Source organism: Streptomyces melanosporofaciens (genome assembly GCF_900105695.1).
GTDB lineage: Bacteria > Actinomycetota > Actinomycetes > Streptomycetales > Streptomycetaceae > Streptomyces > Streptomyces antimycoticus.
The window spans coordinates 4340139-4394985 of record NZ_FNST01000002.1 but is presented as its reverse complement, the minus strand read 5'-3'; the positions used below and the strand labels follow the sequence as shown (position 1 = coordinate 4394985).

The 54847-nt window shown below is 71.4% G+C and carries 55 protein-coding genes and 2 pseudogenes (2 of these 57 only partly in view); 30 read left to right on the top strand and 27 right to left on the bottom strand.

Features of this window, described 5'->3' with window-relative positions:
- From BLV72_RS21790 to BLV72_RS51090, 3 genes are all read right to left on the bottom strand, one after another.
- Positions 1–1335 carry the 5' portion of a thioredoxin domain-containing protein gene (locus BLV72_RS21790; protein ID WP_093464259.1) on the bottom strand. The gene continues 702 nt to the left of window position 1, outside the view, so the window shows 1335 of its 2037 coding nt (coding positions 1–1335); it begins with the start codon at positions 1333–1335; its stop codon lies off the left edge, out of view.
- Positions 1336–1372: 37 nt separating this feature from the next.
- Positions 1373–1705: an FAD-dependent oxidoreductase gene (locus tag BLV72_RS48810; RefSeq protein WP_208905692.1), complete on the bottom strand. Its 333-nt coding sequence runs from the start codon at positions 1703–1705 to the stop codon at positions 1373–1375.
- Positions 1706–1819: 114 nt separating this feature from the next.
- Entirely contained in the window at positions 1820–1951 is a 132-nt protein-coding gene (locus tag BLV72_RS51090; protein ID WP_280143015.1) for a hypothetical protein, read from the bottom strand.
- Positions 1952–2153: 202 nt separating this feature from the next.
- On the opposite strand from BLV72_RS51090, the gene BLV72_RS21780 reads away from it, so the two are divergent.
- The 3 genes from BLV72_RS21780 (at position 2154) to BLV72_RS21770 (ending at position 7440) form a co-directional block, all read left to right on the top strand.
- On the top strand, positions 2154–3011 hold the full coding sequence (locus BLV72_RS21780; RefSeq protein ID WP_093464257.1) for an NAD-dependent epimerase/dehydratase family protein: 858 nt from the start codon (positions 2154–2156) through the stop codon (positions 3009–3011).
- A gap of 45 nt (positions 3012–3056) precedes the next feature.
- The gene (locus BLV72_RS21775; RefSeq protein ID WP_093464256.1) at positions 3057–3995 is read left to right on the top strand and encodes a LysR family transcriptional regulator; all 939 of its coding nucleotides are present in this window, start codon (positions 3057–3059) and stop codon (positions 3993–3995) included.
- 160 nt (positions 3996–4155) lie between these two features.
- Positions 4156–7440: a tetratricopeptide repeat protein gene (locus BLV72_RS21770; RefSeq protein WP_093464254.1), complete on the top strand. Its 3285-nt coding sequence runs from the start codon at positions 4156–4158 to the stop codon at positions 7438–7440.
- Positions 7441–7612: 172 nt separating this feature from the next.
- On the opposite strand, the gene BLV72_RS21765 is transcribed toward BLV72_RS21770, so the two are convergent.
- Together BLV72_RS21765 and mca are read right to left on the bottom strand one after the other, a co-directional pair.
- Positions 7613–7861, bottom strand: coding sequence for a hypothetical protein (locus BLV72_RS21765; protein ID WP_059147898.1), 249 nt, complete (start codon positions 7859–7861; stop codon positions 7613–7615).
- Between the two features lie 7 nt (positions 7862–7868).
- The gene (mca, locus tag BLV72_RS21760; protein ID WP_079059770.1) at positions 7869–8741 is read right to left on the bottom strand and encodes a mycothiol conjugate amidase Mca; all 873 of its coding nucleotides are present in this window, start codon (positions 8739–8741) and stop codon (positions 7869–7871) included.
- Positions 8742–8838: 97 nt separating this feature from the next.
- On the opposite strand from mca, the gene BLV72_RS21755 reads away from it, so the two are divergent.
- Positions 8839–9243: a DUF4307 domain-containing protein gene (locus BLV72_RS21755; RefSeq protein WP_093464252.1), complete on the top strand. Its 405-nt coding sequence runs from the start codon at positions 8839–8841 to the stop codon at positions 9241–9243.
- 187 nt (positions 9244–9430) lie between these two features.
- Positions 9431–9928: a transcription elongation factor GreA gene (greA, locus tag BLV72_RS21750; protein ID WP_014054533.1), complete on the top strand. Its 498-nt coding sequence runs from the start codon at positions 9431–9433 to the stop codon at positions 9926–9928.
- Between the two features lie 71 nt (positions 9929–9999).
- Here the strand turns inward: greA and BLV72_RS21745 are convergent, their stop codons facing one another.
- The 3 genes from BLV72_RS21745 to ilvA all read right to left on the bottom strand — a co-directional run bounded on the left by BLV72_RS21745 (position 10000) and on the right by ilvA (position 13500).
- Positions 10000–10863, bottom strand: a complete 864-nt coding sequence (locus tag BLV72_RS21745; protein WP_093464251.1) for an ABC transporter permease — start codon at positions 10861–10863, stop codon at positions 10000–10002.
- The gene (locus BLV72_RS21740; RefSeq protein ID WP_093464249.1) at positions 10863–11849 is read right to left on the bottom strand and encodes an ATP-binding cassette domain-containing protein; all 987 of its coding nucleotides are present in this window, start codon (positions 11847–11849) and stop codon (positions 10863–10865) included. Before BLV72_RS21740 ends, BLV72_RS21745 begins: the two co-directional genes overlap by 1 nt.
- Positions 11850–12069: 220 nt before the next feature.
- Positions 12070–13500: a threonine ammonia-lyase gene (ilvA, locus tag BLV72_RS21735; protein WP_244320903.1), complete on the bottom strand. Its 1431-nt coding sequence runs from the start codon at positions 13498–13500 to the stop codon at positions 12070–12072.
- Positions 13501–13749: 249 nt separating this feature from the next.
- Here ilvA and BLV72_RS21730 point away from each other — a divergent pair, with 249 nt between their 5' ends.
- From BLV72_RS21730 to BLV72_RS21720, 3 genes are all read left to right on the top strand, one after another.
- On the top strand, positions 13750–14250 hold the full coding sequence (locus BLV72_RS21730) for a MarR family winged helix-turn-helix transcriptional regulator (RefSeq protein ID WP_174887418.1): 501 nt from the start codon (positions 13750–13752) through the stop codon (positions 14248–14250).
- 101 nt (positions 14251–14351) lie between these two features.
- Positions 14352–14939, top strand: a complete 588-nt coding sequence (locus tag BLV72_RS21725; protein ID WP_208906041.1) for a sigma factor-like helix-turn-helix DNA-binding protein — start codon at positions 14352–14354, stop codon at positions 14937–14939.
- The gene (locus BLV72_RS21720) at positions 14936–15190 is read left to right on the top strand and encodes a hypothetical protein (RefSeq protein ID WP_093464246.1); all 255 of its coding nucleotides are present in this window, start codon (positions 14936–14938) and stop codon (positions 15188–15190) included. Before BLV72_RS21725 ends, BLV72_RS21720 begins: the two co-directional genes overlap by 4 nt.
- 69 nt (positions 15191–15259) lie before the next feature.
- Here the strand turns inward: BLV72_RS21720 and BLV72_RS21715 are convergent, their stop codons facing one another.
- Positions 15260–16423: a cystathionine gamma-synthase gene (locus BLV72_RS21715; RefSeq protein WP_059147877.1), complete on the bottom strand. Its 1164-nt coding sequence runs from the start codon at positions 16421–16423 to the stop codon at positions 15260–15262.
- A 154-nt stretch (positions 16424–16577) separates the two neighbouring features.
- Here BLV72_RS21715 and BLV72_RS21710 point away from each other — a divergent pair, with 154 nt between their 5' ends.
- Both BLV72_RS21710 and msrA read left to right on the top strand, forming a co-directional pair.
- On the top strand, positions 16578–17675 hold the full coding sequence (locus tag BLV72_RS21710; protein WP_093464244.1) for a hypothetical protein: 1098 nt from the start codon (positions 16578–16580) through the stop codon (positions 17673–17675).
- Between the two features lie 194 nt (positions 17676–17869).
- A complete protein-coding gene (gene msrA, locus BLV72_RS21705; RefSeq protein WP_093464242.1) occupies positions 17870–18529 on the top strand; it encodes a peptide-methionine (S)-S-oxide reductase MsrA in 660 nt (219 codons plus the stop codon).
- 211 nt (positions 18530–18740) lie between these two features.
- On the opposite strand, the gene BLV72_RS21700 is transcribed toward msrA, so the two are convergent.
- Positions 18741–19733 carry an aldo/keto reductase gene (locus BLV72_RS21700; RefSeq protein ID WP_093464240.1) on the bottom strand — a complete coding sequence of 331 codons (993 nt, stop codon included), beginning with the start codon at positions 19731–19733 and terminating at the stop codon, positions 18741–18743.
- Positions 19734–19855: 122 nt separating this feature from the next.
- On the opposite strand from BLV72_RS21700, the gene BLV72_RS21695 reads away from it, so the two are divergent.
- On the top strand, positions 19856–20485 hold the full coding sequence (locus tag BLV72_RS21695; RefSeq protein WP_093464238.1) for a TetR/AcrR family transcriptional regulator: 630 nt from the start codon (positions 19856–19858) through the stop codon (positions 20483–20485).
- Between the two features lie 573 nt (positions 20486–21058).
- On the opposite strand, the gene BLV72_RS21690 is transcribed toward BLV72_RS21695, so the two are convergent.
- Positions 21059–21853, bottom strand: coding sequence for a class I SAM-dependent methyltransferase (locus BLV72_RS21690; protein WP_093464236.1), 795 nt, complete (start codon positions 21851–21853; stop codon positions 21059–21061).
- 120 nt (positions 21854–21973) lie between these two features.
- On the opposite strand from BLV72_RS21690, the gene BLV72_RS21685 reads away from it, so the two are divergent.
- The 3 genes from BLV72_RS21685 (at position 21974) to BLV72_RS21675 (ending at position 23749) form a co-directional block, all read left to right on the top strand.
- Entirely contained in the window at positions 21974–22573 is a 600-nt protein-coding gene (locus BLV72_RS21685) for a TetR/AcrR family transcriptional regulator (protein WP_093464234.1), read from the top strand.
- A gap of 159 nt (positions 22574–22732) precedes the next feature.
- Entirely contained in the window at positions 22733–22921 is a 189-nt protein-coding gene (locus BLV72_RS21680) for a nuclear transport factor 2 family protein (protein WP_244320901.1), read from the top strand.
- Between the two features lie 78 nt (positions 22922–22999).
- Positions 23000–23749 carry a vWA domain-containing protein gene (locus BLV72_RS21675; protein ID WP_093464233.1) on the top strand — a complete coding sequence of 250 codons (750 nt, stop codon included), beginning with the start codon at positions 23000–23002 and terminating at the stop codon, positions 23747–23749.
- 408 nt (positions 23750–24157) lie between these two features.
- On the opposite strand, the gene BLV72_RS21670 is transcribed toward BLV72_RS21675, so the two are convergent.
- Positions 24158–25177, bottom strand: a complete 1020-nt coding sequence (locus BLV72_RS21670) for a BtrH N-terminal domain-containing protein (protein WP_093464231.1) — start codon at positions 25175–25177, stop codon at positions 24158–24160.
- Positions 25174–25980, bottom strand: coding sequence for a MerR family transcriptional regulator (locus BLV72_RS21665; protein WP_093464230.1), 807 nt, complete (start codon positions 25978–25980; stop codon positions 25174–25176). Before BLV72_RS21665 ends, BLV72_RS21670 begins: the two co-directional genes overlap by 4 nt.
- 103 nt (positions 25981–26083) lie before the next feature.
- Between BLV72_RS21665 and BLV72_RS21660 the strand changes: the two genes are divergently transcribed.
- Positions 26084–26395 (top strand): hypothetical protein, encoded by a 312-nt coding sequence (locus BLV72_RS21660; protein ID WP_093470476.1) that lies wholly within the window; start codon positions 26084–26086, stop codon positions 26393–26395.
- Here BLV72_RS21660 and BLV72_RS21655 read toward each other — a convergent pair.
- From BLV72_RS21655 to BLV72_RS21645, 3 genes are all read right to left on the bottom strand, one after another.
- A complete protein-coding gene (locus BLV72_RS21655; protein WP_093464228.1) occupies positions 26392–27120 on the bottom strand; it encodes a helix-turn-helix transcriptional regulator in 729 nt (242 codons plus the stop codon). The genes BLV72_RS21660 and BLV72_RS21655 overlap by 4 nt on opposite strands.
- A gap of 16 nt (positions 27121–27136) precedes the next feature.
- Positions 27137–28069 (bottom strand): alpha/beta hydrolase, encoded by a 933-nt coding sequence (locus tag BLV72_RS21650; RefSeq protein WP_093464226.1) that lies wholly within the window; start codon positions 28067–28069, stop codon positions 27137–27139.
- 82 nt (positions 28070–28151) lie between these two features.
- On the bottom strand, positions 28152–29381 hold the full coding sequence (locus tag BLV72_RS21645; protein WP_208905690.1) for a cytochrome P450: 1230 nt from the start codon (positions 29379–29381) through the stop codon (positions 28152–28154).
- 197 nt (positions 29382–29578) lie between these two features.
- Between BLV72_RS21645 and BLV72_RS21640 the strand changes: the two are divergent.
- Positions 29579–30070, top strand: a pseudogene (locus BLV72_RS21640) (TetR/AcrR family transcriptional regulator); the annotation flags it as partial.
- A gap of 46 nt (positions 30071–30116) precedes the next feature.
- On the opposite strand, the gene BLV72_RS21635 reads toward BLV72_RS21640, so the two are convergent.
- Complete coding sequence (locus BLV72_RS21635; protein ID WP_093464225.1) at positions 30117–30986, bottom strand: class I SAM-dependent methyltransferase; 870 nt, start codon at positions 30984–30986, stop codon at positions 30117–30119.
- Between the two features lie 47 nt (positions 30987–31033).
- Here BLV72_RS21635 and BLV72_RS21630 point away from each other — a divergent pair, with 47 nt between their 5' ends.
- Positions 31034–31645: a helix-turn-helix domain-containing protein gene (locus BLV72_RS21630; RefSeq protein WP_093470474.1), complete on the top strand. Its 612-nt coding sequence runs from the start codon at positions 31034–31036 to the stop codon at positions 31643–31645.
- Between the two features lie 172 nt (positions 31646–31817).
- Here the strand turns inward: BLV72_RS21630 and BLV72_RS21625 are convergent, their stop codons facing one another.
- Together BLV72_RS21625 and BLV72_RS21620 are read right to left on the bottom strand one after the other, a co-directional pair.
- A complete protein-coding gene (locus tag BLV72_RS21625) occupies positions 31818–32645 on the bottom strand; it encodes a calcium-binding protein (RefSeq protein WP_342030669.1) in 828 nt (275 codons plus the stop codon).
- 268 nt (positions 32646–32913) lie between these two features.
- Positions 32914–33828: a LysR family transcriptional regulator gene (locus BLV72_RS21620; RefSeq protein WP_093464221.1), complete on the bottom strand. Its 915-nt coding sequence runs from the start codon at positions 33826–33828 to the stop codon at positions 32914–32916.
- Between the two features lie 185 nt (positions 33829–34013).
- Between BLV72_RS21620 and BLV72_RS21615 the strand changes: the two genes are divergently transcribed.
- Complete coding sequence (locus BLV72_RS21615; protein ID WP_093464219.1) at positions 34014–34766, top strand: SDR family oxidoreductase; 753 nt, start codon at positions 34014–34016, stop codon at positions 34764–34766.
- 95 nt (positions 34767–34861) lie between these two features.
- Here BLV72_RS21615 and BLV72_RS52045 read toward each other — a convergent pair whose 3' ends face one another.
- The 3 genes from BLV72_RS52045 to BLV72_RS21605 form a co-directional block, all read right to left on the bottom strand.
- Complete coding sequence (locus BLV72_RS52045; protein WP_425288386.1) at positions 34862–35188, bottom strand: MBL fold metallo-hydrolase; 327 nt, start codon at positions 35186–35188, stop codon at positions 34862–34864.
- The gene (locus tag BLV72_RS21610; RefSeq protein WP_425288385.1) at positions 35185–35886 is read right to left on the bottom strand and encodes an MBL fold metallo-hydrolase; all 702 of its coding nucleotides are present in this window, start codon (positions 35884–35886) and stop codon (positions 35185–35187) included. The genes BLV72_RS52045 and BLV72_RS21610 overlap by 4 nt, the downstream gene beginning before the upstream one ends.
- An 82-nt stretch (positions 35887–35968) precedes the next feature.
- Positions 35969–36850, bottom strand: a complete 882-nt coding sequence (locus tag BLV72_RS21605) for a serine hydrolase (protein WP_093470473.1) — start codon at positions 36848–36850, stop codon at positions 35969–35971.
- A gap of 115 nt (positions 36851–36965) precedes the next feature.
- Between BLV72_RS21605 and BLV72_RS21600 the strand changes: the two genes are divergently transcribed.
- Together BLV72_RS21600 and BLV72_RS21595 are read left to right on the top strand one after the other, a co-directional pair.
- Positions 36966–37952 carry a LysR family transcriptional regulator gene (locus tag BLV72_RS21600; RefSeq protein ID WP_093464217.1) on the top strand — a complete coding sequence of 329 codons (987 nt, stop codon included), beginning with the start codon at positions 36966–36968 and terminating at the stop codon, positions 37950–37952.
- 169 nt (positions 37953–38121) lie between these two features.
- Positions 38122–38712 carry a hypothetical protein gene (locus tag BLV72_RS21595; RefSeq protein ID WP_143059795.1) on the top strand — a complete coding sequence of 197 codons (591 nt, stop codon included), beginning with the start codon at positions 38122–38124 and terminating at the stop codon, positions 38710–38712.
- A gap of 38 nt (positions 38713–38750) precedes the next feature.
- Here BLV72_RS21595 and BLV72_RS21590 read toward each other — a convergent pair whose 3' ends face one another.
- A complete protein-coding gene (locus BLV72_RS21590; RefSeq protein WP_093464215.1) occupies positions 38751–39488 on the bottom strand; it encodes a FadR/GntR family transcriptional regulator in 738 nt (245 codons plus the stop codon).
- A gap of 382 nt (positions 39489–39870) precedes the next feature.
- Between BLV72_RS21590 and BLV72_RS21585 the strand changes: the two genes are divergently transcribed.
- The 6 genes and pseudogenes from BLV72_RS21585 (at position 39871) to BLV72_RS21560 (ending at position 47742) form a co-directional block, all read left to right on the top strand.
- Positions 39871–41538, top strand: a complete 1668-nt coding sequence (locus BLV72_RS21585; protein ID WP_208905688.1) for an ABC transporter substrate-binding protein — start codon at positions 39871–39873, stop codon at positions 41536–41538.
- Complete coding sequence (locus tag BLV72_RS21580; protein WP_174893814.1) at positions 41538–42488, top strand: ABC transporter permease; 951 nt, start codon at positions 41538–41540, stop codon at positions 42486–42488. Before BLV72_RS21585 ends, BLV72_RS21580 begins: the two co-directional genes overlap by 1 nt.
- A 74-nt stretch (positions 42489–42562) precedes the next feature.
- Positions 42563–43378: an ABC transporter permease gene (locus tag BLV72_RS21575; RefSeq protein ID WP_425288530.1), complete on the top strand. Its 816-nt coding sequence runs from the start codon at positions 42563–42565 to the stop codon at positions 43376–43378.
- Between the two features lie 43 nt (positions 43379–43421).
- Positions 43422–44429: pseudogene (locus BLV72_RS21570) on the top strand (ABC transporter ATP-binding protein); the annotation flags it as partial.
- 206 nt (positions 44430–44635) lie between these two features.
- The gene (locus tag BLV72_RS21565) at positions 44636–45661 is read left to right on the top strand and encodes an ABC transporter ATP-binding protein (protein WP_093464212.1); all 1026 of its coding nucleotides are present in this window, start codon (positions 44636–44638) and stop codon (positions 45659–45661) included.
- A 170-nt stretch (positions 45662–45831) separates the two neighbouring features.
- Positions 45832–47742 carry a gamma-glutamyltransferase family protein gene (locus BLV72_RS21560; RefSeq protein WP_093464211.1) on the top strand — a complete coding sequence of 637 codons (1911 nt, stop codon included), beginning with the start codon at positions 45832–45834 and terminating at the stop codon, positions 47740–47742.
- A gap of 193 nt (positions 47743–47935) precedes the next feature.
- Here BLV72_RS21560 and BLV72_RS21555 read toward each other — a convergent pair whose 3' ends face one another.
- A complete protein-coding gene (locus BLV72_RS21555; protein ID WP_093464210.1) occupies positions 47936–48298 on the bottom strand; it encodes a DUF1330 domain-containing protein in 363 nt (120 codons plus the stop codon).
- Positions 48299–48492: 194 nt separating this feature from the next.
- On the opposite strand from BLV72_RS21555, the gene BLV72_RS21550 reads away from it, so the two are divergent.
- The 4 genes from BLV72_RS21550 to BLV72_RS21535 all read left to right on the top strand — a co-directional run bounded on the left by BLV72_RS21550 (position 48493) and on the right by BLV72_RS21535 (position 52332).
- Positions 48493–48813: a hypothetical protein gene (locus BLV72_RS21550; RefSeq protein WP_093464209.1), complete on the top strand. Its 321-nt coding sequence runs from the start codon at positions 48493–48495 to the stop codon at positions 48811–48813.
- Positions 48814–49135: 322 nt separating this feature from the next.
- Positions 49136–49510: a hypothetical protein gene (locus BLV72_RS21545; protein ID WP_093464208.1), complete on the top strand. Its 375-nt coding sequence runs from the start codon at positions 49136–49138 to the stop codon at positions 49508–49510.
- A complete protein-coding gene (locus tag BLV72_RS21540; RefSeq protein WP_093464207.1) occupies positions 49438–50553 on the top strand; it encodes a hypothetical protein in 1116 nt (371 codons plus the stop codon). The genes BLV72_RS21545 and BLV72_RS21540 overlap by 73 nt, the downstream gene beginning before the upstream one ends.
- Before the next feature lie 246 nt (positions 50554–50799).
- On the top strand, positions 50800–52332 hold the full coding sequence (locus BLV72_RS21535) for a helix-turn-helix domain-containing protein (RefSeq protein WP_093464205.1): 1533 nt from the start codon (positions 50800–50802) through the stop codon (positions 52330–52332).
- 230 nt (positions 52333–52562) lie between these two features.
- On the opposite strand, the gene BLV72_RS21530 is transcribed toward BLV72_RS21535, so the two are convergent.
- The 3 genes from BLV72_RS21530 to mfd all read right to left on the bottom strand — a co-directional run.
- Entirely contained in the window at positions 52563–52958 is a 396-nt protein-coding gene (locus BLV72_RS21530; RefSeq protein WP_093464203.1) for a type II toxin-antitoxin system VapC family toxin, read from the bottom strand.
- Positions 52955–53233, bottom strand: coding sequence for a hypothetical protein (locus BLV72_RS21525; protein ID WP_093464201.1), 279 nt, complete (start codon positions 53231–53233; stop codon positions 52955–52957). The genes BLV72_RS21530 and BLV72_RS21525 overlap by 4 nt, the downstream gene beginning before the upstream one ends.
- A 96-nt stretch (positions 53234–53329) precedes the next feature.
- Positions 53330–54847 carry the final stretch of a transcription-repair coupling factor gene (gene mfd, locus BLV72_RS21520; RefSeq protein WP_093464199.1) on the bottom strand. It continues 2052 nt past the right edge of the window, so only the last 1518 of its 3570 coding nucleotides appear in the window; its start codon lies beyond the right edge, outside the window; the stop codon is at positions 53330–53332.

Here is a 54847-nt window from a genome sequence, read left to right as displayed (position 1 = left end):
CAGGTCGGCGGCCTCGGTCGCGGCGTCCACCAGGTCGGGGCGGTCGAAATAGGCACCGGTCTCGGCGAGAGCCGCGACGGCCAGCCCGTTCCACGCGGCCACGATCTTGTCGTCGCGGCCGGGGCGGGCCCGCCGCTCCCGGGCGGCCAGCAGCCGCTCCCGTACGGAGCTGACTCGGCCCGCGTCCGCCGGCCGCTCCCCGTCGGGCAGCTGCAACACGGAGGCTCCCTGCTCGAAGGTGCCCTCCTGGGTCACGCCGAAATACCCGGCGGCGAACTCCGCGTCGGCCTCCCCCAGCACCTCGCGCAGTTGCTCGGGCGTCCACACGTAGTACGCGCCCTCGACATGCCTGCCGGTGCCGTCGTCGCTGTCGGCGTCCAGCGCGGAGGCGAAGCCGCCCTGTGCGGTGCGCAGCTCGCGGACCATGAAGTCCGCCGTCTCCAGCGCGACACGGCGCGCGAGATCCGAGCCGGTGGCGCGCCACAGATGGGCGTAGACCCGGCACAGCAGCGCGTTGTCGTACAGCATCTTCTCGAAGTGCGGCACGGTCCAGCCGGCATCGACGGAATAGCGGGCGAAACCGCCGCCGAGCTGGTCGTAGATACCGCCGCGGGCCATCGCCTCGCAGGTGGCGGACACCATCTGCAGCGCGCCCTCGGAGCCGGTGCGGGCGTGGTGGCGCAGCAGGAACTCCAGCGCCATGGACGGCGGGAACTTCGGCGCACCGCCGAAACCACCGCGCGTGGCGTCGAATTCGCGGGTCAGCCCCATGAGCGCGGCGTGCAGATCCTCCTCGCCGGGCGGCGCGGGCGCGTCCGAGCCCAGGGCGATCCCAGTGCGCTGGGCCAGGTCCTCCACGATCCGGCCGGCGACATCGACGACCTCCTCGCGGCGGTCCGCCCAGGCGGCGCCTACCCCCTCCAGCACCTGCCGGAAGGACGGCATACCGGGGCGGGGCCGGGGCGGGAAGTACGTGCCGAAGTAGAACGGCTGGGCCTCTGGGGTCAGAAAGACCGTCATGGGCCAGCCGCCCTGCCCGGTCGCGGCCTGCACCGCCTCCATGTACACCGCGTCGACATCCGGCCGCTCCTCGCGGTCGACCTTCACGGAGACGAAGTGGGCGTTGAGATACTCGGCGGTCTCCTTGTCCTCGAACGACTCATGGGCCATGACATGGCACCAGTGGCAGCTCGAATAGCCGACGCTCAGCAGCACGGGCACCCCGCGGCGACGCGCATCCTCGAACGCCTCGTCGGACCACGGCCACCATTCGACCGGGTTCTCGGCGTGCTGAAGCAGATAGGGGGACGTCTCGTGCGCCAGACGGTTCGGCATGGGTCCATCCTCCCCCACCCGGCGAGGCAGACCGAAGTTATCCACAGCACGTAACCAACGGGTCCCGGTAACCGCCACCGAGGGTGATCAGGTGCTCGGGGAGCTCGCCCAGCTCCATGATCGAGGTCGAGTCCAGGACGGGGACGCTCTGCGCGCCGCTGATGGTCAGCTGTCTGGGCCGGGTGCCCGTGTCGATGACGATCACCGACGCGCCGATCTCCCGCGTCCCGCCGTCCGGCAGGGCGATCTCGACCGTCTTGGGCCCGGTGAATCGGGCCTCGCCCTCGACCAGGTCGAGCCCTGCCTGCGGCAGGCGGCTCGCGTAGTTCTCCCGCCCGCCCGCGACCATCGCCCGCTTGCGCTCCCGCACGGCGCGAGGTCGACCGGCACCGGGCCGGTCCGTACGCCGTACTCCGCGGCGCCGGGCCTGGTGGGCGGGCGCGTGCGCTGGCGACCAGGGCCTTGGCCGGGGTGCACCCGGAGTTCACGCGGACGCCGCCCAGGTGGCCGCGCTCGACGAGCCCACCTTCCTGCCCGCCTTCGCGAGATCGATGGGCGGGAACCGGCCGCCCTGGCTGGTCCCGATCACCATCACGTCATAGCTCTCGTCTGCCACCCGGCCGTCGTAACCCTGTGCCGTTCCATGCGCACTGATCGTGGTGGGCGAGTGCGAGTGGGCGCCTTCGGCGGCGCACCGGGGGCACTCGTCCGCACTGATGCCGCCACGGCATCACAGGGGGCGGAACAGGTCTTGGACGCGGGTTCCTCCCCGGTCGCAGGGTGGAAGCGATCCCGAACGAAGCGGAAGGACGCACATCATGAAGGTCTTCGTCACCGGCGGCTCCGGTTACATCGGTAAGGCGGTCATCGAGGCGCTGCACCGCCACGGACACACCGTGCGCGCTCTGGCCCGCAGCGAGCACGCGGCCCAAGCGGTCCAGTCGCTCGGGGCGACCGCGGTGCGCGGGGGCCTTGGGGACCTCGCCGTTCTGAACGACGCCGCGGCTCACGCCGAGGCCGTCATCCACCTCGCCCAGGCCCAGACGGGCGAGGAAGACCTCGCCGCGGCCACCGCGCTGCAGGACGGCATCGGCCTGGGCACCTACGTCCACACCGGCGGCACCTGGGTCTACGGCGACACCGACGGCGTCGCGGACGAGGACGCTCCCTGGAACCCGCCGGCCGTGGTCGCCTGGCGCCACCCGGTCGAGGACGCCGTCCTCGACCGCGCCGTCCGCGGCGGCCGACCCGTGATCATCCGCGCCGGGCTGGTGTACGGCGGCGACAACCGGCTCATCGACGTCCTCTTCACCCAGCCCGGCCGGAAAGCGGGCGCCATCGCCTACATCGGCGACGGCCTCCAGCACTGGGCCCTGGTCCACGTCGAGGACCTCGCGGAACTCTATGTGGCGGCCCTGCGGGCCAAGGCCGGTTCGGTCTACGCGGGTGTCGGCGGAGTCAATCCGACGGCCCGGGACGCCGCACAGGCCGTGAGCCACGGAGTCGGGCTGGAGGGCAGGACCGTGTCCATCACCCTGGAGCAGGCCCGTGCGGAGATGGGGCCCGTCGCCGATGCCTTCGCCCTGGACCAGCAGTTCACCCCGGCCCGCGCCCGCGACGAGCTCGGTTGGGCCCCCGCCTTCACCGACCCGCTGGCCGTTTTCGCGCGAGGGTGACCGGCGCGTCCCCACGGACCTCGGGTAGGAAGGACGAGGGGGGCGATGAGAGAGGGCACCGGCGTGGACGTCGACCTGCGCAAGCTGCGCTACTTCGTGGCGGTCGCCGAGGAGCTGCACTTCGGCCGCGCCGCCGAGCGGCTGCATATCGCCCAGCCGGCCCTGTCCCGCCAGATGCGCGCTCTGGAGGACGACCTCGGCGTCCAGCTCCTGCGCCGCGACCGGCGGGGCACCGAGCTGACCGCGGCCGGAGCCCGGCTCCTGGCGGAAGCCCCCCGGCTGCTGGCGGCCAGCACGGCGATGGTCCGCGCGGTCACCGCCGCGGCCGCCGTGACCCCGAGGTTCACCATCGGTTTCATGCCCGGTATCACGGTGACCCCGGCGGTGCGCGCCCTGACCGCCCGCCACCCGGGGCTGGACGTCCGGCTGCTGCGGACCGGCTGGCAGGACCAGGTCGAGGTGCTGCACGACGGCCGAGCCGACGTCAGCATCGTCCGCCTGCCCATCGACCAGCGCGGTCTGCGGGTGCGGCCCCTGTTCACCGAACCCCGCGTCGTCGTGCTCCCCGCGGACCACCCGCTGGCCGCGAAGTCCGCGCTGCCGGTGGGCGACCTGGCCGGCGAGCATCTGCTCCAGGATCCCGACGCCGTACCGGAGTGGCGGGATGTGGCCGATGAGCTGCGCACCGGAGAGCGCGCCGAAGTCCCGCCGATCAACAGCGTGGAGGAGAAGCTCGAACTGGTCGCGGCCGGGGCCGGCATCTGCGTCATCCCGCTCTCCACCGCCACCTTCTACACCCGCCACGACGTCGTCATCCTCCCCGTCGAGGGCATCGGAGCCGGCCGTGTCTGTCTCGCCTGGAGCGCCACCCGCAGCTCACCGCTCATCACCGACTTCGCCGCCCTCGCCGATCTGCTGACCCCACCGCGCCTTCCGTCCGGAACGTCGGAGTCCGAGAACGACCGAGCCGACGGCGACCGCTGAGGCCCTCAGCCCCGCCTGTCAGGGGGCCGCAGTGAGCTGAAGCCCGGGCGTCACCGCCCGGCGGGGCAGGCGGAGTTGTCCACAGGGGAGTTATCCACAGGGCTGCCGGAAAAGAGCCAGAAACGGAAGACTGAGGGCACTGCTGCAGGAGGGGGATCACATGCCGGGGTCACTGGCGGTGCTGCGGGACAGCCACCGGACGGAAGTTGAGCGGCTGCTGTCGCGGGCCGTGGAGGAGGAGGTGCGCCGCTCGGGCGGGCGCACCGATGGCGGGGTGCTGCTCAGCCGGGCGCGGGGCGCGCTGGACGAGATGGCCGCGACCGCCGCGGAGGAGTACGGGGCGTATGTGCGCGCGTTGGACGAAGCCGACGCGGGCAGCAGTCCGCTCTCGGCGCGGCTGTCGCGCGGTCAGCTCGGCACCCCGGCGCTGGCCGCGACGGTCGCCGCGGCGGCGGCCTTCGGCGCGGATCTCACCTATGGCACCTCGGCGGGCACGGCGCTGGGCGCGGGGGTGACGGCCGCCGTGGCCGGTTCGGCCGCCGCCGTCGTCAAGCTCACCGCGCGCCATTGGCCCACCGCCCATCGCCAGGCCGCGCTGCGCAACCAGCCCGGCGGGCCCGAGCAGTTGCGGCTGCAGTGGCTCACGGCGGTCGAGGTGCGGGGCATCCGACCGTTCATCGACCAGCACCGGATGACCTCGGCCGCCGCCCGCCAGGGCGGCGGTTCGGCCAAGCGCTCCGCCTCCGTCACCGGTCAGGCGCCGAGGCTGCGCGGGGCGGACCGCAGCCAGGCGGCCCGCAGGCGCACCGTGCTGGAGCAGTCCTTCGCCCACCTTCCCGAGGCGGAGGGCCCGTTCGCCGGGCGCCGGGCGCAGCTCACCCAGATCGCGCAGTGGGTGCAGCAGGCCCGCGTGTCCACCGAGACCCAGCCCACGGTGGTGTTGCTGGAGGGCCCGCCGGGCTCCGGCCGGACCATGCTGGCCGTGCGGGCGGCCCACCATCTGCGCGATCAGTTCCGCGGTGCGTGCCTGGTCGATCTGCGCGGCGACAGCCCCGAGCAGGCCCCGCTGCCCACCCGCGACGCCCTGCTGCATCTGCTGAACCGGCTCGGCGCACCCCGCGACCAGCTGCTCTTCCGGGAGCGGTCCTCGCAGGACCAGCACATCAGACGGCTCACCGAGCTGTATCACCAGTATCTGACCGGGCTGCCGGTCACCATCGTGCTGGACGACGCCCGCGACGCCGAGCAGGTGCGCACCCTGATCCCGGAGCGGTCCGACAGCCTGGTCCTGATCACCTCGCGCACTCCGCTCGATCTGCCGTCCGACCTCGCCGCCCGGGTGCACCGGATGGAGGTGGGCCCGCTGGACGAGCCGGGCGCCGAGGAGCTGCTGCGGACCTCCGCCGAGGAGCCCAGCGGGGCGGGCCCCTACGACGGGCAGTCCGTGGAGCGGATCGCCGAGCTGTGCGGGCGGCTGCCGCTGGCGCTGCGGATCGCGGGCTCCTCGCTCGGCCCGCGCACCCCCGCCGCCCTGGTCACCGAGCTGGAGGCGTACGGCCCGGTGGGCGCGATCGAGCGCGCCCTGTGGCTGCGCTACACCGACCAGCAGGACGGCGCCCGGCGGCTGCTGCGCCGGCTGGCGCTGGCCGGGCGGGCCAGCCTGGGCGGCGCGGCGGCCGCGGCGCTGCTGGACACCGATGAGCAGGAGGCCGGCCGCCATCTGGAGGCGCTCGGCCGGGCCGGGCTGATCCAGCATGTGCGCGGCAGCCGCTACCGCCTCCATGACCTGGTGCGCTCCTTCGCCCATGCCCGGCTGCTCGACGAGGAGCAGCCGGACCAGCGCACCGCCGCGCAGGAGCGGCTGATCCGCAGCTATGCCGAGCTCGCGGATTCGGTGATCCGGCTGGTCGACGGCAAGACCTCGACCCGTGCCGACAAGTTCGGCAAGGGCGCGGCGGGCGGCCATGGCTTCACCTCGCTGGACGCGGCGCTGCGCTGGCTGGACGACGAATCGAGCTTCATCACCGCCGCCCTGCGCCATGCGGAGGGCGTGGACCAGTCCGCGGTGCTGCATCTGCTGGGCGCCCTGTGCGACTACTGCCTGCTGCGCGGCGATCTCTACCGGCTGGGCGAGATCAGCGAGCTCACCCAGGCCGTGGACCAGGGGCTGCTGATGCGGTCCGTGCAGTGGCGCACCGGTATCGCGGCCCGCCAGCTCGGCGAGCTGGACCAGGCGCGCACCACGCTGTCCTCGGTGGTGGACCTGTATTTCGAGGCGCAGCACCAGGCGGGCGCGGCCCGTGCCCTGTGCAGTCTCGGTATCACCCTGCATCACCAGGGCAATCTCGGGGAGGCCGCGGCGAAGCTGCGCGAGGCGCTGGAGCTCCAGCAGGCCGAGGAGCTGCGCGGTGACCGGGGCTGGACGATGCACGCCCTGGCGGCGGTGGAGCGCGACCGCGGCGGGCTGGCCGAGGCGCTGGAGCTGCTGGACGCGGCCCTGGAGCTGCATCAGGAGAACGAGAGCCTGCACGGCCAGGCGTGGGCGCATTTCCAGCTCGGCCAGGCATGTCTGCGGATGGGCGATGTGCCGCGCGCCGAGGCCGAGCTGCGGGGCGCGCTGGACGCCTACAGCCGCACCCATGACCAGCGCGGTGAGGCATGGGCGCTCACCCAGCTCGCCCGGGCCCGGCTGGTGGCCGGGGAGGCGTCGGCGGCCGTCGACCAGCTGCGCCAGGCCCTCTCCCGCCACCGGGAGAACGAGGACGCGCGGGGTGAGGCATGGACGCTGTACTACCTGGGCCAGGCGCTGGAGGAGCGCGGCGACCACGATTCGGCGTTGCGCGAGCTGGAGCGGGCCCGTCTGATGTTCAACCGGATGCGGGATGTGTACGGGCTGGCGTGCTCCCGCCATCACTCGGCGCGGGTCACCCGTGATCTGCGGGCGGCGCAGACGGGCTCGCTGCGCAACAGCGGCTTCGCCCGGCAGCTTCTCCAGGACGCGCGGCATGACTTCCGGCGGGTGGGCGTGGCCCATGGCGAGGCATGGTCCTGCGTCGAGCTGGCGGTGATCGATGCGGGAAACGGCAAGGCGGCGCAGGCGCTGGAGCTGGTGGACGAGGCGGCCGGGCTGTTCGCGGGGTACGGGGACCGGCGCGGCCGCTCCTGGGCCCGGTTCCTGCGCTGCACCCTGCTGCCGTTCGCCTCCGCGGGCGGCTCGGTCATCGGCACGGCGGTGGCCCAGGAGGAGCTGGCGGAGCTGGCACGGGAGATGCGCGAGGAGGGCACGGCGGGCGATTCCCGGCTGGAGGGGTGCGCGGAGGCGTTCGCGCTGGTGCTGGAGCGCGGCGTCGAGCCGGAAACGGGGTGGCAGGCATGGCAGCTCGGCATGGTGCCGAGCCGCCACTCGCGCGAGGTCATGGCCGTGCTGGCGGAGCCTCGCGGCTAGGCCGGACAGGGCCTGGTCACGAAGAGCGCGGAGAGGGGGCCGGGATACGCGAGCCCGTCGGCCGGGCCGGGATACGCGAGATCCCGTCGGCCGGGCCGGGATACATGTGATCCCGGCGGCCGGGCCGTGAGGCCCCGCTCACGCGGGGCACGCGGTCGGACCCGGCCAGGGTTCAGGCCGTGCGCTCCTCGCCCTTGGTCGCTTCGGCGGAGGCCGTCGCCGGAGCCTTGCCGGGCTCCGGCCCCTCCTCGAAGTCCACCCGCTTCATGTGCTTGTTCATGGACTTCATCAGGAACCACACCGCCGCGCCGATCACGGCGAAGACGATGAAACCGAGGACGCCCGGGGTCACCTTGTTCTCGTCCAGGTCCTTGGCGAGCGGGACGAGATGCGTCATGGCGAGGGTGCTGGTGGCGCTCATCATGGGCTCAATTGTTGCGGATGCCCGCGAAGAGGTCGTCCTCGGGGAGGGAGGTGTCCACAAGAGACTTGGCGAGCTCGTACTCCTCGGTGGGCCAGACCTCCCGCTGGACGTCCATGGGCACCCGGAACCAGCCGCCGTCGGGATCGATCTGCGTACGGTGCGCGATCAGCGCCTTGTCGCGGATCTCGAAGAAGTCGGCGCAGGGCACATAGGTGGTCAGGGTGCGCTCGGGCCGGTTGAACGTCTTCCAGCGCTCCAGCCACTCCTCGTACGGCGAGTCCAGACCGCGGGCCAGCAGCGCCTCATGCAGGGCGACGGTGCGCGCCCGGTTGAAGCCCTGGTTGTAGTAGAGCTTCTGCGGCTGCCAGGGCTCCCCCGCCTCCGGGTACTTCTCGGGGTCACCCGCCGCCTCGAAGGCCACCATCGTGATCTTGTGGGTCATGATGTGGTCGGGGTGCGGATAGCCGCCGTTCTCGTCATAGGTGGTGATCACCTGCGGCTTGAACGAGCGGATCAGCCTCACCAGGGGCTCCGCCGCCGCCTCGACGTCCTGCAACGCGAAGCAGCCCTCGGGCAACGGCGGCAGCGGATCGCCCTCGGGCAGTCCGGAGTCCACAAAGCCCAGCCACTCCTGTTTGACGCCGAGGATCTCGCGCGCCTCGTCCATCTCCTTGGCCCGGACCTCGTGGATGTTCTCCTCGATGTAGGGGTCGCCCTGGAGCTTGGGATTGAGGATGGAGCCGCGCTCTCCGCCTGTGCAGGTCGCGACCAGCACGTCCACCCCCTCAGACACGTACTTGGCCATGGTGGCCGCGCCCTTGCTCGACTCGTCATCGGGGTGCGCATGCACGGCCATCAAACGCAGCTGCTCAGTCAAGTTCGATCCTCAGTGATTCGTCGTGGGAGACGGCTTCTATAGTGACCTAAACCAGGGACAAATAATTCCGATGTCTCTCCCAGCAGGAGGAACGCCCATGGCCGCCGTGCGCGAGGGTCTTCCCGACGGGCGTTACGGCCGGTCCGCGGACGCCCGTGCCGACCGCACGCTGAAGATCGTCGGCGCGGTGCTCGGTGCCGGGCTGCTGGCCCTGATCGCGTGGTTCGGATACGACTACATCGCCGGTCAGGACGTCAGCGGCCGGTTGACCGGTTTCAAGGTGGTCGCCGACGACGCCGTCGACGTCCGGCTGGAGATCACCAAGGACAAGGACGCCACCGGCGTCTGCACCGTGCGTACCCTGGATGAGTACCACGACGAGGTGGGCCGGAAGGACTTCACCTTCGACCAGCGCGAGGGCGACCTGGTCAAGGTGGTGACCGTGCGCACCACGGCCCGGGCGACCACCGCCGAGCTGATCGGCTGCGAGCCCGGACGATAATCGAACCGGACGTGTCGGCGGCTGCCCCGATCTGACCAGCACTGACGGCTTTCCTGCGCATTGCGCCCAGTTCCCTCCTCCCCGTTTCTTGCCGGAATTGTTAGGCTCGTGGTTTCGCCCCGCTTTGAAGGCGCACCCTTCTGAGTAGGGCGTTCATTTGTATTCCCAGCACCGACGAGGAGCACCTGTGACCCAGACCAGCGAGAACGTCACCTGGCTGACCCAGGAGGCGTACGACCAGCTCAAGGCCGAGCTGGAGTACCTGTCGGGTCCCGCACGTGTCGAGATCGCGAAGAAGATCGAGGCTGCCCGGGAGGAAGGTGACCTCCGGGAGAACGGGGGCTACCACGCCGCCAAGGAGGAGCAGGGCAAGCAGGAGCTCCGAGTGCGTCAGCTGACGCAGCTCCTGCAGCAGGCGAAGGTCGGCGAGGCACCCGCGGACACCGGCGTGGTCGCCCCCGGCATGGTCGTCACCATCGCGTTCGACGGCGACCCGGACGACACCCTGACCTTCCTGCTCGCCTCCCGTGAGTACGCGAGCGCGAACATCGAGACCTACTCGCCGCAGTCCCCGCTGGGCTCGGGCGTGAACGGCAAGAAGGTCGGCCAGGACGCGGAATACGAGCTGCCCAACGGCCGCACCGCCTCGGTGCGGATCCTGGAGGCCAAGCCGTACCAGGGCTGAGCGCCCGGTGTGGAGCCCCGGCCGGACGGCCGGGGCTCCTCCACGATCGCCACACCCCTCAGCGGGGCCGCTCAGGCGGTCGCCGAGCGGTATTTGCGCACCGCCAGCGTCCGGAAGAGCACGATGATCAGCAGCGACCAGAGAACCGACGCCAGCGCCGGATGCTGCATCGGCCAGGCATCCGAGACCACGCCCTCCGGATTGCCGAACAGCTGCCGGGACGCCTGCACCGTCGCACTGAAGGGGTTCCAGTCGGCGATATGGCCCAGCACGGCGGGCATCTTGCTGGACGGCACGAAGGCGTTCGAGATGAACGTCAGCGGGAAGAGCCAGATCAGCCCGCCCGAGGTGGCCGCCTCCGGCGTCCGTACCGACAGGCCGATCAGCGCGCCGATCCACGAGAAGGCGTAGCCGAGCAGAAGCAGCAGCGCGAACGCGCCCAGCGCCTTCAGGACGCCGTCATGGACCCGCCAGCCCACGATGACCGCGACGATCGCCAGCACCACCAGCGTCAGCGCCGTCTGCACGAGATCGGCGAGCGTACGGCCGGTGAGCACCGCGCCCCGCGCCATCGGCAGTGAGCGGAAGCGGTCGATCAGCCCCTTGTGCATATCGTCGGCGATCCCCGCCCCCGCGCCCGCCGTGGCGAACGTCACGGTCTGCGCGAAGATCCCCGCCATCAGGAACTCGCGATACACCGTGGCATCCGCGCTGGCCTGCCCCGGCACCATGATCGCGCCGCCGAAGACATAGCTGAACAGCACCACGAACATGATCGGCTGCACCAGGCCGAACACCACCATCTCCGGGATGCGCATCATCCGCAGGAGATTGCGCTTGGCGACCACCAGCGAGTCCCGGACGGAGCGCAGCGGTCCGCCGCGCGGCCGGGGGGCCGCCGTGACGGTGGCACCGGTCTCCTCGACGACGGCCATCACTCGACTCCCTTGCTCTCGGCCTCGCCGCCGCCCTGGAGTCCGTCCTCGGTTCCATGGCCGGTGAGGGAGATGAACACGTCGTCCAGGGTCGGGCGGCGCAGTCCGATGTCGTCGATCTCCACACCGCGGGTGTCCAGTTCGCGGATGACCTCGGCGAGCAGCTTGGCGCCGCCCACGACCGGGACGGTGACCTGACGGGTGTGCTGCTGCACGGTCGTCTCGCCCTTGCCCAGGACCCGCAGGACCTGCTCGGCGACCGCGATGTGCTCGCGCTCATGCACCACGACCTCGACCCGCTCCCCGCCCGTATGGGCCTTGAGCTGGTCGGAGGTGCCGCGGGCGATGACCCGGCCGCGGTCGATCACGCAGATGTCATGTGCCAGATGGTCCGCCTCCTCCAGATACTGCGTGGTCAGCAGCAGCGTCGTGCCACCGGCCACCAGCTCCTGGATGACCTCCCACAGCGCCTGCCGGTTGCGCGGGTCCAGACCGGTGGTCGGCTCGTCCATGAACATCACGGGCGGGCTGACCACCAGGGCCGCGGCGAGGTCCAGCCTCCGGCGCATCCCGCCGGAGTACGTCTTGGCGGTGCGGTCGGCCGCCTCGGCGAGGCTGAACCGCTCCAGCAGCTCACTCGCGCGGGACTTGGCCGCCCGCGCTCCCATCTGGTAGAGCTGGCCGACCATCTGGAGGTTCTCGCGGCCGGTCAAATACTCGTCCACGGCCGCGAACTGGCCGGACAGCCCGATGGAGCGGCGGACCTCGTCGGGGTTCTTCAGCACGTCCACCCCCGCGACCACCGCCGTTCCGCTGTCCGGGCGCAGCAGCGTGGTGAGCACGCGCACCGCGGTGGTCTTGCCGGCGCCATTGGGGCCGAGCAGTCCGAGCACGGTTCCTTCCGGTACGTCGAGATCGACGCCGTCCAGAGCCCTTACGTCGCCGAAGGTCTTCACCAGACCCTCGGCGTGAATAGCGCCTGGCATGTTGGCACTCCCGGGGTTGGGGCCGTTCCACACTCAATCAAGGCATAAGTCCGCCCATATGGGCAGCGCTCGGCAGCAACTGGACGGCAATGGTACCGGGAACGCGATACATCGCGACATACGCGAGGAGAAGATAGTCAGACCCGGGGGCGACGAGGCCCCGGGCCGTCGGGGCATCAGCCCCGCCGCGGGGCCCGCGGCGGCGGGCCGTCTCCCGTCGTCAGGCCATCACCGTGTAACCGGCCCCGCGCAGCGCCTCCCGGACCTCCTCGCAGTGGTCCGTCCCCTTCGTCTCCAGATGCAGCTCCACCTCGGCCTCGCTCAGCCCGAGCCGCGGATTGGTGCGCACATGGCTGACGTCGAGCACATTGGCGTCCAGCGTCGACAGCACTCCCAGCAGCGTGGCCAGCGCCCCCGGCCGGTCCGTGAGCCGCAGCCGCAGCGACAGATAGCGCCCCGCCGCGGCCATGCCGTGCCGCAGGATGCGCTGCATCAACAGCGGATCGACGTTGCCGCCCGAGAGCACCGCGACCACCGGCCCCTCGAAGGACTCCGGCGCCGACAGCAGCGCGGCCACCGGGCTCGCGCCCGCCGGCTCCACCACCAGCTTCGCCCGCTCCAGGCAGAGCAGCAGCGCGCTGGACAGCTCGTCCTCGGTGACCGTACGGACCTCGTCGACGAGATCGTCGATGATCTGGAACGGCACATCGCCCGGCCGCCCCACCTTGATGCCGTCCGCCATCGTCACGGGCGCCTCGATCGAGACCGGCCGCCCGGCCGCCAGCGACGGCGGATACGCCGCGGCGCCCTCCGCCTGCACCCCCACCACCCGCACATCCGGCCGCAGGGCCTTCACCGCCACCGCGATCCCGGCCGCCAGCCCGCCCCCGCCGATGCCCACCACCACGGTGCGCACCTCGGGGCACTGCTCCAGGATCTCCAGCCCCACCGTGCCCTGCCCCGCGATGATGTCCGGGTGGTCGAAGGGGTGGATGAAGACCGCGCCCGTGCGCTCGGCGTACTCCTGCGCCGCCCGCATCGTCTCGTCCACGATCTGGCCGCGCAGCCGCACCTCGGCGCCGTAGTCCCGGGTGGCCGCGATCTTCGGCAGCGGGGCGCCCTCGGGCATGAAGACCGTCGAGCGCACGCCCAGCAGCGAGGCGGCGAGGGCGACGCCCTGCGCATGGTTCCCGGCGCTCGCCGCGACCACCCCGGCCGCCCGCTCCTCGGGGCTGAGCCCGGAGATCCGCACATAGCCGCCGCGCAGCTTGAACGACCCGGTGCGCTGGAGGTTCTCGCATTTGAGGTGGACCGGCGAGCCGACCAGACCGGACAGATAGCGGCTGCCCTCCAGCGCGGTGAGCCGGGAGATCCCCGACAGCGTCTTCTGCGCCCCGCGGATGTCGTCGAGCGTGATCGTCTTGATCGTCTCGGGTTCCTCGGAGGCGGAAGCGGAGGCAGAGCCCCCGGAGGCGGAGCCCTCGGGCCCGGACCCCTCGGAGCCAGAAGCGGAGGCGGACCGCCCCGAGCCGGAAGCGAGGCCAGACCCCGCGGAACCCGTGGAGGCGGTAGCAGAAGCGGAGGAGGTGGGGTGCGAGGCCGGGCCGGACCCGGAGCCGGGCCCGTCCTCGTCGCCGTGTCGTGCAGCCATGGTCCCCAGTCTGGCAGCTCACCCCGGCGGGCCCCCGCGGCCCGGGCCGGTGCGGGTCCGGTGCCGGGCCGGTGCCGGTCGGGTATTCGGGCCAAGGCCCACGGCGGGCCACGACGACGGAGAACGGCTCAGAACGGCAGGTTGTGGCTCGGAGGTCGTCAGGTTTCTGCAGCCCCCGTACGGGCAGGGCCCCGGCCGCGTACTCTGTGCCACATCCCACAGACCACCGCATGAAGTGAGCCCTAGGCCATGCCCACCCAATCGGACATGACGACTCAACTCGACACCGGCGTACTGGACACGCTCCAGCATCAGGTCGCCGTCTTCGCCCGCCGTGCGGAACAGACCCGGCTCGGCGGCGTCGGCCAGGCCCGCAACTCCATGGACCGAGCCGCGTATCTGCTGCTCAACCGGCTCGACCAGGAAGGCCCGATGGGGGTCAAGGCGCTCGCGGGGAGCATGGGCATCGACTCGTCCACCGTGACCCGCCAGGTCGCCCCGCTGGTCGACTCCGGCATGGTCAAGCGCACCTCGCACCCCGAGGACGGCCGCGCGGTCGTGCTGCAACTCTCCCCACGCGGCAAGGCCCGCCTGGAGGAAGTGCGCTCCTCACGGCGCGACCTGATGGCCCGCGTGACCGACGACTGGACGGCGGAGGAGCGCGATCTCTTCTGCGATCTGCTGACCCGGTTCAACAGCGCCCTCTCCGCCGCACACAGCACGGTGCCCCAGGCGGCGCCCGCCACCTGACCCCCGGCGCGACCGCGCAGAGCTCGCAGACCTCTTGGCAGACCTCTTGACCGGGTGCCCGTGCCTGCCGTGTCCTAAAGGAACGGGAGGCGGAGGACGTGGTGCGAGAGCGGCGGGCAGCACGGGATGGCCGCCGGGCCCGGGAGTTCGAGGTATTCGTCGCGGGCGCGGGTGGCCGCCTGCTGCATGCGGCCGCGCTGCTCACGGGGGAGCCGACGGGGGACACCGAAGCCGCCGAGCGCCTGCTGACCGCCGCGCTCGCGCGCACGTACGCCCGCTGGGACCGGCTGCGCGGCGAGGATCCGTACGACCACACCCGCCGGACGCTGGCCGCCCTCTTCGCCCACCGAGGCCACCGCTACCGCCACCCGCGCGGCGGCCTCCTGGCCCGGCTCACCCCGCAGGAGCGGCTGGTGCTGGTGCTGCGGCTGTACGAGGGGGTCGCGGAGGAGCAGACGGCGGCGGCACTCGGCCTCCCGGTCGAGCGGGTCCGGGCGATCTGCACCCGCGCGGTGACGGCGATGCGCAGCGCGGCGCCGCGGCGTAGCGCGTACGGAACGCCCCCGTCCACCGGAACGCCCCCGTCCACCGGAACGCCCCCGTCCACCGGAACGCCTCCGTCCAAGGCCCGCCGGATGGCCACCGAAGCTGGAACCGGGGCCGGAGCCGGGACCGGGGTGGCGCCATGAGCTTTCCGGACCGCAAGGAGACCGAGGTCCGCCGGATGCTGGAGGGCCCGCATCCGGTGCTGCCGCCGGATCTGGCGGGCCGGGCGACCGAACGGGGACGGCGGATGCTCCGCCGCCACCAGTTCGTACGCACCGTCGGCTGGCTGCTGCTGTTCGCCGCGGTCGTCGCCTTCGCCGTCTGGGCGGCGATCGTCGAACCGTGGACCGCGCCGCCGCCCACCGACACCACCCCACCCCTCGAAGGATGGTGACCGCCCTCAAAGGTTCGCGGGCCAGGCGGTCGGGCGGGCAGGCGATCAGGCAGCCACCCGCCCCAGCCGTCAGCCCAGCGCCTGGCTCAGGTCCATGAGCAGATCGTCGACCGACTCGATGCCCACCGACAGCCGTACGAGATCGGCCGGCACCTCGAGCGCCGAGCCCGCCGCCGAGGCGTGCGTCATCCGCCCCGGGTGCTCGATCAGCGACTCGACGCCGCCGAGCGACTCCCCGAGCGTGAACAGCCGCGCCCGGTCGCACACCTCGACCGCCGCCTCTTCACCGCCCGCGACCTGGAACGACACCATGCCGCCGAAGGCCCGCATCTGCTTGGCCGCGATCTCGTGCCCCGCGTGTTCCGGCAGCCCCGGGTAGTAGACCCGGGTCACCTTGGGGTGCGCGGTGAGCATCTCCGCGATCCGCGTGGCGTTGGCGCTGTGCCGGTCCATGCGGACGGCGAGGGTCTTGATGCCGCGCATCACCAGCCAGGCGTCGAAGGGCCCGGCGATGGCGCCCATCGCGTTCTGGTGGAAGGCGAGTTCGTCCCCGAGGCCGGTGTCGGAGACGACCAGCGCACCGCCGACGACGTCCGAGTGCCCGCCCATGTACTTGGTGGTGGAGTGCACCACGACGTCCGCGCCGAGCGCGAGCGGCTGCTGGAGGTACGGGCTGGCGAAGGTGTTGTCCACCACCAGCCGGGCCCCCGCGGTGCGGGCGATGTCGGCCACGGCGGCGATGTCGGTGATGCCGAGCAGCGGGTTGCTCGGGGTCTCGACCCAGATCACCTTCGTACGGGGGCGGAGCGCGGCCCGTACCGCCGCCGGGTCGGAGGTGTCGGCGACCGACCACTCCACCCCCCAGCGCTCCACGACCTTGGCGAACAGGCGGAACGTACCGCCGTACGCGTCGTCCGGGATGACGACATGGTCGCCCGGCACCAGAAGCGTGCGCAGCAGGCAGTCCTCGGCGGCAAGACCGGACGCGAAGGCGAGGCCGCGGCGGCCACCCTCCAGCGCCGCCAGGTTCTCCTCCAGCGCGGTGCGGGTGGGGTTGGCGGAACGGCTGTACTCATAGCCGCCCCGCAGACCGCCCACCCCGTCCTGCTTATAGGTGGAGACCTGGTAGATCGGGGGGACGACGGCGCCGGTGAGCGAGTCGGCCTCCTGGCCCGCGTGGATGGCGAGCGTCTCGAAACTCTGAGGATGCCCCTCGGGGTGCTGGTGGCTCATGGGCCCGAGCGTAACGCCCGACGCGCCCGTGCTGGATTCAACGACCGCCGAGGCGCATAGGCTGGACCACAAGCCGTTCTGAGCCACCAGCCGTTACGGACCACCAGCCGTTCTGGACCACCAGCCGTTACGGAACTTCACACGGGGACACCTCATGGAGCTTCTGATCTTCCTCATCGCCATCGTCATGATCGGCGGGCTGATCGTCATGCCGGCCCTGCGGCGGCGGCGCGGGGGCCGCGAGGCCGTGCGGGGGATGATGCGCGCCTCGGATCCGCAGGAGTACGGCTTCGTACCGCGCGAGCGGCTGGACGTACGGCTGCCCGGCCCGGACCGGCAGTTGATCGACGCCCTGGAGGAGGTCCAGGCCCGGCAGGACTGGCAACCGGCCGCCCGCCTGCTCGCACTCACCGAGGCCACCTCGGAGCTGCGCTGGCAGCGGGTGCAGACGCTGGCCGGGGCGGCGGCCTTCGAGCTCGCCCAGGCCCCCGGCCAGGGCGGGATGTGGCTGCGCACCTGGCGGGTGGCGGCCCCCGAGGACCCGGGCGCGGCGGCGGTGCAGGCGGAGTTCCTGGTCCGGCAGGCGCTGCTCGACCCGTCCTCGGTCGACTTCCGGATGATCCTGGAGGAGGCCCGGGACGTCTGCCACGAGGCGGCCCGGCTGGCCCCGGAGGACCCGGTGCCGCACATCATCGAGCTCGGCGTCGCCCGCGGCATGGCCTACCGGCAGGCCGACTTCGAGGAGCTGTGGTCCAAGGTCACCAAGCTCGCCCCGCACCACATGGGCGCCCACCTCGCCGCCCTCCACTACTGGTGCGAGAAGTGGCACGGCTCCCAGGACCGCGCCGACGCCTTCACCCACGCGGCCGCCGCCTCGGCCCCCGAGAAGAGCCTCCTCCCCGCCCTGCCCCTCTTCGGCGTCTTCGAGCACCTGCCGGAGGCGAACCTCGTGCGCACGCTCTACCGGAGCGAGGTGATCGTGAAGGCGATCGAGGGCGCGCTCTTCGCCGTCCGCCGGGCCCCCGCCGACCACCCGGTGCTGCCGCACGTCCGCCATCTGCTGGTCTTCTTCCTGGTCCGGGCGGAGCGGTACGCGGAGGCCCTGGAGCAGCTGCGCCACGTGGACGGCCATGTGGGCGCGGTCCCGTGGTCGTACGGGGCGGACCCGGCGGCCGAGTACACGGTCTACCGGGCGCTCGCGGTCGCGGGCTGGGAGGGCGGGGGCGGCTCCCCGGCGACGCTGCCGGGGTGAGACGCTGCCGCGGTGAGGGGTCGGGCGGCGGAATTCAGACACCCCGAAGCCCGTTGTAACAAGCACACGGCGCAGGGAGACACCCCGCGCCGTAAGACCCGCACCAGCGCAGTGACCGCACCCGCCCAGGTAACGCGTAACGCACCCGCCCGAGGGACCACACCCGCCAGCCGGATCCGTATAGGAGCCCAGTGATGTTGTTCAGCCGCCACAAGAACCACCTCCCCACCCCCGAGGAGGCGCTGAAGGGCCGCGCCGAACCGGGCTTCACCGTCCCCGACCGCCACACGGTCCTCGGCAACCCGCTGGCCGGCCCGTACCCCGAGGGCCTGGTCGTCGCCGACTTCGGCCTGGGCTGCTTCTGGGGCGCGGAGCGGAAGTTCTGGCAGGCCCCGGGCGTCTGGACCACCCTCGTCGGCTACCAGGGCGGCCACACCGAGAACCCCACGTACGAAGAGGTCTGCAGCGGCCTCACCGGCCACACCGAGGCCGTCCGCGTCGTCTTCGACCCGACCGTCACCTCCTACGCCGCCCTCCTGAAGCTCTTCTGGGAGTCCCACGACCCCACCCAGGGCTTCCGCCAGGGCAACGACGTCGGCACCCAGTACCGCTCGGCGATCTACGCCCACTCCCCCGAGCAGCAGTCCGAGGCCGAGTCCTCCCGCGCCTCCTACCAGTCCGTCCTGACGGGCTCCGGCTACGGCGAGATCACCACCGAGATCCTCCCGGCGGGCCCCTTCTACCCGGCCGAGGCGTATCACCAGCAGTACTTGGACAAGAACCCGGCCGGCTACTGCGGCATCGGCGGCACGGGCGTCTCCTGCCCGATCGGGGTGGCCCCGGCCGAGGGCTGACCTCCGCTCTCGCGGTCAGCCCTTGAGCCTCCCGGGCCTCCAGGGACACCCCGGACGCCCCGTGCCGCACCCATGCGACAACCACACCGGACAAACAGAATAGAAGGTGGAGCAACCGGGCACAGACCCCGGTCACAGCCCCGCCTGGGAGGACATGCCGCCGCTGCTCGCCGCCGCATGCCCGGGACCGCCGGACTTGGTGTACGGGCTGTCAGTCGGTGCGGTAGCCAGCCATGATCGAGGCCGGGTAGCGGCTGCCTGCGGAGCCCCGGGGGAGGACCTCCCGGATACGGGCCAGGTCGGCCTCGGTGAGTTCTACGTCGGTGGCGCCGACGTTCTCCTCCAGACGTGTGGCGCTGCGGGTGCCCGGGATCGGGATTACGTCCTCGCCCTGGGCGAGCAGCCAGGCCAGGGCAAGCTGGGCGGGGGTGATGCCCTTGGTGGCGGCGAGCTTTCGGAGCTGCTCGGCGGCGTTCAGGTTGTAGGCGTAGTTCTCGCCCTGCCAGCGCTCGTCCCAGCGGCGCATGTCGCCCTCGGGGTACTCGTCAGCGGGCTTGACCACGCCGGAGAGGAAACCGCGGCCGAGCGGCGAGTACGGTACCAGGCCGATCCCCAACTCTCGCAGGACCGGAAGGATCTCGTCCTCTACTTCGCGTTCGAAGACCGAGTACTCGTACTGAAGGGCTGTGACCGGGGTGACGGCGTGGGCTCGGCGGATGTACTGCGGGCCGACGTTACTCAGGCCGAAGTACTGCACCTTGCCCTCGGCCATCAGGTCACCGACAGTGCCGGCGACCTCCTCGGCCGGTACGTCGGGGTCGGAGATGTGCTGGTAGAAGAGGTCGATGCGGTCGGTCTGGAGGTAGCGCAGGCTGTTCTCGGCGACCTTGCGGATGTTCTCCGGGCGGCTGTTGACGCCGCTCCCCAGCGTCTTGCTGGTCATGTCGAAGCCGAACTTGGTGGCCAGGATGACCTCGTCGCGGAAGTCCTTGACTGCGCTGCCGAGCAGCGTCTCGTTGCTGCCGGTGCCTTGGCCGTACAGCTCGGCGGTGTCGAAGAAATCGACTCCGAGTTCGTGGGCGCGGCGGATGGTGGAGATGCCGTCCTCGTCGTTCGAGGGGCCGTAGGCCAGGGACATCCCCATCACGCCCAGTCCGAGCGCGGAGACGCGCAGTCCCTGCTGTCCCAGGGTGCGGTGCTGCATGAGATCGCTCCTCGTGTCATGTCGGCAGCCCATAGCTGACCAAACCAAACTGTTCGGTGTGAACCTACGCCTGTCTGGAGTGCAACGCAAAACCGAACGGTTCGGTCGCCTATCCTGGGCTCATGCCTCGCTCCACCAACCCTGGCCAGACCTCGGACGCCGCCATCGCGGGCGAGTCCGCCGACTCCACGCGCCAGCGGATCGTCGCCGCAGCCAAGGAGGAGTTCGCCCGGCACGGGATCGCCGGCGCCCGCGTGGACCGCATCGCCAAGCAGGCCAGGACGAGCAAGGAACGTGTCTACGCCTACTTCCGCAGCAAGGAAGCCCTTTACGCGCACGTCGCCGAACGCGAGACGACCGCACTCGTCGAGGCCACTCAGCTGGACCCGGCCGACCTGCCCGGTTATGCCGGCATCCTCTTCGACCACTTCACGGCACGTCCGGACCACTACCGCCTGATCATGTGGGGCCGCCTGGAGCTGGCCGAGCTCGCAGACAACACCACCAGCCCCCTCCAGGCCACGATCGCCGGCAAGCTCGACCAACTCCGCGACGCACAGCGCATCGGGCTGCTCGACCCGGCCTGGGACCCGGTCGACGTCCTCGCCCTGATCAACCAGATCGCCATGACCTGGGCAGGTCAGCCCGAAATCGCCGCCGCTGCCGCAGACCAGGCCGTGGACCCCTCCATCGCCGCCCGCCGCGCCGCACTGGTGGCCGCCGTCGAGCGCATGTTCCCTCGCTCGGACTGAGAACAACGCCCAAACCGTTTGGTTTGACGCACACCTCCGGGTGTGTCCGTTGAAGATGACCTGGTGGACGAACACGCGGTCCGCTTGGCGCGGGAGTGATGACGTCGAGCCCGCGGCCGGCCAGGTGGTCGGTGATGGCCGTGGCCATCCGGATTGGCGGTAGCAGCCCTCGTCAACGGCTGTCCCAGCCAGGGGTTCGGCGACACCCGACAGACGCGCCGTCCCGGGGTCAACCCCCGAAGGACTTCCGGAGCCGACCACTGAGCTCAGCCGCGAGAAGCGGGTCAAGGTCGGCACCGCCGCGCAGGCAGGCACCTGGCTGGGGAACTGGCCTACTTCCGCAGTGGTCCGGCCAATGCGGAGCTCTGCGTGCATGACAGCGGCGCATGCGTCACCACATGCACCCCATGGCGACTTCGGGGCACGAAGCAATGCGCTGGGTGGACTGGGCCGGCCATCGCACGTGGATACCGCCAGGGGGCGAATGGCCGGCCACAGTACGTGCCGGCCCGGCGAATCGGGCACCGTTGGAGCCTCCTCGGCGGACGGGGCCGTGAGGCCGGGGGCTCCTGGTCAGGCCGGGGCAGTTCGCGTCGCGGTGATCACCACCGTTGCGTACGGCATCGTGAAGCTGCCGCCCATCGCGTCGATGGCTGCCCCAACACCCTCCAGCACTTCCGCCAGCTTGTCCGAGGGGAGCCGGGTGAAGGCGCCCTGGGTGGGGATTTGGTCCAGCCACGCGTCCCGGGTGTAGGTCCGCTCCCAGTCGAACCGCCATTGCTCCGGTTCGCCGAACACACCCGTCTCTCGCATCCCGTCGGCGGCCTTGGTGAGTATCGGCTGGTTGGCGTCCAGCCCGCCCCGTGTCATCGCCCGGAAGTCGAACGGCGCGTCGGGCACGGCACGTTGGTAGATCGTGGTGACGGCTTCCGCCAGATCGGGCGGGAGCTGGAAGACGTTCCAGAACGCGGCCAGTCGGGCATGGGGCCGCAGCACCTGGGCGGCCTTGGCCGCTCCCGCGACCGGGTCGATCCAGTGCCATGCCTGGCCCGCGATCACGGCGTCGAATTCGCGACCGGCCGGGTCCCAGGCTTCGAACGTCGCGACGTCGACCTCCGTCCCGAGCCGCCGCGCCACCTCGGCCATCCGCGCGTCCGGTTCGACCCCGAGCACCCTGTGGCCCGCGTCCTGGAACTGCCGGGCCGCGATACCGGTGCCACAGCCGACGTCGAGGATGTCGAGGACGTCGGGGACGACGGGTACGTCGCGGCCGGGGCTGCTGGTGGCGATCCGGTCCACCATGGCTTCGGGATAGCGGGGCCGAGCCTGGTCGTAGCGTTCGGCATCCGAGCCGAACGACTCCGCCATCTGCCGGTGTTGATGAGGCTGGTTCTCGGAAAACGGTAGAGTGGGCATGCGCCCACTATGAGTGGGCACATGCCCACTCGTCAACGGGAGCGGGCCCAAAGAGGTAAGGAGGGACGCACGGTGCCGACAGGGGTGGCCATGCGTGACGTACGCGAGCAGCTCTTCCACGCCGCCGAGCGCGTCCTGCTCCGGGACGGGCCGAGCGCGCTGACCAGCCGGGCGGTCACCACGGAGGCGGGCTGCGCCAAGGGCGTCCTGCACCGGCACTTCGCCGACTTCGACGCCTTCCTCACCGGGCTCGTCCTGGATCGCATCGCCCGGCTCGACCACCAGTCCGCCGCCCTGCGCGACTCCGCCGGGACGGGCACCGTCGCCGACCACCTCGCCGACGCGCTGACGACCCTGTTCGAGTCGGTCGCCGTGGCCATCATCAGCCTCGTCACCTCGCGCGACGAGCTGCGCGCCCGACTCCGCGAAACCACGCCGACCGGCGTGCCGCTCCTGACGGAGGCCACAGCCATGATCGCCTCCTACCTCGCCGCCGAGCGGGACCGGGGCCGCATCGCGCCCGACGCCGACGTCGACGCACTCGCGCCGATGTTGATCGGCACCGGGCACCTGCTCTTCGCGGACCGCGAAGCCGGGCCGCCGGATGCCGGGGCCCTCCGCAAGGTGGTGACCACCGTCATCGCCGAAGCCGTGCGGGGTTCGGGGCCCTGACGCGACGATGTCGGCCAGGAAGCCGCGACACGGGAGACAGACCCGGCGTACAGACCGGCTCCTCAGCCCCGCCGCTACCGTTGTCGCTCCCGCTCGGCCCACGCCCGACCGGGATGCCTGACGCAGCATGCCCGTTCGTCCATGGAACGGGGGCCAGACATGACCGCTGCCACCCGTGATCTGTTCGAGCGCCACCACGCGTGCTGGGAGTCCCGCGACCCTGACCGGATCGCAGGGCTCCACACGGCCGACTCGGTGTTCCACCTGCACTCCGGGCAGGAGCCCGTACGCGGGCAGGCCGCCATCCGGGAGGCGGCGGGGAGAAACACTCCTACGTCGACGGGGTGACGATGCAGGCCAGGCCGCGTGGGCGCCCAACGGGGCGCCTCATGACGGAGTTCACCGGTTGGAGGACAATCACCGGCTATGGCCATCGACTACCGCAAGCTCCCTAAGGCGCCCACCCCAGCGATCAGTCTGGAAAAGGTAGCCGCCCAGGCTCCGGGGCTGGTCAGCCTCTACAAGACGGCTGCGGTCTCGCTGGCCAAGCACGGCGCCGACGGGCAGCGTGCCGCGGTGTACCTGGTTCTGGACCGCTCCGGGAGCATGCGCCCGTACTACCGTGACGGCTCCGTACAGCACTTGGCGGAACAGACGCTGGCCCTCGCGGCGAACCTCGATGACGACGGGATCGTGCCGGTCGTCTTCTTCTCCACGGAGATCGACGGGACGGCCGAGATCAGCCTCGATGCCTACCAGGACCGGATCAACCCCCTGCACGACTCGATGGGGCACATGGGCCGTACCAACTACCACGTCGCCATGCAGGCCGTCATCGACCACTACCAGTCGGCCGGAGCCGACGACCCGGCATTCGTCGTCTTCCAGACCGACGGCTCCCCCACGTCCAAGGCGGCGGCAGAGCATGTGCTGTGCACGGCCGCGAGGCTGCCCATCTTCTGGCAGTTCATCGGGTTCGGCAACGACGAGTTCCGCTTCCTGCACAGGCTCGACGACCTGCCGGTGCCCAACCGGCGCATCGTCGACAACGCCGGCTTCTTCGCCGCCGGAACGACACCCAAGGGCCTCTCCGACGCCGCGCTCTACGATCAGTTGCTCCATGAGTTCCCGCAGTGGCTCGCCTCCGCCCGCGCCGCCGGTGTCCTGAAGGACTGAGGACTGCCGGGCCGAGAGCGTGGGCATCCCAGGACACGTGGCTACGCTCGCGGCGGCCACCTCGCCCGGCTTGATCATGGGCGGGCCCCGCTCCCGACCAGCCGGAGGGCTCCCGGATGCGCCCAGACGACCTCACCGGCCCGGAACTCCGGCTCTGGGAGGCGCCGCAGTTGTACGGGGCCACACTTCGGGTGACCAGTTTCGGCGGCTCGTGCCTACCGGGGCTGGGGATGGGCGCCACGACGGTGGACGGGAACCTCGAGCCGACGGAGCCATCACGCTGACCTGCCAGCCGACGGGACCGACCCAGTGGATCGCCTGGCTCCTGATCGGCGCGGGCTGGCTGCTGGCCACGGCCCTGGCCGCGGGCATCACCCGGGTCCTCTCCCGCCAATAGGCAGAGGTTGATCAGGCACGGGGCCCGCCAAAGGTTGCCAGGCGGCTCAGCGCGCGCATCGCCGCGTGCTCCAGGCGGGAAAGGTCGTGGAGGATGGCGGCGGCCCGTACGAGGCACTGCGGATCGCCTGATGCACCGGCGCGGGTGATGAGTGCGGCGACTTCCGTCCATAGGGTGGCCGCCTCGGTGTACATCGCGTGGCCGGTGCGCAGGTGGTCGCTGTCGAGCAGTTGGGCGCATTCGGCGAGGAAGTCGCGGTAGAGGTTGCGGAACAGGGCGCCGCCGGTGCCGGCCTGCTCCATCAGGAGGGCGGCCTGGGGTAGGTCCCGTTGCGGGTCGTCGGTCCGTTGGAGCCATGTGCGTACCTGCTGGCCGGCCTTTTCGATGCCTCGGTGGCCGAGGTTGGCGATGGGCGGGTTGAGGAAGGCCTCGGCGCAGGCGGTGATGGCGGGAATGATGTGGGCCTGTGGTGGGGTGGGCAGATTGCTCGGGGCGGTGAGGGTGAAGGAGCGGTGCTTGGCGGTCATCGGGCCGCGCTCGGCCCTGGCCCGGGCGAGGCTGGTCAGGCTGGTGGTCACCGTTCCGCCTTGCTGGTCGGTGTCCACCAGGTACGCGTCGTGGTCGTCGTAGCCGTACATGGCGACGACATGACCGCCGAAGTGCACCTTCGATCCGAAGTAGTCCAGGTGGTAGCTGTCGAGCTGCAGTCCGACGGGGCGGCCGGCCTCGATGTGGGCCGCCACGTTCTCCCATGCCCGGCGAGGGGAGGTGGTCTCCTGGACCAGGAGGTCCAGCCGGAGGCCGGTGGCCAGGTTCCTGGTCAGTTCGAAGGGCTTGACCCGTCCCCCGAGGAAGGGGAAGCCCATGCTCTTGCTGTCCCAGTAGATGAAGGACAGACCGGAGCCGAGGCCGAAGAGCATGGGCTCGGACAGATCGAGTCCCTGGTGCCGCAGCAGCACCCCCAGAGCCGACGTCTCGCAGTGCTGCGCACCGCGGGCGTCCCGGGGAGCAAGGTCAATCACCGTGGTCATGCCGTGCTCTCCTGGACGGGGATGATCAGCCGGGTCATCCATTCCTCTTGCGGTGCCTCTCCCGGCCCGACGAGATAGACCTCACGTACCGGCGCTCGCGGACGCAGCCCGCGCTCGTGGACAGCGGCGAAGAGAGCGTTGTAGGCCAGGGGGAGCTGGGCGTAGGACCCGATGTGCACGGTCTCGGCCACGGGCCCGCCGGGCAGCGTCTCGAACTCCAGGCCGGGCGTCCCCTCCCCCTGCGAGGTCTGCGCTCCGACGGCGATCTCCATCCGCTCTTCCAGATCCAGCGGATACAGCCCCCACAGCGGCGGCTCCCATGCGATTCCCTCCTTGCCGAGTACGGGCAACAGCCGGCCCACGCATGCCCCGAACGTCTCTCCGATCTCCTCGAAGGCGCAGATCGCCCGCACCACCGCCAGCCGTCGCTCCGGCTCGCTGCCCATCGTCACCTCGTAGCCGGGAAGGCCGCCCTCCGCCAGCCGCTCCAGCATCTCCAGCCGCGCCTGATCCCTGCTGATCCGCTCGGCCAGCCGGTCCCGCTCGGCGCGCAGGATCTGTGCTCTGGATTCGGGCTCGGCGGCCAGCGCCCGGGCGATCACCGCCAGGGGGAGATCCATCTCGCGGAGCAGGGCCACGGTCAGGGCATCACGTGCCTGCTCGGGGGCGTAATAGCGGTAGCCGGAGTGGGCGTCCACGTGGACCGGAGCCAAGAGCCCCGTCTCGTCGTAGTGCCGTAGCTGCTTGATGCTGAGCCGGCACAGGCGGGCGAAGCGTCCGATGGTGAGGAGTTCTTCGTGCATGCCGTCATGGTGGACTCTCCGACGGTGGGAGAGTCCAGGGCAGTCGCGGCCCCGTCGGTACGATGAGTGCGGAACGGGAATGCGTCTCACGGAGGTGCGGGTCATGTCCGAGTCGAGCGTGTCCGGGTCCGGGGGTGGTGGGGTCGGTCGGAGTGATTCGCCTGCCGTTGGATTGGGGCCCACCGCCGTTGTGCTCGGTGGCTTCTCCGTTGTCGGCGCTTGGGTGCCCGCGCTCGCGATTCTCACTCTTCCGTTGGCGATCATCGGCGGAGCGCTCGCCGCTGTTCTCGGTGCCATGGGCATTCACCACGCCCGCCGCAGCGTCGGGCGACTGTGGACCGCTATCGCCGGGGCGGCCCTGGGTGTTGTGGGGTTCGTCGGCTCCACCACTCTCATCTGGAGCATGGGCGGCTAGTGCGGTGGCCGGGCGGGTGTAAGCGGGGCCAGTGCGGTGGGCCCCACCGCGGTGGCGGCGGTTGAGCCGAGGAGGAGGTCGGCCAGGTTGCGGGGCTGTGCCTGCTCGCCGGTGGGAGTCGCCGCTGTGATCCGGTCCAGGCGGAAGCCTCGGCCGGCGCGTCGGGTGCGGCACCAGGCGATGAGGTACCAGCGGCGGTTGGCGGTGAGCAGTCCGGCCGGTTCCACGACGCGGTCGCTTTCGTGTCCTGCCGCGTCGGTGTAGGACAGCCGCAGCGCCAGGTTGTGGGAGAGGGCCTGTTCCACCGCGGTGCGGACCTCGGAGTCGGTTCGCGTCGGCAGCGTAACGATGCGTGCGGCGAGTGTCCGGGCCGCCGTCGAGGCGGGGCCGGTCATCGAGGCCGCGATCTTCTGGGCTGCCGTACGGGCCGCACTGGCGTAGGGGGTGGAGGCGTCGGCCGTGGCGAGCGCGGCGGTCAGCGCCGAGGCTTCATCGGTGGTGAAGTGAATCGGGGGCAGGGTCATTTCGGGGGCGATCGACCAGCCCCCGCCCCGTCCGGGTGTGGTGCGCACCGGGACACCCGTCTGCATCAGAGCCTGGAGGTCGCGCTGCACCGTGCGGGTGCTGATCTCGAACCGCGCGGCGAGCGCCGCGACCGTCAGCGGTCGCGGCGCGGCCGCGCGCAACTCTTCCACCAGCGCATAGAGCCGGGCCGTGCGGTTCATGAGGCCGACGCTACCGTCACGCGGCGGCCAGGAAGTCCCGCTCCCGCCGGTGTTCCCGCTCGCTGATGGTCAGCGGGAAGAGGGTGAAGCCGTGCATCGCGCCGGCGACGACGCCAAGTTGCACGGGCACGCCCGCCGCCTGCCATCGCCCGGCCAGAAACAGGGAGTCGTCCAGCAGCGGATCCTCGGTGCCGATGACGACCCGGGCGGGCGGCAAGCCGGTCAGGTTCGCGAACAGCGGTGAGACCTCGGGGTCGCGGCGCTGCTCCGCCCCCATCCCCGGGGTGAAGAGCTCGTAGGTGCTCCGGAGCGAGTCGGTATTGCTGAGCAGTTGCCTGGAGCCGAAGGACCGCTGGCTCGGTGTCATCGACAGGTCGTAGGGGCCGAAGAGCAGGTTGGCCGCCCGGAACGCGCCGGTGATGCCGTGCCGGTCGCGAAGGCGTAGCAGTGTCACGACACTCAGGTGGGCACCGGCCGATTCACCACCGATCAGCAGCCGTTCGGTACCGAACTCGGTCGCGGCGTGCGCCACCAGCCATCGGGCGGCCGCTTCGCAGTCGTCGGGCCCGGCGGGGAACGGGTGTTCCGGCGCCAGGCGGTACTCCACGCTCACCACGGCGAGCCGTGCCTGCACGGCAAGCCGCCAGAGCCGTTCATCCTGCCCGTCCGCGGAGCCGAATGCCCAGCCGCCTCCGTGGATGTGCAAGTACACGCCGTCGACGCGATCCGGTACGAACGTCCGGACCTTCACCCCGCCCTCGACGACGCGGCTTTGGGCGTGCGCCAGTCTCACCGGTGGCGTGTCGCCGCCGACCCGGTTGCGCCGCAGGAGCTCCAGCGTGGCCGCGCTCGGGGATTGCCCGCGGGCCGGACGGCTCGCCGCGGCAGCCTCGAATTGCTCGTTGAAGGCCAGGGTCTCGGCGAGGCAGTCCTCATCTGTGATCGTCATACGCAGACAGTCGCAGCCGCCCGCGACACCACCCTGTCACCCTTTCCATGTGAGCTATGTCATGGTCCTGGCCTGCCGCTCGCTACCACACCACGGGGACCTGCTCGAAGCTGTCCGTGAGGACTCCCTCGCGCCGTGCCAGTTCGGCTGACGGGACCGCCAGGTCGAGACCGGGCAGGCGCTCCAGCAGGATTTCCAGGGTGACCTGGAGTTCGGTGCGGGCCAGGGCCTGGCCGATGCAGGAGTGGGCGCCGGCACCGAAGGCGAGGTGGCGATTGGGGGAACGGGTCAGGTCCAGCGCGTCCGGGTCGGAGAACATCCGCTCGTCGCGGTTGGCGGAGGCGACGACCGACAGGGTGGTGCTGCCCTTCGGGATCACCTCGCCGCCCAGTTCCATGTCCTCCGTGAGGTAACGCGGCATGCCCGGACCCCGGTTGACGTCGAAGCGCAGCAGCTCCTCGACGGCCGGGCGGATCAGCGAACGGTCGTCCAGCAGGCGCTGCCAGCGGGAACGGTCGTCGAGCAGGACCGGGACCAGCTTCCCGATCACGCTGGACGTCGTCTCGTGCCCGGCGTGCATCAGCCCCTGCATGATCTGGACGAAGACCGCCTCGGGCAGGCGGCGGTCGGCGGCGTCGGTGATCTCGATCAGCTTGCTGAGCAGGTCGTCACCCGGTTCGCGCCGCTTCCGGGCCAGATGCTCGCCCAGATAGGTCGCGAGGTCGTGGCGGGCGGTGCGGGTCTCCTGCTCGCCGTAGCGGTCCTGGCCGAACAGGGCGCCGGACCAGTACGAGAAGCGGCCCCAGTCCTGCTCCGGTACGCCCAGCAGGGCGCCGACGACCCGCGCCGGAAACGGATACGCGAAACCCGCCCAGAGGTCCGCGGGCTGCGGCCCGGCCTCCATGGTGTCCACCAGGTCATGCGCGATGGCGACGATCCGGGGGCGGAGCGCGGCGACCCGTTTGGCGGTGAGCGTCTGGGCCACCAACCGCCGCCAGCGCTGGTGGCGTTCACCGGTGCCGGTCCCGTCCGGGCCCGCCTCGCTCCGGTCCCGCGGGAAGCGCGGGTCGGACAGCATCGTGTGCACATCCGCGTACCGCGTCAGCACCCGCACCGGCTCCCCGCTCGACCGCAGCGTCAGCTCCGGCACCGGGCACCCCTCCGCGCGCAGCGCCGCCCATTCCTCCGGGGGCTCCAGGGGGTGCTCCGCCACGAACGGGAAGTCGCCCAGGGGGCAGCGCACTTTCGGGCAGCGTTCCGCTTCCGGGCCGCCCTCCGCTTTCGTCTCGCCTGCCACTTCCGCTTCGGCCATAGAGCGCCTCCAGAGACGTACGACATGCGGCGAACAGTTACTCACCCCTCATGGGCGAAGTCAAAGCGGCTACCGGCTACGGACGTTATGGCCGTTGGCCGCCTCGGCGGTGGTCTTCAGATCGCGCAACCACGCCTCGAGGCCGTCGCCGAGGGCCTTGGTCGCGGTGGGAACATCCGCTTCGACCTGGTCTCCGGATCGGATCGGTAGCGGATCAGGGCGAGAACGAAGCCCGGCGCCAGCTCGCGGCGGATGATCCCCAGAAGCTCTCGTTGCGCTCGGTCGCCCGGGAGCTGGGCATGGTGTCCTCGGCCCTCTACCGCTACTTCGCCAGCAGGGACGAGCTGCTCACCGCGCTGATCATCGACGCGTACGACGCGGTCGGCGAGAGGGCGGAGAAGGCGGCCGAGGGGGCTCACCGCGGGAGCGCCGGCGCAAGGCGTGGCGTGTCACGCGGTCCGGGACTGGGCGCAGGCCAACCCGCATGAGTACGCCCTGATCCACGGTTCACCGGTCCCGGGTTACGCCGCCCCCAGGACACCATCGCCTCGGCGGCGCGCGTGCCGCTGGTCCTGATGGGGATCCTGCGAGAGACGAACCCTTCGCCCGCGTTCGAAGGCCCGCCGCTGACCGGAGGCTTGTCCGGTCAGTTGCGGACGCTGGGCGAGCAGATCGCGCCGGGCCTGCCGCTGGAGCGCTGACCAGCCGAAGCCCATGGCCGGTGACCGCGTCAGGTCATGGGCGGCGCGCCGCCCACAGCGTGCGCTCGGCGCGGACGGTGAGGTCATCGCGTCGTACGACGCCGTCGGGGCTGTCGCTGTCGATGAGGTGGTCGAGTGTGGCCAGGTCCTCGGAGCTCAGCTTTTCGGCGACGCGGGAACGCAGCACTCCGAGGGAAGCCTGGGCGTAGCGGCCGACGGACTCGGGCAGCGGGGGACGCAGATCGATGGTGAAGGGGCGCTCCACCTCGACGGTGAATCCGGCGGCGGAGAGCCGGGGGCCCCAGTCGGAGCCCAGGTCCGGCAGGCTCTCGGCGTGGGCTTCGGCCCGTGCGGCGTGACAGCGGGCTTCGAGTCCGGGGCGCCCTCGGCCGACGTCATCGGGGAGGAAACGCGGGAAGCCGGCCATCTCGATCACTGCCAGGAGTCCGCCGGGGCGCAGCGACTCGAAGATCTGCCGCAATCCGCGGTCGGGATCGGTCAGGTGGTGGAGGGACGCCGATGCCCACACCAGGTTCACGGCGCCGAATTCCGGCCATGCGGCGTCCAGATCCGCTTGGACGGTGCGCACCCGGTCCTCCACTCCGCGGGCGCGGGCCTTGCCGCGGAGATGGTCCAGAAGCCGCGGGGATCGGTCCACGGCGATCGCCTCGGCGCCCTCGAACCGCTGGAGCAGGGCGAGGGTTCCCGCACCGGTACCGCTGCCCAGGTCGAGGATCCGGTGGAGTGGTTCGTCTCGCGTGAGCTGGGCCAGGACAGCCGTCGCCTCGGACAGGAAGGTGTGCAGGACTTCGGCGTCGAGGTCCAGGAGTTCGGCCATGGCCGACTCGCCCCACTCGTCCTCATCAGCCGCGTTGTTGTGGTGGTGATGGTGGTGATCCGTCATGCTCCGAGCCTAGGGCGGCCTTGCTCCAGCGACATACCATCTTGCCCATGACGCAAGAGGACAGCGCTCTCGACGGCTTGGTCCGCAAGCGGATCAGGGGACTGCGTTCGGCCTTGGGCTGGTCGCTGGACGATCTGGCCGCCCGTTGCTATCTGAGCCCCTCCACGCTGAGCCGGATCGAGACGGGGCATCGGCGGATCAGTCTTGATCAGTTGAGCGCGATAGCCCGGGCCCTGGGGACCACTTTGGATCAGCTGGTGGAGTCGGACGCAGACGATGACGTGATCATCCGGCCGCAGCATGACATGGCGCGCGGGCTGACCACCTGGATGCTGAACCGGCAGCCCGGGGTCATCGTGGCCAAGATGCGCCTCACCAAACCGGCCCCGACCAGTGCCAGGGCGCTGAAGGTCCATCCGGGCAGGGACTGGTTCACCGTCTTGTCCGGAGCCGTCACGCTCGTGTTGGGGGACCGGCGAATCCTCGTCGAGACCGGGCAGGCCGCGGAGTTCTCCACCATGATCCCCCACGCGTTCGGGGCGCACGAAGGACCGGCGGAGATCCTGGGCATCCTGGACCAGGACGGACGTCGCACCCATCTGCGGCCGCGGCCGAACGGGGGCGGGGGGAGGTCGGCCGAGGACGACGCCGAGGGCTGAACGCCCCGTCCGTCCATGTCTTCGCGTCCATCCGTCCTCGCGTCCGTCCTCGCGTCACGTGGCGAAAGTTGGCGGCGCTGCCGGGCGGGAAGCGCGACGGCAGGGCCCCGAGCCACTCGGGAGGCCCTGCCGTCAGCTGGACCTGGTCCCGGTGGACCTGATCCCGGTGAAGCTAGTCCTGGTGAACCTCGTTGCTGCCCGGGCCGCCGGAGAGGGTGTCAGTGCCCTGGCCGCCCCACAGCACGTCATTGCCGCTGTTGCCGTAGATCGTGTCGTTGCCGTCCTCGCCGTACAGCGTGTCGTCGTCCTGGTCGCCGTAGATGGCGTCGGCGCCCTTGCCACCGCGCAGGATGTCCTTGCCGGTGCCGCCGCGCAGGATATTGTCCTCGGAGCCGCCGGTGATGGTGTCGTCGCCGGCGTCACCGTGGCATTCCTGCACGCAGTTGGTGATGGTGTCGTCGCCGTCGCCGCCGTAGGCGCCGAAGCCCATGACACCGCCGCCGCCGTCGATCTGGTCGTCGCCGTCCTCGCCGTAGAACATCGGCGCCGCGTTGCCCTTGAGGACGTCGTTGCCGGCGCCACCGTGAATTCCGGCGTAGGCCGAGCTGTCGGCGTCGAGCTTGATGGTGTCGTCGCCGTCACCGAGGTCGACGTCGTAGTTGTCCGAGTCGTCGGAGTTCTGCGGGATGAGCACCGCGCACTGGGCGACGGTGTGATCGCCCGCGGTCGGGTAGGTGCACTCGTCCCAGTCCGCCGCTTCCGCATCGATGGTGATATCACCGTTGTCGCGGAAGGTGAGGACGTAGTATTCCTCGAATTCCCCACGGCTGACGATCTGCTCGGAGACCGACAGGTTGTTCTTCTGTCCCGCGGCGGCCTTGTACCAGAGCTCACCGTCCTCGTGGACGAGAGAACCCGAGGTCGTCGCGGACGCCTGGGCGGCGGGCGCCGCAAGAGCGGCTCCCCCCAGGGCGAGAGCGAGGGTGGCCGTAGCGGCCATGGTCCGGTACATGCGCATAGGGGTGTGACCCTTCGTGCAATCAGTGCCGATCAAACCGGCGGAGGAAGCGCCGATGCGATCACCGGGCGCCGGTGATCGGCGATTTGGTGTTTCCGATCGCCCTGGTAGACCGAGATGGACGGCAAGCGGTTGCACCGGGAATCCCCTAGTTTCCCGCAGGCGCAGGTCATCCCCTTTTTCCACGGTAGTTGCGTCATGAAAAGTTCCATCGCGGCAACCGCCTATTGTGGGCTGCTTAACTTTTTGTTCACCGAGTGGCCGTTGAGCCGGCCGAAGGCGGACCGGTGAGGTGGGCCCGGGCGTACTTACGGAAGGCCGTCACAAGGCGGCTGTTGTCGTCGGCGCGGGTGGCCAGCACCACATGACTCGGCTCGACCCCGTGCAGCGGGACGGTGGCGAGATCGGGGCGGAGGCCCTGGCTATAGGCACCGGGTGCGATGGTCACGGCCTGCCCGGAGGCGATGAGTTCGAGCTTGTCCTCCACCCCCTCGGCAAGCGGGCCGTCGGGTGCGCGGCTGCCGTCGGGGCGGGGGTCGATCCGCCAGAAGGCGTTCCAGACCGGGTCGGCGCCCCGGATCAGGGGTTCGTCGGCAATGTCGGCGACGGTGACCGATTCCTTCCCGGCCAACGGGTGATCGATGGGCACCACCAGCACCCGGGGCTCGTCGTAGAGAACCGTCACCTGCAGATCACCGGTCGGGAACGGCAGTCGGGTCACCGCGGCGTCCACCCGGTGGTCGAGCAGGGCGACCCGTGCGTCGTTCCAGGTCAGGTGCAGGGCGCGGACGTCGGCGTCCGGGTTCCGGTGGCGCAGCTCGCGCACCGCCGGGGTGACGATGACGTTCATGATGTAGCCGATGGTGATCCGGCTCGGCTCGGCGACGGCCCGGGTGTGGGCCGCGGCCTGGGCGGCGGATCGCAGCAGCGTCTTGGCGCGGGACAGGAAGACCTCGCCGGCCTCAGTGAGCTTGCTGCCCTGCGGGGTGCGGTCGATCAGCCTGGCCCCCAGCTGTCGTTCGAGCTGGCGGATCTGCCGGCTCAGGGACGGCTGGGTGATGTGGAGGGCCTCGGCGGCGCGGCGGAAGTGCCGGTATTCGGCGACGACGGTGAAATACCGCACCAGCCGAAGATCGAGATCCACCGGAGGCGGCGTGTCTGCCATGCCCTCACGCTAGCCGCGCCCACGCGCCGTCCGCTACTGGGCAATCCCCTTGAGCTGTGGTGATGCCTGAGTCGTATCTCCGCATGCGGAACAGGCCTTGGACGCGGATCCAGGGCCGTTCCTAGCGTGGCGTACGTATCCGCAGCAGTTCCCCCCTTTTTTTCTGTACCAGCGAGGAGAGACGTATGTCCGCACCCGTAGCCCTGATCACCGGTGGCACCAGTGGAATCGGCAAGGCCACCGCCGAATTGCTTCATCGTCGCGGATATCAGGTGGTCGTCACCGGGCAGAATCCCGACACCATCGCCGCGGCCGAGAAGGAATTCCCCGAAGACGTGGTCGTGGTGCGCGCCGACGCCCGCTCGCTGCCCGAGACCGACCGCGTCGTCGAGGACATCCGTGAGCGCTTCGGCGGACTCGATGTCGTATTTCTCAATGCCGCCATCGTCCGCATGCTACCGATCGAAGCCGACGTATTCGACGAGGCCGCCTACGACGACCTTTTCAGCGTCAATGTCAAAGGCCAGTTCTTCACCCTCCAAAAGGCCCTCCCCCTGCTCCATGACGGGGGTTCCATCATCTTCAACGTAGGGATCGGCGCCACGAGGGGAATTCCCGGCGGGGCCGCCGTTTCCGCCGCCACCAAGGGAGCCCTGCTTTCCATGGTGCCGTCACTCGCCCTTGAACTCGCTCCCCGGCGCATTCGCGTCAACGCCGTCAGCCCCGGCCCGATCGACACCGGAATCTGGGCCAAACAAGGGATGCCGGCCGAAATGCTGGAAGAGGTCGCCAAGGCCACGGTCTCCCAGGTCCCCCTCGGGAGGTTCGGGACGAGCGAAGAGGTCGCCGAAGTCGTGGCGTTCCTGGCCTCGGACGCGGCCGGCTTCGTCACCGGGGAGAACCTCGTCGTGGGTGGGGGTGTGGGGATCAGGTCGTAGGGACGCGCCGTCCTGAGGGCGCGCCGCACAGGCCCGGTCGCTCAGGAGCGAGCCTGGCGTTCGCGGCCGAGCCAGATCGTTCACGGCCGAGCGGGTCAGAAGCGGTACGGGGTCGCGTACTCCGGCAGCAGGATGCGGGAGCCGGGGCTGGCCTCGCGGATCCGGGCGATGAAACCGTCCAGGTCGATCGTGGGATCGCGGTGGGCACCCTCGTCCAGGGGGAGTTCGAAGTTGTCCCAGTGCACGGGGACCACGGTGGCGGGGTAACCGAGCGCCTTCAGCAGACGGGGGGCGTAGCGGTGGGTGGCGGGGGTGCTGGGGGTGGCGATCATGGCCACGTCGGGGCGCAGACCGGCGGCGTCCCGTTCGCTGAAATCGCTCGCTCCCATGAGGAAGGCCGAAAGCCCGTCGGGCAGCGTCACGTGGAAGGCGAGAGTGTCGCCCTCCGGGAGGTCGGAGACGGTCTGGGGCGGGGCGGGGGGCCGGTGAGGGTGCCGGGGGCGAAGTAGCCGTAGGAGTCGTTACGGCTGTGGCGGCTGGAGACCGCCTCGACCACCAGGCCGTCGAAGTCCAGCACCTCACCGCCCCTGACCACGGCGATCCGGGCCTTGTCGACGCCGAGGGCCCGGAGCAGGTGGTACGTGGTCTCGGTGCCGACGATCCGCGCGTCCGGGGCGGCCGCGGCGATATAGGGGACGTCGTTGAGGTGGTCCCAGTGGCTGTGGCTGACCAGGATCAGCTCGGGGCGGCCTATATGGCGGTCGATCGTCGCACCGTCCGTGGTCAGCGGCGTCTTCGGATTGAAGCTCTTCTTGAAGAGCCCGGTTTCGAAGCGGCTCAGATAGGGGTCGAAGAGGATCGTCCGGCCGCCGCCGGTGTCGATGCGCCAGCCGCTCGTACCGAGCCACTGGAAGGTCGCGTCGGAGGTCTTGGCGTTCGAGGTCCCCGCGTTCGAAGTCTTCGCGTCGGAGGTCGTCGCGTCCGGGTTCCTGGGGGCACGCGGCACCGTCCCCGTGGCCGCCTGCGCGGCCGTGGGAAGGACGGCGGGTACGGCCGCGCCGGCCGCCGCTCCCCGGATCAGCAGACGGCGGTTGAAGCGCGATGCTCTGTTGGCGGTCATGGGCCCAGCAGAGCAGTTCCCCGGCCCACCGTCCAAGATCGTCGCGGCACTGCAGCCATATCCGTTTCCGTATCAGGCCAGGTCAGCGGGGTCTGAGCGCGTCCGCCGCCAGCCGCGCCGCCCGCCCGATCGCCGCGTCCACCGCCGTACGTGCCGCCGCGGCCGAGGCCGTACGGGCGAACACGGCGACCGCGTACCGGCCGCCGTCCGGGTAGCGGACGACGCCCGCCTCGATATGCAGGCTCGGCAGCGTGCCCGTCTTCGCCGCGACCAGCACGTCATCGGGGAAGCCGGAGGCCAGCCGCTGACGGAAGACCTGCCGGGACATCAACTCCCGCACCAGCGCGCACGCCGCCGGGGAACCGGCCCGGTCCCGCCAGATCAGGCCCAGCAGGGTGGTGATGTCGCGGGGGGTGCTGGAGGTGGTGTGCCGGGGGTCCAGGACGCGGAAGCGGCGCAGCCGCTCGAAGGTGAGCGTCGGATAGACGGCGGCGAACTCCGCCTCGTCCGTCGCGCCCGCGTCCTCGAACATCGACTCCAGCAGTTCCCGGGGCCCGCCGACGATCCGCGTGCGGTCCAGGCCGAGTTCGGCCGCCAGCAGCCGCACCGTATCGAGGCCGATCCGGCGCACCAGCGCGTCCGCCGCGGAGTTGTCGCTCACCGACAGGGCGAAGTACGCCAGGTCGCGCAGGGACATCTCGACATCGTCGGCGCAGCCCGCGGTGCCCCAGCCGCCGAGGCGGCCCGGGGCGGTGATGACCACCCGTTCGCGGGGGTCGAGCTGTCCGGCGTCGGCCTGCCGGGCGAACTCCAGCACCAGCAGGATCTTGAACACGGACGCGATGACGACCTGGTCGTCCACGCCGAGGCCGATCTCGCGCCCGGGTGCGTCGATGTCCACCGCGTGCAGCCGGCCCTCGGCGTCCGCCTCCGCGAACACCTCCGCGATCCGCTTCTCGATCAGCGCCGCGTCGACCGGCGCCGCGTCGATCAGCGCCCCGTCGACCGGCGCCGTGGCCCCTGATTCCCCCTTGTCCAACGCTCCCCCTCACCCCTCCGGCGTCGCATAGGGTCGCCCGGTGGATCTCATACGCCACCTGCGCCTGTTCATTGTCGTCGCGGAGGAGCTGCACTTCAGCCGCGCCGCCGATCTCCTCGGCATGGCACAGCCGCCGCTGAGCCAGTCCATCCGGCGGCTGGAGCGGGAGTTGGGGCTGGAGCTGTTCGACCGCTCGGCCCGCCAGGTGCGACTCACCGCCGCCGGTGCGCTGCTGCTGGAGGAGGCGCGCGAACTGCTCGCCCGCGAGGAGCGGTTGCGCACCGTCATGGCGCGGGTCCGCGACGGGGAACTGGGCACGCTGCGGGCGGGCGTACCACCGCAGACGCCCGCCCGGACGCTGCACGCCCTGCTGTCGGCGTGCGCGGAGGAGTTCCCGGGGCTGCGGATCGACCTTCAGGAGGTGGACACGGCCGAGCAGGTGCGGCTGCTCGCCGCCGCCCGGCTGGACGTGGGTCTGGTGCACCACCCGGTGGCGGACGCCGACGATCTCGTGCTGGGGCCGTCCGCCGGGGTCGAATTGGGGGTCGTCCTGCCCCGATCCTCCCCGCTGGCCCGCCTTTCCGAGGTGACCCTGGCGGACCTTACCGGCCATGAGCTGTTTCTCTTTCCCCGGGCCGCCGCGCCGGGGTGGTACGACCGGATTCTCGATATCTGCCGGGAGGGCGGTTTCACGCCGCCCGCGGTCCGTCATGCCCGTAATCCGGAATTCCTGCTGGGGCTGGTGGCATCGGGACGCGGGGTGGCGTTCGACGACGGGCGGGCGGCGGGCAAGGAGCCGCGGGCCGCCTGGCGCCCGCTGGCCGGCCGGCCGCTGATGCTGTGGATGTCCGCCGTATGGCCTGCGCATTCGGCCCATCCGGCGGCAGCTCCGTTCGCCCGGATCGCCGCGGAGGTCATCGCGCGGGAGGACCCGCCCAACCGGCTGCTCACGCCTCCGGAGGAGACCGGCCGACCCCGGCCGTGGTCGGTGGTCTTCGAGCCCGGCGCCGGTCCGGCGACACCGTGAGAACCCCTCCGCAGGAAAGCGCCGCGAGAAAGCACCACAGGAAACTGATCCGGATTACAGTTCACCTTTCCTGGAGAACATCGCCGGAACCCATGGAGTTTTACCGGATCCGCCTGTCAAGATCTTCCCTCATGCCTTCCCCGTTCACTCAGGAATATCAGGGATTCTCGTGCGGAAAATAAATGCGGCCGCCACCGTGGCCGTCGCGGTGCTGGCTCTGGCGCTGACCGGCTGCGGCAACGACGACGACAAGGGCGCCCAGTCGTCCGGCACTTCCGACAAGGCCGCGGCCGCCCAGAAGGGCGACGGCTCGCGCGGCACCGCGTCCGCCACCCCCACCGGTGCGAGCCCCAGCCCGAGCCGTACGAAGCCCGCCGGGAAGAGCCCCAGCGCGAGCCCGAGCAGCCCCCGGGCCACCCGCACCGCCGACAACGTCACCCCGGCGCCCCGTCGCACGGCCCCGAGGACGCAGGCCCCCGCGCCGACCCGCGCGGGCGCCCCGGCGAGCGTGCAGGGCACGTGGTACTCCCAGGTGCGCGATCCGAACGGCAAACCGCTCGTCATGACCGTGACCGGCGGCTCCCTGACCGTGGGGTACCAGGGCAAGTCCTGCCCCGGGACGATCAGCGCGAGCATGGCCGTCTCCATGACCTGCCAGGGCGAGACCATCTCCGGCGGCACCGCGGTGGTCAGCGGTGACGGCCAGAGCCTCACCATCAACTGGCCGCAGGGCAACCCCGACCGGTACGTCCGCCCCTAGGGCCGGTCGTCAAACAGCCGGGCTCGACTCCCGGTGTCTCAGGCCCCCGCCGCCTCAACTCCGCCGCCCCGCGCCTCCGTACGCCGCCGCTGCTCCTCGATCCGGTGCAGTACCGAGTCCAGATGCGTCTCGGAGGCGGCTCGGGCCGCCTCCGGGTCGCGGGCCTCGATCGCCCGCAGGATGGCCTGGTGCTCCTCGATCGTGGCGCGCCGGCGGGCGGCGGACAGCGAGGTCTCGCGCCGCCCCGGCTCACCGATCTCGTAGACCCGGTCCAGCAGCCGCAGCAGCAGGGGGTTGCGGGTGTACTGGGCGATGGCGCGGTGGAAGGTGCGGTCCAGGTCGGTGAACTCCCGCCGCGTGGGCTCCCGTCGCATCGCGTCCAGCAGCGCGTGCAGCTGGACGATGTCGGCGGGGGTGGCACGCCGGGCGGCCCGCGCGGTCACCGAGGGCTCGATACACGCGCGCACCTCCATGACCTGCAGCAGCTCCGCCGTGGCGTCGAGCCCCGAGGCGAGGATGTCGCCGTGGGGGGTGGCCCCCGGGTCGAGTACGACGGTGCCGGAGCCGGGGCGCCGGGCGACCAGTCCGCGGGAGGCGAGGGCGCGCAGCGCTTCGCGGACCGAGCCCCGGGAGACGCCGAGGCTCTCCGCCAGCTCCCGCTCCGGGGGGACGCGGGAACCGGGCGGCAGCTCTCCGCTCAGGATCAGCCGCTCCAGGCCGACGGCCAGGGCGTCCGGCCTCGACAGGGTGGAGTGCCGCAGTTGCCGCCAGTCCATCTCCTGGCTTTCCTCCGCCTTCTTCAGCTTTCCCGAAGCCTTCCGAACTTCGCGAACCTTGCGAGCTTCCCGAACTTCCCGAGCTTCTCGAACGCCCCGGGCCTTTCCGGGCTTTCCCGAACTTTCCTGTGACCTTTCCGGTCCGGCCGGTGGTCGTCCAGAGTCTCATATCCGGCGGACCTCTCCCCCGGCATCGTCCCGGCCGCCGACGCGAGGGGATTTAACCAGGTGGTGACAGGCGGGCAACCGGAGTCGCCGGGCCCGCCCACTACCGTCCGCTGAAAGCAATCTGGTCCGACCAATGGACCAACCGCCTGTCCCTGCGCCATCCTGGCCGCACCGCAGCGCGCGCTCTCCGTCCCCAGCAGTGAGGCATCCCGCCATGCGCCAAAGAACGAGCGGACCCAGCGACCGGCCCCCACCCACCCGCCACCGACCGCCCGGCGCGGCCCTCGCCGCCCGGGGGCTGTGCGTGCTGGTCGTCGCCGCCACCGCCGGCTGCGCCTCCCTGGCCTCTCCCACGGCCGAGGTGGGCGCCGACCGGATGACCGACCCCCGGCCCGTCCGCGACGGCGGAACGCTGGCCATCGCCCTCAAATCGGACCCGGACAAGCTGGACCCCACCCTGGCCAGCACCGCCGTGGGCCGCACGGTGTTCGCCGCGATGTGCGAGAAGCTCTACGACGTCGACGCCCAGGACCGGTTCGTGCCGCAACTCGCCGCCGCCCCGCCCACCACCAGCGACGGGGGCCGCACGGTCACCATCAAGCTGCGGCACGGCGTCCGGTTCGCCGACGGCACCCGGATGGACGCGAAGGCGGTCAAGACCTCCCTCGACCGGCACCGCACGCTGCCCGGATCCGTCCGCGCCAGCGAGCTGAAGCCCGTCACCTCGGTTCGGGCGGTCGGCGACGACACCGTACGGCTGCGGCTGAAGAAGCCGTACGTTCCGCTGCTCGCGCTGCTCGCCGACCGCGCGGGCATGGTGATGTCGCCGACAGCGCTGAAGCGTTACGGCAACGGCTTCGCGAGCCACCCCACCTGCGTCGGCCCGTTCCGCTACGCCGAGCGCGTGGTGGGCGACCGCATCGTGCTGGACAAGGACCCGAACTACTACGACGCCGACTCCGTCCATCTGCGGCGGGTGATCTACCGCACCATCACCGACGGCAACGTCCGGCTGGCGAATCTGCAGTCCGGTGACATCCAGGTCGGCGACCAGATGGACCCGGTCCAAGTGGGCAGGGCGCTCACCGAGCCCGGGCTGCAGCTGTTCAACTCCCCCTCGCTGGGCTACTACGGACTGACCCTCAATATCGGCAACACCAAGGGCGCCGGGGCGCCGCCGGGCCGGATCGACACCCCGATCGCGCGGGATGTGCGGGTGCGCGAGGCGTTCGACCTCTCCCTGGACCGCGCCCTCATCAACACCATCGTCTTCCAGGACCGCTACCGGCCCACCTGCGGCCCGCTCCCCTCCGGCACCCCGTATACCACCGGGGCCCGCTGCCCGGCCCGCGACCTGGCCAAGGCCAAACGGCTGCTCAAGGCCGCCAAGGTGGCCACCCCGGTCCGGGTGCGGCTGCAGATCAGCACCACCCCGGAGGACAACCGGCTGGGCCAGGTCGTCCAGGCCATGGCCAAGGAGGCGGGCTTCGCGGTGAGCCTGGCGCCGACCGAGTTCGCCACCGGCCTGGAGCACTCCCGCGCGGGCGACTTCCAGGCGGCGACGACCAACTGGTCCGGACGGCTCGACCCGGCGGGCAACATCGACGTGTTCGCCGGCACCGGCGGCGCCCAGAACTACGGCGGCCTCTCCGACCCCGCCATCGACCGGCTGATCGCCGAGGGCGGCGCCACCGCGGGCAAGGCCGCCCGCCAGAAGATCTACGCCCGGCTCGTCGAGCGCATCCGCGCCCAGCACACCGTGCTCTATCTGATCCAGCCCACGAACTACGTGTCCGTGACCAAGAAGGTCGCCGGGCTGAAGGTCTTCGGCGACGGGCTGATCCGCGTGAAGGACGCCGGATACGCGAAGGGAGGGAACTGATGTCCTATCCGATCCGCCGCGTCGGCGAATCGCTGATCACTCTCTTCCTGGTCAGCGTGGTGGTCTTCGCGGGTGTGCGGGCGCTGCCCGGCGACACCGCCACCGCGCTGGCCGGGGAGGAGCCCACGCCCGAGGCGATCGCCCAGATCCGGGCGAGCTACGGGCTGGACGACAACATCGTGGTGCAGTACGCGCGCTATGTGCGGCACGCTGCCACCGGCGACCTCGGCGTCTCCTCCCGCACCGGGCTGCCGGTCCTGGACTCGGTCCTGGAGGCCCTGCCCGTCACCCTCGAACTGTCCGCCCTGGCCCTGCTGCTCGCGGTCGTCGTCGGCGTGGGCGCCGGGGTGGTCGCGGCGGTCCGGCGCGGCCGGCCCGAGGAGTGGCTGGTCAACGCGGTGGCACTGCTGGGACTTTCGGTGCCCGCCTTCTGGCTCGGCATCGTGCTGGTCCTCGCGTTCGCCATCGCGCTCCCGGTCTTCGCCGCCTCCGGGTTCGTGCCGTTCGGCGTGGACCCGATGGAGAACCTGCGCCATATGGTGCTTCCGGTGATCGTCCTCGGCTCCGGTCTGGCGGCGGTCGTGATGCGGCAGACGCGCGCGGCCATGCTGGGCTCGCTGTCCGCCGACTACGTCCGCACGGCGCGCGCCAAGGGGCTCTCCAGCCGCCAGGTGATCATGGGGCACGCCCTGCGCAACAGCCTGGTCACCGTGGTGACCGTGCTCGGGCTGCAGCTCGGTCACCTCATCTCGGGCGCGGTCGTCACCGAGCAGATCTTCGTCCTGCCGGGCTTCGGCAAGCTCACCATCGACGCGGTCTTCTCCCGCGACTACGCGATGGTGCAGGGCGTGGTGCTGTTCACCTCGGCCGCCTACATCCTCGTCAACCTCCTGGTCGACCTGGCCTATTCGGTGATCGACCCCCGTATCCGGCTCGGAGGTGCCCAGTGAGCGCCGCTGCTACCGCCCTTCCCGTCGCCGAGGAGCGGGAGCGGGCCCCGCTCGCGCCGCTGTCCCGGCTCCGGCTGCTGACCCGCAACAAGCTGGCCCTCACCGGGGCCGTGGCCGCCGCGATCCTGGTGCTGATCGCGGTGTTCGCACCGCTCATCGCGCCGTACGACCCGGCCCGGCCCGACTTCTCGGCCGCCCTCCACCAGCCGGGCTGGGCCCACTGGCTGGGCACCGACGACCTGGGCCGCGACCAGCTCTCCCGGGTGGTGTACGGGGTGCGGGCCTCGCTGCAGATCGGTCTGCTCGCGGTGGCGCTGGCCTTCGCGGCCGGGGTGCCGCTCGGGCTGATCGCGGGCTACTACGGGCGGTTCGCCGACTCGGTGGTCTCCCGGCTCACCGACACCCTGCTCGCCTTCCCCTTCCTGGTGCTGGCGGTGGGTCTGGCCACCATCCTCGGACCGTCCCTGCTGAACGCCACGATCGCGGTCGGCGTCTCGCAGATCCCGGCCGTCATCCGGATCACCCGGGCGGAGACGCTGCGGCTCAAGCACCTCGACTATGTGGCGGCGGCGGTGGCCAACGGCGGCGGGGACGGCACCGTGCTCTTCCGCCACATCCTCCCCGGCGCCCTGTCCGCACTGACCGTCCAGGCCACCGTGGGCATCCCCTCCGCGATCATCGGCGAGGCACTGCTGAGCTTCCTCGGCCTCGGCATCCAGCCGCCGTCCGCCTCGCTCGGCGTGATGCTCTCCAGCGCCCAGGCGTACATCGCCGCCGCGCCCTGGATGGCGGTCTTCCCTGGACTGGCGATCATCGCCGCGACGCTCGCGTTCAATCTGCTCGGGGACGGGCTGCGCGACATCCTCGACCCCCAGGGAGACAGCCGATGACCACGTCGGGAAAGAGCCCGATGACCGCGTCCGGAGAGAGCCGATGACCACTTCCGCGACCCCTGCCCTGAGCGTGCGGGACCTGTCCGTGGTCTTCCGCACCCCGACCCGCGTGGTCCACGCGGTGGACGGGCTGTCGTACGACATCGCCGCCGGTGAAGTGCTGGCCGTGGTCGGCGAGTCCGGCTGCGGCAAGTCCGTGACCTCCACCGCCGTGATGGGGCTGCTGCCGCCCACCGCGCGCGTCGGCGGCTCCATCCGGCTGGGCGGACGGGAGCTGGTGGGGGCGGACGAGAAGGAGCTGCGGGACGTCCGCGGCCGGGAGATCGCGATGATCTTCCAGGAACCGATGACCTCCCTGAACCCCGTCCTCACCATCGGCCGCCAGGTCGGCGAGGTCCTCCGGCGCCATCAGGGGCTCGACCGCCGCACGGCGCGCGAACGGGCCGTGGACCTGCTCGACCTCGTCGGCATCCCCGCCCCCGCCCAGCGGTCCCGTGACTATCCGCACCAGCTCAGCGGCGGTATGCGGCAGCGGGTGATGATCGCCATCGCGATCGCCTGCGACCCCGCCGTGCTCATCGCCGACGAGCCCACCACCGCGCTGGACGTCACCGTGCAGGCGGGCATCCTGGAGGTGCTGCAGTCCCTGCGGGAGCGGCTCGGCACCGCCATCGTGCTGATCACCCACGATCTGGGCGTGGTCGCCGACATCGCGGACCGGGTGCTGGTGATGTACGCGGGGCGGGGCGTCGAACAGGCCCCGGTGGACGCGCTGTTCACCGCGCCCCGCCATCCGTACACCCGCGGGCTGCTCGGCGCCGTGCCGGTCCCCGGCCGGAGGCGGGCGGCGGGCGAACGGGGGCGGCTCCAGGAGATCCCCGGACTGGTGCCGAGCCTCACCGAACAGCCGGACCGCTGCACCTTCCAGCCCCGCTGCTCCTCTGCCGATGAACGGTGCGGTGCGCAGCGCCCCGCGCTGCGGGCGCTGCGCGAGCGGCACGAGGCGGCGTGCTGGTATCCGGTGCCGGTCGATCCCGGGCGTCCGGACCGTCTCGAAGGCCCCGAACAGCTCGAACGCTCCGAGCAGACCGAACGCCCCGAAGAGCGCACTGAGCGCACTGAGCGCACTGAACGCACTGAGCGCGCTGAACGCACTGAGCGCGCTGAACGCACTGAGCGCGCTGAACGCGCTGAACGCGCTGAACGCGCTGAACGCGCTGAGCGCCCCGAACGCCCTGATCAGGAGGCCGCCTCATGACCGCCGCCGTCGCGTCCGTGGAGGCGCCGCGGGATGACGCCGTGCTCGACATCAGCGGCCTCGTCCGCCACTTCACCGGCCCGGCCGGCACCGTCAAGGCGGTCGACGGGGTCAGCCTCAGCATCGGCCGGGGCGAGATCGTCGGCCTGGTCGGGGAGTCCGGCAGCGGCAAGTCCACGGTGGGGCGGTGCGCCGTACGGCTGGACCGGCCGACCGCGGGCAGCGTGACGATCAACGGCCGCGAGGTGACCCGGCTGTCGAAGCGGGCGCTGCGTCCGCTGCGCAAGGACTTCCATCTGGTCTTCCAGGACCCGTCCTCCTCGCTCGACCCCCGGATGACCGTGGGCGCCATCGTCGCCCAGCCGCTGCGGCTGCACCGCCTGGCCTCCGGCGACGCCCTGCGCGACCGGGTCGCCGCGCTGCTGGCCCAGGTGGGGCTGCGGCCCGAACTGGCGCGGCGACGGCCCCATGAGCTCTCCGGCGGGCAGCGGCAGCGGGTCTCGATCGCCCGCGCGCTGTCGGTCGATCCGCAGCTACTGGTGGCCGACGAGCCGACGTCGGCGCTGGACGTCTCCGTCCAGGCGTCCGTGCTCAATCTGCTGGCGGATCTGCAGCGGGAGCGGCGCTTCGGCTGTCTGTTCATCACCCATGACCTGGCCGCCGTCGAGTACCTCGCCGACCGGATCGCGGTGATGTATCTGGGGCAGCTGGTGGAACAGGCCCCGGCCGCCGAGCTGTTCGCCGACCCCAAGCATCCGTACACCCAGGCGCTGCTGTCCGCGGCGCCGGTGCCGGACCCGGCCGCGCAGCGGTCGCGCGCCCGGATCGTGCTCAGCGGGGAGCTGCCCAGCCCGCTGGATCCGCCCCCGGGCTGCCGCTTCCACACCCGCTGTCCGCTGGCCGTCGAGCGCTGCCGTATCGAGCCGCCCGCGCTGCGGGTACTTGCGGGCGGCGGGGGTCGGCAGGTCTCCTGCCACCTGGTGGCGGACGACGGAACGGCGCCGGACGCCTCGGCACCATGACCCATGCCCATGCCCCCATAAGGACACCTCGGCCCCATGAGAACGCCCCGGCTCCCTGAGAACGCCTCGGCCCTCTGAGCCACCCCGGCCCCCTGAGGACACCTCAGCCCCGTCAGTCCCCTGAGCCCCGCCCGCGCACCCGCCCCCGTACGAGATCAGGAGCCCGCCGCATGTTCACCACCCGGCCCACCCTGCAGGGCACCCATGGCATGGTGTCCTCCACTCACTGGCTGGCCTCGCAGTCCGCCATGGCCGTCCTGGAGGACGGCGGCAACGCCTTCGACGCGGCCGTGGCCGCCGGGTTCGTCCTGCATGTGGTCGAGCCGCATCTGAACGGGCCCGCCGGTGAGGTGCCGATCATCCTCGCCCCGGCGGGCGGCGAACCCACCGTGCTGTGCGGCCAGGGCCCGGCCCCCGCCGGGGCCACCATCGACCACTACACCGCGCTCGGCCTCGACCTCGTCCCGGGCACCGGCCCGCTCGCGGCGGCGGTGCCCGGGGCGTTCGACGCCTGGATGGTGCTGCTGCGCGACCACGGGACGAAGCGGCTCGCCGAGGTGCTGCGGTACGCGATCGGCTACGCCGAGCACGGCCATCCCGCGGTCGAGCGGATCGGGGAGACGGTCGAGGCGGTGCGGGAGCTGTTCGAGACCGAGTGGACGACCTCGGCCGAGCTGTATCTGCGGGACGGGACCTCCCCCGCCGCCGGGCGGCTGCTCACCAACCCGGCGCTGGCCGCCACCTGGCGGCGGCTGATCGCCGAGGCGGAGGCGGCCGGGGCGGGGCGCGAGGCACAGATCGAGGCGGCCCGCCGGGTCTGGCGCGAGGGCTTCATCGCGAAGGAGCTGGCCAACGCGGCGGCCCGGCCCGCGATGGACTCCTCCGGGCAGCGCCACGCCGGGACGCTCACCGGGGACGACCTGGCCGCCTTCGAGGCCACGTACGAGGCGCCGGTCAGTTACTCCTGGAACGGCTGGACCGTGTGCAAGGCCGGGCCCTGGAGCCAGGGGCCGGTGCTGCTGCAGCAACTCGCCCTGCTGCCGGACGGGCTGACCGCGGACGACCTGGGGACGCCCGACTTCCTGCACACCCTGATCGAGGGCGGCAAGCTGGCCATGGCCGACCGGGAGGCGTGGTACGGGGACGCCGCCGACGTGCCGCTGGCGGAGCTGCTCTCCCGTCCGTACAACGACGAGCGGCGGCGGCTGATCGGCGATGCGGCCTCGTACGAGCTGCGCCCCGGGCGCCCCGGGGGCCGTACGCCGCGGCTGAGCAAGCAGGCGCTGGCCGCCGTGGCCCGCGCGGCCTCCGGGGCGGCCGGACCGGCCGCCGGGCCGGGCGGCGGGGAACCGACGGTCGGCGGACCGGGCCTCGGGCCGGCCCTCGGCGGACCGGCCGCCGGGGGATCGGCCGTTCGGGGACCGGCTCCGGGCGAACGGGCCGATGGCGAACCGGCCGTCGGGCCGGACGGGGTGACGCGGGGCGACACCTGCCATCTCGACGTCGTGGACCGCTGGGGCAACATGGTCGCGGCCACCCCCAGCGGCGGCTGGCTGCAGTCCAACCCCGTCATTCCCGCGCTGGGCTTCCCGCTCGGCACCCGGCTCCAGATGACCTGGCTGGACCCCGGGCTGCCCAGCTCCCTCACCCCCGGCCGCCGCCCCCGCACCACGCTCACCCCCTCCCTCGCACTGCGCGGCGGCACCCCCGTCATGGCCTTCGGCACCCCGGGCGGCGATCAGCAGGACCAGTGGAGCACGCACTTCTTCCTCGCGGTCGCGCTGCGGGCCCCGGTGCGCTCCGGCCTGGATCTGCAGGGCGCCATCGACGCCCCCAACTGGCACCAGGAGTCCTTCCCCGGCTCCTTCCACCCGCGGGCGATGACGGCGGGACGGGTGGTCGTGGAGTCCCGGATCGACGAGACCGCCGTCGCGGAGCTGCGCCGCCGCGGCCACGATGTGGTGGTCGGCGAGCCCTGGTCGGAGGGACGACTGTGCGCGGTCGCCCGCGACCCCGAGACGGGCGTCCTGCTGGCCGCCGCCAATCCGCGGGGCGCGCAGGGGTACGCGGTGGGGCGGTGACCGTGGTGGGGAGGCGTGCGCGCCAGGTGGTGCCCGACGGACCGTGACGCCTGCGGCGGGCCACGCCCCTCCCCGCCCCTTCCCACAACTGGGCTCCGCCCCCGCCCCCCGGGGACCAAGGGGCGAAGCCCCTGCCGGGCGGCGGAGCCGCGTATCGATGCCGCGGGGTGTGGTCCGCCGGGCGGCGTGCGCGCTAGCGGGCGTAGCCGCCGGGGTCGGCGGCCCGCAGCTTCTCGGCGCGCGCCAGCGGCTCGTAGCCGGAGTCCACGCCCTCGACGAGGACCACGACGCCCTCGATGTGGTCGGTGCGGAGCCGCAGGATGTCCTGATAGGCAGGCGAGGCGTACCACTCGCGGGCGTCCGCCATCCCGCCCGGGAACTCGATCAGCACCACACTGCCCGGCCACTCCCCCTCGACCACCTCCAGCTCGCCGCCGTGGATGCGGAAGCGGCCGTGGAAGGGGTCGAGGGTGGCCTGGATCCGCTCCAGGTACTCGATGATGTCGGGGTGCGGACTGCGGCCGTGCAGATGCGCGAGCGCATAGGCGGCGGGCATGGCTCCTCCAAGTGCTCCGGCACGTGCTCCGGGCTGGTCGGCGATTGGGTCCGGTCCGGCGTCTGCGGCGGACACGGATCAGCCTGCCGCGCCGCGCCCGGGGCGTCGATTACCCCTGAGGTCATGGCGGCGGCCCCGGAGGTGGTGGCCGACCGCGCCCCGGGCCTCAGTCGAGGATGCCCAGATCCTCCCGCATGATCCGGCGCATCGCCGCCGGCCGCATGACCATCGTCGTCACACACCAGCTCGAGAACACGCAACTGGCTGACCGCATCCTCGTCATGCGCGAGGGGCACGTGATCGAGCACGGGGGGCACGAGGAACTGGCCGACGTTGGAGGAGTGTTCGCCGAACTCGTCGCCCTGGCCAGCGGGTCAGCGGGCGCGGCAGCACTTCCGGTGCTGTCCGGTGTGTTGGCGGGTAGCCCTCAGGGATGGCGAAGAAGCGGGCGGGCTCATCCACCGAGCTGGTGCGTTGGGATGCCCGTGGGGGCGGGAATGGGACCGCACTGCTGAACGGTGCGTGCAGGCGCACTGGCGGCTGACCCGCCCGCTTCCGCACCACCGACTTCCAGCGAGGTGACACCGTCATGACCACCACCGTCGTACCCGGGCTGCTGGAGCAGCTGCGGCACCTGCCGGACGACGCCTTCACTCGCCTCCAATATCTGGCCCCGCAGGTCGGCTGCTTCAACGGATGCGCCATGTGCTCGCAAGGAGCCGGCCGCGACACCTGGAGCCTGACCCGAGAGGGGCTGACCGGACTGTTCACCGCCCTCGCGAAGGTTGCCGCCGAGCGGAGCCGGCCATCGCCTCGGGCCGTATCCACCGCCCCGGCGTGGTCTTCCCCTACCTGGACAACGACATCGGCTCCTACCCCCACCTCGACCACTACGCCCAGCTCGCCCGTGATGTCCTGGGCGTGAAGCTGCGGATCTCCACCGTCGGCTACTCCCGCCACTCCACGCGACTGGCCGCTGTGCACCAGCACCTGGTGAAGGAGTTCACCGATGTCTTCGACGGCATCCGCTTCTCCATCACCCCCTACACCCTCGGCTTCACCGGCCGCTCCGGCGTCGACCGCCAGGCGTATATCGAGGATCTGGCCGCCGCCTGCGGACATACCGGCCGCTACTGGACGTGCTCGGGCACGGCGCCGCCACCGCCGCGTGCGAGCTCCGTTTCGCCCCGCTCGTCGGGATCTGCGAACTGACCGACGTCCGCATCGACGGCCACCACGTCCTCGCCACCGGCCCCCACCTGCTCATCTCCCATGAACGGATCGAAGGTGAGCTGCCCGAGACCGTGATCGAGCACTTGGACGAGCCGGTCTACTCCCAACCCGGCGCCCCCTATCTGCACATCACCTCCGACACCGCCCGGCTGACGGCCGCCACGGTGCGGGCTGCGCTCACCGGCACCCTCTCGGTGCCGCACCGGGCCCGGACGGTACGGCTGTACCGCTTCGCCAACGCCGACGGCCCGTACTTCGCGGCCGATCCCAACTTCCACCCCGACGGCACCTTCACCGCCCTGCACCTTTATCCGGCCACCGCCGTGCGCCCGAACTCCGGCTACACCGACGCAACCAGGCCCCTTCTCAACACCTTGCTGGCCCACAAGCGGGCCCGCGGACTAGGCCGCCGGGAGGAGTTCGCACATGCCACTGGTGGGGACGTGGCCGCCGTTCTTCAGGCGCTCACCGGCCAGGCCGACGAGCTGCAACCCATCGACCGTGCTGCGGCGGCCCATCTGCGCCAGATCCATCCCCAGGTCGCCGCGTACGCGGCGGCGCTTGAGCGGGCCGGCTACCCGCCGCGCATGTTCTTCTCCCGGACCTTCACCATCGACACCGGACAGATCGTCAACCAGGGCCGCGCCGAGAAGCTGTTCCACGGCCTGACCGGCACCAACGGCGAACCGATGACCCCGCTCGAGGAACGCGACTTCGGCCGCGCCAGCCTGTCCACCCTCCGCGGACCGATCTGGCGGGTGGCGCCGCTGCCTCTTGCCGCTACCGGGCGCCTGCCGCTCGCCGTCGCAGGGAAGAAGAACCCACCCACCAGCGTCCCGAGCCTATTGGTCGAGGAGCTCGACCCCTGCCACCTCTCCCCGGTCATGCGCACCACCGGCTGCCGCCTACGCCGCCACACGCTGGCCCTGCCGGGCGGCTGGATCGAGCACACCAGCATGACGCAAGGCCGGGCCCTCTTTGCCCTGCCCGGCCTGCTCGCGGATCCGCGGGCCACAGGATGACAGTGGTCCCGAAGCGCTCGGAGAAACCGGCCACGCTGGTGAGACACGAGTCCTTGGCCATCTCGTGAGACAACCCCGCGCACCGTTGGTCACCGATGCGCGAGTACCGCATCCGCGCCCATGCGCCTGCTGACAGGCGCGGTTCCCACGCCCGCTTCCGGTGGCCTCCGCCGTCTCCACAGGTTTCCCACAGACCGGTCCGAGCCCCTTCGGGAACCCAGGCGATCGGAACTAATGTGCTGTTTCATGCCCGCCTCGCCCTCCGACGTGCGCGCCGACCGCGCCGATAACGTTCTCGCCCTCGCCCGGCTGGCCTCCCGGCGCGGGGCGGTTCGGGACATGCTCGGCTGGCTGACCCGGCGTGCCGGGGGCCCGGCCGTGCTGGTCGGGGACACGGGCCGGGTGCTGGCCGGGCCGGGTGGGGAGCACGACCTGGCGGTGACTCGGCCGGCCGCCGACGCGGCCGTCGAGTTGAACCGGCGCGGGGCGCCGTCCGCCGTGTTGGGCGGGGGCGAGGGGCCGCCGGTGCATCTGATCGCGCTCGACACCGACCCGAGCACGTATCTGGCCGTCATCGGGCCGGACGATCCGCACTGCGGAACGCTGCTCGCCGACGCCGCGCGCACCCTCGCCCTGTGCTGGCGGTTGGAGCAGGCCGAACGGGCGCGGCGGCGGATCGAGTCGGCCGAGGAGCACAGCCGGGAGGCGGTGCTGCATCTGCTGATGGTGGGCAGCGTGCCCGCCGCGCAGCGGATCGCCGGGGCGCTGCGGCCGACGCTGCCCGCGGTGGTCCAGATGTACGTGATCGAGTGTCCGCGCCCCCGGCGGCGCGAGATCGCCCGGCGGATCGACCGCGAGGCGGGCGGCGCGGCGTGGATCGTGCCGTGCCCGGTACGCCCGAACCACGTCCTCGCGCTCGTACCGCCGGAGACGGCGAACCCGGCCATCGGGACGGACCCGGCCGAGGTGAGCGGCGACCCTCACCCCCCGCTCCCCGCATCACTGGACCTGCTGATCGTCCGCCTGGTGCCGGAGTGCCGGGTCGGGGTGAGCGCGGCGGTCGCGCTGCGGGATACGCCGACCGCCTATGAGCAGGCCATCCACGCGCTGGCGGTGGCCCGTAACGCGCCCGAGCGCCGCGCCGGTTTCGGCGGCGACGTGGATGTGACCGTACTGGCGGGCCCGGAGGGGTATCTGTGGGCGAGCGAACTCCTGGCTCCCTGCCTGCGCTACGCCCCGGCCCGCCGCGCCGACCCAGGCCCGCAGGAGTTGCTGGGCACACTCGGGTCCTGGCTCAGCTTCGGTGGAGCGGCCAGCCGCCATCTGAAGATCCACCGCAATACGCTCGCCGCGCGGATGCGCCATCTCGATGAGCTGCTGGGCGTGGAGGTCAGCCGCAGCCTGGCCGCGCAGTCGGCCGCCTGGCTCGCCCTGCGGCTGCACACCGCGCCCCAGGCCGCGGCGGCCCGCGCCCAGGCCCCGCCGGGGCCCACCGCCACGCTGGACACGGTGCTGGGCACCCCTGCCGCCGGGACCTGGGCCCGGGCCCAGCTACGCCCCCTGGAACAGGCCAGGCCCACGGCCGGGCTGGAGACCGTACGCACCTGGCTGCGCGCCGACGCCCGCCTCCCCGCGGCAGCCGCCGCCCTCGGCATCTCGCCACCGGGCGCGCGCAAGCGCCTGACCAGGGCGGAGGACGTGCTGGGCCGATCCCTCCTGACCGCCCCGAGCGCGAAGTACGAACTGTGGCTGGCGATGCGGGCCCTGGGATCGCTCTGAGCCGGGACACCGCGATGCGCGCCGGTGCGCTCTCACCGTTCGCGGCCGTACTCACCGTTCACCAAAGCACTCACCGTTCGAACGGGAACCACCCGGCGCCCTCACTGTGCACATCGTTCCTCGCCGCCGGTGCCACGCCCGCCTAATGTCCTTGACGAGCCAGGGTCGGCCGCCGCGCGACGACGGGGGTGTCGCGCGCGGCCCGCCCCTGTCCCCTCCCGGCCCGCGCGTCAGCCGATGACTTCGATCTCGCAGCGGGCCATGGTGCAACGGCTCAGCCTGGCGTCGCCGGTAATCAGCGGAGCCCGGTACACCTCCGCCGCCGCGACGTACGCCGCGTCGTAGCCCGAGACCTGGCTCCGCAGCTCCCACATGCGTATGAGGAGCGGCTGGATACCGATCGCCTCGATCGACGCCCCGGTCAGCGCGGCCACGGCGTCGTCGGCGCGAGCTTGGGTGATCTTCTTTCCGAGGAGCCGACCGCGTACCGCGTGGAAGGTCTCGACGATGAGATGGCCGGGCGCCGCCCAATGCGGATCCTGGGCGAGACGGGCGCGGGCCGCCTTCCCGGCGGCGGCGTCCCCGGTGAGCGCTTCGGTGAGGACGCTCGCGTCCACAATGATCACGCGGTCGCTCCCGGTTCGCCCGGCGAGAACCCGAGCCCGGCGGCGCGCGCCGCGCGGTCGGCGTCGAGCTCGCGCACGGTCTCGCTCATGGAACTCTCGGCGCCGTCCGTTCGTCCCTCGAAGCGCTGCAACAGCGCAACGTTGCCCGCTCGCTCGGCCTCGTTCTTGACCAGGTCCAACAGATATCCCTGGAGGGACTGGCCGAGCTGCCTCGCCCGTTCGGCCAGTATCTCGCGGACCTCGTCCGGCACATCCCGAATCTGCAGAGCCACCATGCATGCATTTTCCATGCACGGTGGCTCCGCGGGCAAGCCGGTTACCGACAAGCCACTCTTCAGAACAGCCGCACCCTCACGACCCCAGGGTCGTCGTCACGACCCCAGGATCGATGTCAGGAACTCCCCCGTCCATGCCAGCAGCTCCCGCCCCACCAGCGGCTTTCCGCCGATGCGGGCGGTCGAGGGGCGGGGCACCAGGACCTGCTTGGTGGCCGGTTTGATCACCGAGCGCTGGTAGAGGCGCTTGAGGCGCAGCTCCTGGGATTCGCGGAGCTCCACCGGGGAGAAGCGGATGTTGGAGCCCTGGAGGGTGATGTCCGTGACGCCGCAGGCGCGGGCCAGCAGGCGCAGGCCCGCGACCAGGAGGAGGTTCTCCACCGGTTCGGGGAGCTTGCCGTAGCGGTCGGTGAGCTCCTCGCGGACGGCGCGGATGTCGTCCTCGCTGGTGGCGGAGGCGATGGCGCGGTACGCCTGGAGGCGCAGGCGCTCGCCGGGGGCGTAGTCGTGCGGGACGTGCGCGTCGACCGGCAGCTCGATCTTGACCTCCAGCGGCGCTTCCGCGGCCTCGCCGTCGCGCTCCTCGATCGAGGCCCGGTAGTCGGCGACGGCCTCGCCGACCATCCGGACGTAGAGGTCGAAGCCGACGCCCGCGATATGGCCGGACTGCTCGCCGCCGAGCAGATTGCCCGCGCCGCGGATCTCCAGGTCCTTCATCGCCACATACATGCCCGCGCCCATCTCGGTGTGCTGGGCGATGGTGGCCAGCCGTTCATGGGCGGTTTCGGTGAGCGGCTTCTCGGGCGGGTAGAGGAAGTACGCGTAACCGCGGTCGCGGCCGCGGCCGACCCGGCCGCGGAGCTGGTGGAGCTGGGAGAGGCCGAAGTTGTCACCGCGCTCGACGATCAGGGTGTTGGCGTTGGAGATGTCGATACCGGACTCGACGATCGTCGTGGAGACCAGCACATCGAACTTCTTCTCCCAGAAGTCGACCACGACCTGCTCCAGTGCGGTCTCCGACATCTGGCCGTGGGCGATGGCGATCCGCGCCTCGGGGACGATCTCGCGCAGCTTCGCCGCGGCCCGGTCGATGGACTCCACCCGGTTGTGGATGTAGAAGACCTGGCCCTCGCGGAGCAGCTCACGCCGGATCGCCGCGCCGATCTGCTTCTGCTCGTACGGCCCGACGAAGGTCAGCACCGGGTGGCGCTCCTCCGGCGGGGTGGTGATCGTGGACATCTCGCGGATGCCGGTGACCGCCATCTCCAGGGTCCGCGGAATGGGCGTGGCGGACATGGTCAGCACGTCCACATTGGCGCGGAGCTTCTTGAGCTGCTCCTTGTGCTCGACGCCGAAGCGCTGCTCCTCGTCCACGATGACCAGGCCCAGGTCCTTGAACTTGGTCTCGGAGGAGAAGAGCCGGTGGGTGCCGATGACGATGTCGACCGCGCCGTCCTTCAGCCCTTCCAGCACCGCCTTGGCCTCGGTGTCGGTCTGGAAGCGGGAGAGCGCCCTGACGTTGACGGGGAACTGGCCGTACCGCTCGCCGAAGGTGCCGAAGTGCTGCTGCACCAGCAGCGTCGTGGGCACCAGCACCGCGACCTGCTTGCCGTC

Bases quoted from the DNA above. Each gene is read 5' to 3' on its own strand.
- BLV72_RS21720 (WP_093464246.1), top strand. From the start codon at position 14,936: ATGAGCTTTCCGGACCGCAAGGAGACCGAGGTCCGCCGGATGCTGGAG.
- BLV72_RS21635 (WP_093464225.1), bottom strand. From the start codon at position 30,986: ATGACGGATCACCACCATCACCACCACAACAACGCGGCTGATGAGGAC.
- BLV72_RS21710 (WP_093464244.1), top strand. From the start codon at position 16,578: ATGGAGCTTCTGATCTTCCTCATCGCCATCGTCATGATCGGCGGGCTG.
- BLV72_RS21580 (WP_174893814.1), top strand. From the start codon at position 41,538: ATGTCCTATCCGATCCGCCGCGTCGGCGAATCGCTGATCACTCTCTTC.
- BLV72_RS21765 (WP_059147898.1), bottom strand. From the start codon at position 7,861: ATGAGCGCCACCAGCACCCTCGCCATGACGCATCTCGTCCCGCTCGCC.
- BLV72_RS21695 (WP_093464238.1), top strand. From the start codon at position 19,856: ATGCCTCGCTCCACCAACCCTGGCCAGACCTCGGACGCCGCCATCGCG.
- BLV72_RS21565 (WP_093464212.1), top strand. From the start codon at position 44,636: ATGACCGCCGCCGTCGCGTCCGTGGAGGCGCCGCGGGATGACGCCGTG.
- BLV72_RS21550 (WP_093464209.1), top strand. From the start codon at position 48,493: ATGATCCGGCGCATCGCCGCCGGCCGCATGACCATCGTCGTCACACAC.
- BLV72_RS21645 (WP_208905690.1), bottom strand. From the start codon at position 29,381: ATGGCCGAAGCGGAAGTGGCAGGCGAGACGAAAGCGGAGGGCGGCCCG.
- msrA (WP_093464242.1), top strand. From the start codon at position 17,870: ATGTTGTTCAGCCGCCACAAGAACCACCTCCCCACCCCCGAGGAGGCG.
- BLV72_RS21590 (WP_093464215.1), bottom strand. From the start codon at position 39,488: ATGGACTGGCGGCAACTGCGGCACTCCACCCTGTCGAGGCCGGACGCC.
- BLV72_RS21670 (WP_093464231.1), bottom strand. From the start codon at position 25,177: ATGACCACGGTGATTGACCTTGCTCCCCGGGACGCCCGCGGTGCGCAG.
- BLV72_RS21775 (WP_093464256.1), top strand. From the start codon at position 3,057: ATGAGAGAGGGCACCGGCGTGGACGTCGACCTGCGCAAGCTGCGCTAC.
- BLV72_RS21535 (WP_093464205.1), top strand. From the start codon at position 50,800: ATGCCCGCCTCGCCCTCCGACGTGCGCGCCGACCGCGCCGATAACGTT.
- BLV72_RS21770 (WP_093464254.1), top strand. From the start codon at position 4,156: ATGCCGGGGTCACTGGCGGTGCTGCGGGACAGCCACCGGACGGAAGTT.
- BLV72_RS21560 (WP_093464211.1), top strand. From the start codon at position 45,832: ATGTTCACCACCCGGCCCACCCTGCAGGGCACCCATGGCATGGTGTCC.
- BLV72_RS21630 (WP_093470474.1), top strand. From the start codon at position 31,034: ATGACGCAAGAGGACAGCGCTCTCGACGGCTTGGTCCGCAAGCGGATC.
- BLV72_RS21740 (WP_093464249.1), bottom strand. From the start codon at position 11,849: ATGCCAGGCGCTATTCACGCCGAGGGTCTGGTGAAGACCTTCGGCGAC.
- BLV72_RS21690 (WP_093464236.1), bottom strand. From the start codon at position 21,853: ATGGCGGAGTCGTTCGGCTCGGATGCCGAACGCTACGACCAGGCTCGG.
- BLV72_RS21660 (WP_093470476.1), top strand. From the start codon at position 26,084: ATGTCCGAGTCGAGCGTGTCCGGGTCCGGGGGTGGTGGGGTCGGTCGG.
- BLV72_RS21625 (WP_342030669.1), bottom strand. From the start codon at position 32,645: ATGGCCGCTACGGCCACCCTCGCTCTCGCCCTGGGGGGAGCCGCTCTT.
- BLV72_RS21610 (WP_425288385.1), bottom strand. From the start codon at position 35,886: ATGACCGCCAACAGAGCATCGCGCTTCAACCGCCGTCTGCTGATCCGG.
- BLV72_RS21675 (WP_093464233.1), top strand. From the start codon at position 23,000: ATGGCCATCGACTACCGCAAGCTCCCTAAGGCGCCCACCCCAGCGATC.
- BLV72_RS21680 (WP_244320901.1), top strand. From the start codon at position 22,733: ATGACCGCTGCCACCCGTGATCTGTTCGAGCGCCACCACGCGTGCTGG.
- BLV72_RS21665 (WP_093464230.1), bottom strand. From the start codon at position 25,980: ATGCACGAAGAACTCCTCACCATCGGACGCTTCGCCCGCCTGTGCCGG.
- BLV72_RS21730 (WP_174887418.1), top strand. From the start codon at position 13,750: ATGCCCACCCAATCGGACATGACGACTCAACTCGACACCGGCGTACTG.
- BLV72_RS21555 (WP_093464210.1), bottom strand. From the start codon at position 48,298: ATGCCCGCCGCCTATGCGCTCGCGCATCTGCACGGCCGCAGTCCGCAC.
- BLV72_RS21615 (WP_093464219.1), top strand. From the start codon at position 34,014: ATGTCCGCACCCGTAGCCCTGATCACCGGTGGCACCAGTGGAATCGGC.
- BLV72_RS21780 (WP_093464257.1), top strand. From the start codon at position 2,154: ATGAAGGTCTTCGTCACCGGCGGCTCCGGTTACATCGGTAAGGCGGTC.
- BLV72_RS21745 (WP_093464251.1), bottom strand. From the start codon at position 10,863: ATGGCCGTCGTCGAGGAGACCGGTGCCACCGTCACGGCGGCCCCCCGG.
- BLV72_RS21525 (WP_093464201.1), bottom strand. From the start codon at position 53,233: ATGGTGGCTCTGCAGATTCGGGATGTGCCGGACGAGGTCCGCGAGATA.
- BLV72_RS21620 (WP_093464221.1), bottom strand. From the start codon at position 33,828: ATGGCAGACACGCCGCCTCCGGTGGATCTCGATCTTCGGCTGGTGCGG.
- BLV72_RS21700 (WP_093464240.1), bottom strand. From the start codon at position 19,733: ATGCAGCACCGCACCCTGGGACAGCAGGGACTGCGCGTCTCCGCGCTC.
- BLV72_RS21715 (WP_059147877.1), bottom strand. From the start codon at position 16,423: ATGAGCCACCAGCACCCCGAGGGGCATCCTCAGAGTTTCGAGACGCTC.
- BLV72_RS21650 (WP_093464226.1), bottom strand. From the start codon at position 28,069: ATGACGATCACAGATGAGGACTGCCTCGCCGAGACCCTGGCCTTCAAC.
- BLV72_RS21585 (WP_208905688.1), top strand. From the start codon at position 39,871: ATGCGCCAAAGAACGAGCGGACCCAGCGACCGGCCCCCACCCACCCGC.
- ilvA (WP_244320903.1), bottom strand. From the start codon at position 13,500: ATGGCTGCACGACACGGCGACGAGGACGGGCCCGGCTCCGGGTCCGGC.
- BLV72_RS21755 (WP_093464252.1), top strand. From the start codon at position 8,839: ATGGCCGCCGTGCGCGAGGGTCTTCCCGACGGGCGTTACGGCCGGTCC.
- BLV72_RS21655 (WP_093464228.1), bottom strand. From the start codon at position 27,120: ATGAACCGCACGGCCCGGCTCTATGCGCTGGTGGAAGAGTTGCGCGCG.